This is a genomic window from Candidatus Kurthia intestinigallinarum (assembly GCF_003991225.1).
In the GTDB taxonomy this organism is placed as follows: Bacteria; Bacillota; Bacilli; order Bacillales_A; family Planococcaceae; genus Kurthia; species Kurthia populi.
The window spans coordinates 57672-115342 of the sequence record NZ_JTFC01000039.1 but is presented as its reverse complement, the minus strand read 5'-3'; the positions used below and the strand labels follow the sequence as shown (position 1 = coordinate 115342).

The 57671-nt window shown below is 39.7% G+C and carries 55 protein-coding genes and 1 riboswitch (2 of these 56 cut by a window edge); of the genes, 37 read left to right on the top strand and 18 right to left on the bottom strand.

Translation table 11 applies throughout. The features are described from left to right. The 5 genes from QI30_RS15460 to QI30_RS15440 form a co-directional block, all read left to right on the top strand. On the top strand, positions 1–480 hold the 3' portion of the coding sequence (locus QI30_RS15460; RefSeq protein WP_126991489.1) for a GNAT family N-acetyltransferase. The gene continues 9 nt to the left of window position 1, outside the view; the window shows 480 of its 489 coding nt (coding positions 10–489); its start codon lies off the left edge, out of view; it ends in the stop codon at positions 478–480. Between the two features lie 505 nt (positions 481–985). Continuing rightward, positions 986–1486 carry a DNA-deoxyinosine glycosylase gene (locus QI30_RS15455; protein WP_199754699.1) on the top strand — a complete coding sequence of 167 codons (501 nt, stop codon included), beginning with the start codon at positions 986–988 and terminating at the stop codon, positions 1484–1486. Positions 1487–1625: 139 nt separating this feature from the next. Continuing rightward, entirely contained in the window at positions 1626–2351 is a 726-nt protein-coding gene (locus tag QI30_RS15450; protein ID WP_126991487.1) for a hypothetical protein, read from the top strand. A 73-nt stretch (positions 2352–2424) separates the two neighbouring features. Further along, positions 2425–2745, top strand: coding sequence for a hypothetical protein (locus QI30_RS15445; protein ID WP_126991486.1), 321 nt, complete (start codon positions 2425–2427; stop codon positions 2743–2745). A 714-nt stretch (positions 2746–3459) separates the two neighbouring features. Beyond that, positions 3460–4701, top strand: coding sequence for an MFS transporter (locus QI30_RS15440; RefSeq protein ID WP_126991485.1), 1242 nt, complete (start codon positions 3460–3462; stop codon positions 4699–4701). On the opposite strand, the gene QI30_RS15435 is transcribed toward QI30_RS15440, so the two are convergent. After that, a complete protein-coding gene (locus QI30_RS15435) occupies positions 4673–4867 on the bottom strand; it encodes a hypothetical protein (RefSeq protein ID WP_126991484.1) in 195 nt (64 codons plus the stop codon). The two genes, QI30_RS15440 and QI30_RS15435, sit on opposite strands and share 29 nt — an antisense overlap. Positions 4868–5003: 136 nt before the next feature. After that, positions 5004–5147: riboswitch (cyclic di-AMP (ydaO/yuaA leader) on the top strand. A gap of 78 nt (positions 5148–5225) precedes the next feature. Here QI30_RS15435 and QI30_RS15430 point away from each other — a divergent pair. From QI30_RS15430 to QI30_RS15420, 3 genes are all read left to right on the top strand, one after another. Further along, positions 5226–7052, top strand: a complete 1827-nt coding sequence (locus QI30_RS15430; protein ID WP_126991483.1) for an APC family permease — start codon at positions 5226–5228, stop codon at positions 7050–7052. A 77-nt stretch (positions 7053–7129) separates the two neighbouring features. After that, positions 7130–7315, top strand: a complete 186-nt coding sequence (locus QI30_RS15425; protein WP_126991482.1) for a hypothetical protein — start codon at positions 7130–7132, stop codon at positions 7313–7315. 86 nt (positions 7316–7401) lie between these two features. After that, complete coding sequence (locus tag QI30_RS15420; protein WP_126991481.1) at positions 7402–8295, top strand: DMT family transporter; 894 nt, start codon at positions 7402–7404, stop codon at positions 8293–8295. 12 nt (positions 8296–8307) lie between these two features. Here QI30_RS15420 and QI30_RS15415 read toward each other — a convergent pair whose 3' ends face one another. Further along, positions 8308–8748 (bottom strand): GNAT family N-acetyltransferase, encoded by a 441-nt coding sequence (locus tag QI30_RS15415; protein WP_126991480.1) that lies wholly within the window; start codon positions 8746–8748, stop codon positions 8308–8310. A gap of 125 nt (positions 8749–8873) precedes the next feature. On the opposite strand from QI30_RS15415, the gene QI30_RS15410 reads away from it, so the two are divergent. The 5 genes from QI30_RS15410 to QI30_RS15390 all read left to right on the top strand — a co-directional run bounded on the left by QI30_RS15410 (position 8874) and on the right by QI30_RS15390 (position 14188). Next, complete coding sequence (locus QI30_RS15410) at positions 8874–9803, top strand: 1,4-dihydroxy-2-naphthoate polyprenyltransferase (RefSeq protein ID WP_126991479.1); 930 nt, start codon at positions 8874–8876, stop codon at positions 9801–9803. 113 nt (positions 9804–9916) lie between these two features. Next, positions 9917–11260: an MATE family efflux transporter gene (locus tag QI30_RS15405; RefSeq protein ID WP_126991478.1), complete on the top strand. Its 1344-nt coding sequence runs from the start codon at positions 9917–9919 to the stop codon at positions 11258–11260. 67 nt (positions 11261–11327) lie between these two features. Further along, positions 11328–12161, top strand: coding sequence for a putative RNA methyltransferase (locus QI30_RS15400; protein WP_126991477.1), 834 nt, complete (start codon positions 11328–11330; stop codon positions 12159–12161). 171 nt (positions 12162–12332) lie between these two features. Next, entirely contained in the window at positions 12333–13664 is a 1332-nt protein-coding gene (locus QI30_RS15395; RefSeq protein ID WP_126991476.1) for an FAD-dependent oxidoreductase, read from the top strand. An 11-nt stretch (positions 13665–13675) separates the two neighbouring features. Continuing rightward, positions 13676–14188, top strand: coding sequence for a GNAT family N-acetyltransferase (locus QI30_RS15390; protein ID WP_126991475.1), 513 nt, complete (start codon positions 13676–13678; stop codon positions 14186–14188). 15 nt (positions 14189–14203) lie between these two features. On the opposite strand, the gene QI30_RS15385 is transcribed toward QI30_RS15390, so the two are convergent. Beyond that, positions 14204–14695 (bottom strand): VanZ family protein, encoded by a 492-nt coding sequence (locus QI30_RS15385; RefSeq protein WP_233600615.1) that lies wholly within the window; start codon positions 14693–14695, stop codon positions 14204–14206. A 149-nt stretch (positions 14696–14844) separates the two neighbouring features. Here QI30_RS15385 and QI30_RS15380 point away from each other — a divergent pair, with 149 nt between their 5' ends. From QI30_RS15380 to QI30_RS15330, 11 genes are all read left to right on the top strand, one after another. Then, complete coding sequence (locus QI30_RS15380) at positions 14845–15036, top strand: hypothetical protein (RefSeq protein WP_126991474.1); 192 nt, start codon at positions 14845–14847, stop codon at positions 15034–15036. Positions 15037–15130: 94 nt separating this feature from the next. Beyond that, on the top strand, positions 15131–15646 hold the full coding sequence (locus QI30_RS15375) for a DUF2179 domain-containing protein (RefSeq protein ID WP_126991473.1): 516 nt from the start codon (positions 15131–15133) through the stop codon (positions 15644–15646). Between the two features lie 395 nt (positions 15647–16041). Continuing rightward, positions 16042–16644 carry a lysophospholipid acyltransferase family protein gene (locus QI30_RS15370; RefSeq protein ID WP_126991472.1) on the top strand — a complete coding sequence of 201 codons (603 nt, stop codon included), beginning with the start codon at positions 16042–16044 and terminating at the stop codon, positions 16642–16644. Between the two features lie 90 nt (positions 16645–16734). Further along, positions 16735–17022 (top strand): helix-turn-helix domain-containing protein, encoded by a 288-nt coding sequence (locus tag QI30_RS15365; RefSeq protein WP_126991471.1) that lies wholly within the window; start codon positions 16735–16737, stop codon positions 17020–17022. 145 nt (positions 17023–17167) lie between these two features. After that, on the top strand, positions 17168–17710 hold the full coding sequence (gene lepB, locus QI30_RS15360) for a signal peptidase I (RefSeq protein ID WP_126991470.1): 543 nt from the start codon (positions 17168–17170) through the stop codon (positions 17708–17710). A 58-nt stretch (positions 17711–17768) separates the two neighbouring features. Continuing rightward, entirely contained in the window at positions 17769–18215 is a 447-nt protein-coding gene (locus QI30_RS15355; protein WP_126991469.1) for a low molecular weight protein-tyrosine-phosphatase, read from the top strand. A gap of 140 nt (positions 18216–18355) precedes the next feature. Further along, positions 18356–19879 carry a methyl-accepting chemotaxis protein gene (locus QI30_RS15350; RefSeq protein ID WP_126991468.1) on the top strand — a complete coding sequence of 508 codons (1524 nt, stop codon included), beginning with the start codon at positions 18356–18358 and terminating at the stop codon, positions 19877–19879. A gap of 72 nt (positions 19880–19951) precedes the next feature. Further along, the gene (gene ypfJ / locus QI30_RS15345; RefSeq protein ID WP_126991467.1) at positions 19952–20800 is read left to right on the top strand and encodes a KPN_02809 family neutral zinc metallopeptidase; all 849 of its coding nucleotides are present in this window, start codon (positions 19952–19954) and stop codon (positions 20798–20800) included. Positions 20801–21053: 253 nt separating this feature from the next. Continuing rightward, on the top strand, positions 21054–21767 hold the full coding sequence (locus QI30_RS15340; RefSeq protein ID WP_126991466.1) for a YebC/PmpR family DNA-binding transcriptional regulator: 714 nt from the start codon (positions 21054–21056) through the stop codon (positions 21765–21767). 210 nt (positions 21768–21977) lie between these two features. Continuing rightward, the gene (locus tag QI30_RS15335) at positions 21978–23681 is read left to right on the top strand and encodes a methyl-accepting chemotaxis protein (RefSeq protein ID WP_126991465.1); all 1704 of its coding nucleotides are present in this window, start codon (positions 21978–21980) and stop codon (positions 23679–23681) included. A 52-nt stretch (positions 23682–23733) separates the two neighbouring features. Then, positions 23734–24291, top strand: a complete 558-nt coding sequence (locus QI30_RS15330) for a YdcF family protein (RefSeq protein ID WP_126991464.1) — start codon at positions 23734–23736, stop codon at positions 24289–24291. 90 nt (positions 24292–24381) lie between these two features. Here QI30_RS15330 and QI30_RS15325 read toward each other — a convergent pair whose 3' ends face one another. Further along, positions 24382–25476, bottom strand: coding sequence for a YecA family protein (locus tag QI30_RS15325; protein ID WP_233600614.1), 1095 nt, complete (start codon positions 25474–25476; stop codon positions 24382–24384). Between the two features lie 199 nt (positions 25477–25675). Between QI30_RS15325 and QI30_RS15320 the strand changes: the two genes are divergently transcribed. The 4 genes from QI30_RS15320 (at position 25676) to QI30_RS15305 (ending at position 29807) form a co-directional block, all read left to right on the top strand. Then, the gene (locus QI30_RS15320; RefSeq protein ID WP_126991462.1) at positions 25676–27373 is read left to right on the top strand and encodes a M3 family oligoendopeptidase; all 1698 of its coding nucleotides are present in this window, start codon (positions 25676–25678) and stop codon (positions 27371–27373) included. A 114-nt stretch (positions 27374–27487) separates the two neighbouring features. Next, positions 27488–28570 carry an AI-2E family transporter gene (locus QI30_RS15315; protein ID WP_126991461.1) on the top strand — a complete coding sequence of 361 codons (1083 nt, stop codon included), beginning with the start codon at positions 27488–27490 and terminating at the stop codon, positions 28568–28570. Between the two features lie 78 nt (positions 28571–28648). Then, positions 28649–29113 (top strand): hypothetical protein, encoded by a 465-nt coding sequence (locus QI30_RS15310; RefSeq protein WP_126991460.1) that lies wholly within the window; start codon positions 28649–28651, stop codon positions 29111–29113. Positions 29114–29198: 85 nt separating this feature from the next. Beyond that, a complete protein-coding gene (locus QI30_RS15305; RefSeq protein WP_126991459.1) occupies positions 29199–29807 on the top strand; it encodes an alpha/beta hydrolase in 609 nt (202 codons plus the stop codon). Positions 29808–30087: 280 nt separating this feature from the next. On the opposite strand, the gene QI30_RS15300 is transcribed toward QI30_RS15305, so the two are convergent. Further along, complete coding sequence (locus tag QI30_RS15300; RefSeq protein WP_126991458.1) at positions 30088–31089, bottom strand: inorganic phosphate transporter; 1002 nt, start codon at positions 31087–31089, stop codon at positions 30088–30090. A gap of 11 nt (positions 31090–31100) precedes the next feature. Then, on the bottom strand, positions 31101–31721 hold the full coding sequence (locus QI30_RS15295) for a DUF47 domain-containing protein (protein ID WP_126991457.1): 621 nt from the start codon (positions 31719–31721) through the stop codon (positions 31101–31103). Positions 31722–32193: 472 nt separating this feature from the next. Between QI30_RS15295 and fumC the strand changes: the two genes are divergently transcribed. Further along, positions 32194–33576 carry a class II fumarate hydratase gene (gene fumC / locus QI30_RS15290; RefSeq protein ID WP_126991456.1) on the top strand — a complete coding sequence of 461 codons (1383 nt, stop codon included), beginning with the start codon at positions 32194–32196 and terminating at the stop codon, positions 33574–33576. Positions 33577–33797: 221 nt separating this feature from the next. Next, positions 33798–35540 (top strand): methyl-accepting chemotaxis protein, encoded by a 1743-nt coding sequence (locus tag QI30_RS15285; protein WP_233600613.1) that lies wholly within the window; start codon positions 33798–33800, stop codon positions 35538–35540. Between the two features lie 166 nt (positions 35541–35706). Here QI30_RS15285 and QI30_RS15280 read toward each other — a convergent pair whose 3' ends face one another. The 3 genes from QI30_RS15280 to efeO are packed head-to-tail and all read right to left on the bottom strand — an operon-like array spanning position 35707 to position 39594. Further along, positions 35707–37461, bottom strand: a complete 1755-nt coding sequence (locus QI30_RS15280; protein WP_126991454.1) for an FTR1 family iron permease — start codon at positions 37459–37461, stop codon at positions 35707–35709. Beyond that, positions 37439–38710: an iron uptake transporter deferrochelatase/peroxidase subunit gene (gene efeB, locus QI30_RS15275; RefSeq protein ID WP_126991453.1), complete on the bottom strand. Its 1272-nt coding sequence runs from the start codon at positions 38708–38710 to the stop codon at positions 37439–37441. The genes QI30_RS15280 and efeB overlap by 23 nt, the downstream gene beginning before the upstream one ends. A 17-nt stretch (positions 38711–38727) precedes the next feature. After that, on the bottom strand, positions 38728–39594 hold the full coding sequence (efeO, locus tag QI30_RS15270; protein WP_126991452.1) for an iron uptake system protein EfeO: 867 nt from the start codon (positions 39592–39594) through the stop codon (positions 38728–38730). A gap of 518 nt (positions 39595–40112) precedes the next feature. On the opposite strand from efeO, the gene tnpB reads away from it, so the two are divergent. Beyond that, a complete protein-coding gene (gene tnpB / locus QI30_RS15265; RefSeq protein WP_126991451.1) occupies positions 40113–41258 on the top strand; it encodes an IS200/IS605 family element RNA-guided endonuclease TnpB in 1146 nt (381 codons plus the stop codon). A gap of 192 nt (positions 41259–41450) precedes the next feature. On the opposite strand, the gene QI30_RS15260 is transcribed toward tnpB, so the two are convergent. The 3 genes from QI30_RS15260 to QI30_RS15250 all read right to left on the bottom strand — a co-directional run bounded on the left by QI30_RS15260 (position 41451) and on the right by QI30_RS15250 (position 44941). Then, on the bottom strand, positions 41451–42611 hold the full coding sequence (locus QI30_RS15260) for a class I SAM-dependent methyltransferase (protein ID WP_126991450.1): 1161 nt from the start codon (positions 42609–42611) through the stop codon (positions 41451–41453). Positions 42612–42695: 84 nt separating this feature from the next. Next, positions 42696–44078 carry a Na+/H+ antiporter NhaC gene (gene nhaC, locus QI30_RS15255; protein WP_126991449.1) on the bottom strand — a complete coding sequence of 461 codons (1383 nt, stop codon included), beginning with the start codon at positions 44076–44078 and terminating at the stop codon, positions 42696–42698. 152 nt (positions 44079–44230) lie between these two features. Then, positions 44231–44941, bottom strand: coding sequence for a FadR/GntR family transcriptional regulator (locus QI30_RS15250; RefSeq protein WP_126991448.1), 711 nt, complete (start codon positions 44939–44941; stop codon positions 44231–44233). A 203-nt stretch (positions 44942–45144) separates the two neighbouring features. On the opposite strand from QI30_RS15250, the gene QI30_RS15245 reads away from it, so the two are divergent. From QI30_RS15245 to QI30_RS15230, 4 genes are all read left to right on the top strand, one after another. Continuing rightward, a complete protein-coding gene (locus QI30_RS15245; protein ID WP_126991447.1) occupies positions 45145–46812 on the top strand; it encodes an L-lactate permease in 1668 nt (555 codons plus the stop codon). A gap of 152 nt (positions 46813–46964) precedes the next feature. Continuing rightward, entirely contained in the window at positions 46965–47660 is a 696-nt protein-coding gene (locus QI30_RS15240) for a VOC family protein (protein ID WP_126991446.1), read from the top strand. 80 nt (positions 47661–47740) lie between these two features. Further along, positions 47741–49009 carry a GTPase HflX gene (gene hflX, locus QI30_RS15235; protein WP_126991445.1) on the top strand — a complete coding sequence of 423 codons (1269 nt, stop codon included), beginning with the start codon at positions 47741–47743 and terminating at the stop codon, positions 49007–49009. A gap of 373 nt (positions 49010–49382) precedes the next feature. Further along, on the top strand, positions 49383–50870 hold the full coding sequence (locus QI30_RS15230; protein WP_126991444.1) for a peptide MFS transporter: 1488 nt from the start codon (positions 49383–49385) through the stop codon (positions 50868–50870). A 345-nt stretch (positions 50871–51215) separates the two neighbouring features. Here QI30_RS15230 and solA read toward each other — a convergent pair whose 3' ends face one another. Then, complete coding sequence (gene solA / locus QI30_RS15225; RefSeq protein WP_126991443.1) at positions 51216–52337, bottom strand: N-methyl-L-tryptophan oxidase; 1122 nt, start codon at positions 52335–52337, stop codon at positions 51216–51218. A gap of 71 nt (positions 52338–52408) precedes the next feature. Between solA and QI30_RS15220 the strand changes: the two genes are divergently transcribed. Continuing rightward, the gene (locus QI30_RS15220; RefSeq protein ID WP_126991442.1) at positions 52409–52996 is read left to right on the top strand and encodes a phosphatase PAP2 family protein; all 588 of its coding nucleotides are present in this window, start codon (positions 52409–52411) and stop codon (positions 52994–52996) included. Between the two features lie 140 nt (positions 52997–53136). Here the strand turns inward: QI30_RS15220 and QI30_RS15215 are convergent, their stop codons facing one another. After that, entirely contained in the window at positions 53137–54321 is a 1185-nt protein-coding gene (locus QI30_RS15215) for an MFS transporter (protein WP_126991441.1), read from the bottom strand. 169 nt (positions 54322–54490) lie between these two features. On the opposite strand from QI30_RS15215, the gene zupT reads away from it, so the two are divergent. Further along, positions 54491–55300, top strand: a complete 810-nt coding sequence (zupT, locus tag QI30_RS15210; protein ID WP_126991440.1) for a zinc transporter ZupT — start codon at positions 54491–54493, stop codon at positions 55298–55300. An 86-nt stretch (positions 55301–55386) separates the two neighbouring features. Here zupT and QI30_RS15205 read toward each other — a convergent pair whose 3' ends face one another. The 4 genes from QI30_RS15205 to thrC form a co-directional block, all read right to left on the bottom strand. Beyond that, a complete protein-coding gene (locus QI30_RS15205) occupies positions 55387–56043 on the bottom strand; it encodes an NAD(P)-dependent oxidoreductase (RefSeq protein ID WP_126991439.1) in 657 nt (218 codons plus the stop codon). Positions 56044–56110: 67 nt separating this feature from the next. After that, complete coding sequence (locus QI30_RS15200; RefSeq protein ID WP_126991438.1) at positions 56111–56521, bottom strand: Rrf2 family transcriptional regulator; 411 nt, start codon at positions 56519–56521, stop codon at positions 56111–56113. A 132-nt stretch (positions 56522–56653) separates the two neighbouring features. Next, on the bottom strand, positions 56654–57565 hold the full coding sequence (gene thrB, locus QI30_RS15195; RefSeq protein WP_126991437.1) for a homoserine kinase: 912 nt from the start codon (positions 57563–57565) through the stop codon (positions 56654–56656). 1 nt (position 57566) lies between these two features. Next, positions 57567–57671 carry the final stretch of a threonine synthase gene (gene thrC / locus QI30_RS15190; RefSeq protein ID WP_126991436.1) on the bottom strand. Its footprint extends 948 nt past the window's final position, so 105 of the gene's 1053 nt are visible here — the last part of the coding sequence; its start codon lies beyond the right edge, outside the window; it ends in the stop codon at positions 57567–57569.

Genomic DNA, 57671 nt, shown 5'->3' with positions numbered 1-57671 from the left:
TGCTTTTACAATGAAATCAAGCACGGAGAAATGCTTGCAAATTACACATTAACGGAGGAGCAATTGCACTTTACGACAGCACCAGATGTAGCAATGGAGATGGCAAAAAATGATCCATATCGCTATCCAATCGTCGCAATCGATAATGGCGCAATCGTTAACTTCTTAATGTTAGATGGAGACCAGGGACGCAAACTATACTCGGATAATCCGAATGCGATTTTACTGCGTGCCGTATCAACGGACTTTCATCATCAAGGTAAAGGCTACGCAAAACGTGTCATGAACATGTTACCTGACTTTGTCGAGCAAAACTTTACTGACAAAAATGAGATTGTGCTAGTCGTAAATATTTACAACACAGCAGCACAAAGGTTATATCATAAATGTGGCTTTATTGACGAAGGCGTACGCACAATGGGCGCTAAAGGTGAAGTCATCGTAATGCACTACAAAATTAAACAATTGGTGGCGATTTAATAATGGACGATACCGCAAATAGTAGATAGGACTGACTCGTAACAACACATACGAGCCGGTCCTATTTTTTTTTGATTGAAAGCTGAGCGTGCTCGCTCTGCTTTGACGGGCGTTTTTAGTTCCTGACAAGTGACGTTCTTCGTCACGTAGGAAGGAATGAAACGACCCGCAAAGCAAGCACGCGAGGCTAGATAGTAAAAGAAGTGAGTCATGGTTAAAGACCGGACGACGGCGTAATTAGCTTACGTTCCGCTAAAGAAAAAATAGTGATGTTCTTGATTACAGAAGGAAGCGGGCGGACTCGAAAAGCAAGCACGCGAGGCTAGATAGTAAAAGAAGTGAGTCATGGCTAATGAACGGACGACGGCGTAATTAGCTTACGTTCCGCTAAAGAAAAAATAGTGATGTTCTTGATTACAGAAGGAAGCGGGCAGACCCGCAAAGCAAGTCATGTTCGGTGATTTTTCCTGATAGACTACTTATAATAAATAGAGAGGTGAACAGCATGATTGAAAATGTTTTAGGGCCAGTCGTCAATAAAAGCACGCGCGTGTTAATTGTCGGGTCGATGCCAGGGCAGCAATCTCTTGAAAAGCAGCAGTACTATGGAAATCCACGTAATCATTTTTGGCCGATTATGTCAGAGTTGTTAGAACAATGCGCACCAGAAAATTATACAGAACGACTCAATTGGCTCCAACAGCATGGTATTGGATTATGGGATACGATTAAATACTGTGAACGTGAAGGAAGTCTTGATGCCGCAATTCGTAATGAGGTTCCAAATGATTTCGAAACGTTATTAGCACAATATCCAGCGATTGAATGTGTGCTTTTTAATGGTGGAAAGGCAGAGCAAGTATTTAAAAAGCGAATTGGTTTAAACGTATTAACAGGTCGCCATTTTTATAAAATGCCTTCTACGAGTCCAATACCAGGGAAGAATATTAAAAGTTTTGAGGAGAAAGTGAAAAGTTGGTCTATCATAAAAACGTATATAGAGTAAATTGGAAAAAGTATAAGAAAGTCATCCTATTTTAGAGAAATAGGGTGGCTTTCTTCGCGTTTTAAAGGTTTTACGTTTTATTTTTTCTCGAAAAGGGAATTTTTTAATTATAGTTCGATAGGAAAGAGGTGCAACGAAAATGAAAAAGTTTGTTCAAAAAATAGCATTTGTTACTGCGACAAGCGTATTAGGAATAGGGACAGTGGCAGCGTTACCAGTTTCACCAATTACGGCAAAAGCGGCAACGGAAACAGAGCAAGTAATGGCTCAAGTACACGATGCATTAACGACAACACTTCCTATTACATTACCGCATAAAATCCCTGTAACAAGCGGGAAACATTTAACAGCAAAGACGATGGTTTCTAAAAACTATTACAAAGTAGTGTTTTACGAAACCTCTCATAAAGTACCAGTGAATGCGAAAAAATTGACGACCGTTTCAAAAAAAGTCGTTGCACGCATTCAAATGGAACGTTATACAACAAAAGCAGAAGCATTATCACATGTAAATTATTTAAATTACAGTAAATACGGGGGACAAAAGGTAGCGTTAACACACGGCATCACAGGCTATCAGGATGCTGGTGCCGGACAGCTTTATACGAGCTGGAATGAGGGACGCTGGGCGTTAGCGACTCATACGTACACAAATCAAAATGCACGTGGGGTCACATTAGCAAAAGATACGGTCCATTATTTAGAGACGCATCTTTTACCGGCGCCAAATCAATATGGTGCGATTCAATTAGATGCAGTTGGTAAAAATCACGCATTACGTCTTCAAAAAGGAACAGCTGTGATGACGATTGACAAAGTGACGACTGCAAAAGGGCTGTTAACAATCGCCACATCTGTACGTTAACTTAAAACAGCTTTTACGTTAGCTTAACAACTTTGTTGTACACTACAACTAGAAGTAGATGGAGGTGCAATAAATGATAAATCTATTATTTCTATTATTCATCGTAATTTCAGTATGTGTGGTCGTAAGAGAATATCACACAGAGTTTCGAATGTTAATGTGGAAAGACTTAGTATTTATCGGAAGTGCGTTACTTGGACTTCTTGTTGGGCTAGCATTTGTATTGAAAGTGGCAGCAGTTGGTTATGGGGTATGGCAAGTATCACCGTTTTGGCAGGATGTCACAGGCTTCTTTGTAATCGTCGTACTGTTCTACCCAGCAGCGACAGCGCTTTACCAATTTGCGTGGAAGCGTGCAGCATTACGAAAAAAACAATTCATTTTAAATAAATAGTGCTTAAAAAATACGGACGGATGCGATCAACTTGATTGCACCCGTTTTTTTATTTGAAATGACCGATTACGTCAGACAGCGTGTTTTAGATACGACATATTTTAAAATAAGTGCCAATGAGTGGCTATCGTCTTAGAGAAAAGAATGCTTTTATTAATCATCCAGTAAATACTGGCAAATCAACGCGTTATTCATAATGAAGTTCATCGATTTATAGCATTTTTAATAAATGAAAAAAGCCTATTTTCGACCCAAATGGGCTAAAAACAGCCTTTTCGGGTGCACTAAGGGTGTTTTTTGCGTGTTTAAGAGGCGCTTAATATGCCGATTCTCATGATGTAGCTAAAAGTGATATAGCAGCAACTGTTTTTAACTTGCAGGGATAAAAAGAGGCTGTTAGAAGTCCCGAAATTAAACAAAAGGAGTTAAAATAGAGGCTCTGACGGGCATTTTTGACACGCTTTTCAAGATTGCTATTAACAATGTGTTGTAAGTATTTAAGAAAGAAAAGATAATTATTTGCGTTTAAATACGCGTCGAATACATTTTTATTAAAAGTATGGGTTTATTTTCATGTAGATGACACATATTTATAGATATGTCGTATCCAAAAGACGCTTGTTGAGCTAATGGGTGATTTTTAATCGTGATTTTGACTTTTAAGGTGCGCGCGCTTACACTGTCATCATTGTGTGTATGGAGGAGGAATGATGAGTGAATGAATGGATAGAGCGCCGCGCAATGATTAATTTATATACGTTTTTCGTCAGCAAGCTCTTAACATCATTAGGATTTGGGGTTTTTAGCTTTGGGATTAGTCTGTATATTTTACAATTGACGGGATCGGCGTTAAGTTTTGCGACGAATATTATGTTTAATGTGCTACCACGTGCACTTGTTGCACCATTAGCTGGTTATGTGGCGGACCGGTTTCCGCGAAAAATAATCGTTGTAGTAAGTATGGCAGGTATTACAGCATCGATTGGGGCATTGATTATTTATACGGAGCTGTGTGGCATTTCGGTCGCAGCAATTTATACGATTACAGCCATCTTTTCAATGATTGGCGCCTTCAATGGTATTGCGTTTTCGAGCTCCATTCCGAATATGGTCGGTAAGCATAATGTGCAAAAGGGGATGGCATTTAATCAGGTGTCGTATTCGATTGGGGCAATTGGTGGGCCGACAATTGGGGGTATGATGTACGGCTTTGTATCGATGGAGGTATTTTTATGGGCCATGTTTATCGCTTATTTTATTGCGCTGTGCTTAGAGGCTTCGATGAATTTTACATTGTTTGCGGACAGGCTTGTAGCGAAAAAAGAATCGATGATGGCGAGTATGAGAAGTGGTTTTGTGTATTTAAAAAGCAAACCGCTCGTGCAGTCCTTATTAATGACACAAGTATGCATTAATTTCTTTTCGGCTGCAATAAGTGTGGGTTTAGTATTCGTTTTAGTGCAAAGATTATCTGTTGAATCCACGCAAGTTGGTATCATTCAAGGTGCGGGTGCAATTGGAATGCTCGTGGCGTCTCTTTATTTATCGATGCGCGGGGATTTAGTACGACCGCTGCGCTTTGTAAAACGTGCTGCGACGGTAATGTGCATAGCCATGATATGCATTGCTGTTCCACTGGTTGCAGGCTTTAGCACGTCGATAGCATTCATTTATTATATGCTGTTGATGTTTGTTTTTTCGGCTATGTCGATTTGGGCAAATACGCCAATTGGTGTCGTCATTCAACGAGAAGTAGACGATGCGCATAGAGGGCGAGTATTTGGCATTATTGAAACATTAGCTGTTGGTATTGGACCGATTGGCTCGCTTATTTATGGTGCCTTATTTGATTACATTGATGCGTCACTAATTTTTATTATATCGGGTTCACTATTACTAGTGATGATTTATATTTTACTGCGAGCATCTAGATTGAAGCATCTTTCTCCTCGATGATGAAACAAAGTTGATGTTCAATTTTTTGAAGTTGTCGATCAATAATTTGAAATTCATGATAAAGTGCGCTTTGCGCTGTAGGACAGGCTGATTGTTGTATCCTTTCAACGAGCTGTTGTATGTGCAGTTGTAAATTCTCATAGGTGCATGCTAATGTTTCTAACATTTTCTTAACCTCCTTTAATAGGTTGTTTGTCTTACTGTTCCCGTTTACTTAGTCTAAATAAACCTTCAAATAGTCGGGACTTTAGATAGATTTACTTTAAAAATTGCTGGGCGTAGAATAACAGCAATAAAATATCGTTTCTAAATCGCTGAAGTGAAAACGCGGGGGAACCAATCGTTACGAAGTCTTGTACTTCTTGGGGTGAATCCACATTGTGGTAAGGCTAACTCTTATGGCCTGAATCCGACAGCTAACCTCGTAAGCGTTATAAGGAGATGGCAACTCCTTTATTTGGTGTTGCCTTTTTTCGTTCAATCAAGCGCTTAGGGACACATTCTAATTAAAGAAGGTGTTGAATATGCTGATGTCATTAAAGCGTATTTTTATTGGAAGACCATTGAAATCAACAGAATTAAGTGAAAAGCGTTTGTCCAAAACAAAAGCATTGGCGATTTTATCATCGGATGCCTTGTCATCGGTAGCGTATGGTCCGGAGCAAATACTTATTGTGTTAGTAGCGGTTAGTGCAGCCGCACTCTGGTATTCACTGCCGATTGCGATGGGTGTTGTTGTTTTATTAGCGGCGCTTATTTTATCGTACCGCCAAGTGATCCATGCGTATCCACAGGGCGGAGGCGCATATATTGTATCAAAAGAAAATCTAGGGTTGAATGCAGGGCTTATTGCCGGTGGGGCTTTGCTTGTTGATTATATGTTGACGGTGGCAGTAAGTGTATCTGCTGGTGCCGATGCGATTACGTCGGCATTTCCAAGTTTACAGCCGTATAATTTAGAGTTATCCATTGTATTTGTCATTGTATTAATGGTATTGAATTTACGAGGAATTACAGAGTCTGCAACAGTGCTTGCGTATCCGGTTTATTTATTTATCGGTGCGATGTTTATCATGCTTATTATGGGCTTATTTCATGTCGCAACTGGGCAAGTAGAGCAGGTGCATACGTCGATTGGGACGCCGGTCGCTGGCATTTCCTTATTTCTATTGTTAAAGGCATTTGCATCCGGAAGCTCTGCTCTAACGGGGGTTGAGGCGATTTCAAATTCTGTACCGAATTTCCGTAAAGCGGAAGCGGTGAACGCCACGAAAACATTAGTGATGATGGGGCTGTTATTAGCGGCGATGTTTTCAGGAATTGTCTATTTGTCATTTGTATATGGCCTCATACCGCAACCAACCAATACGATTGTGTCTCAATTAGCAGAGGCAATTGTCGGGCATGGTATGTTCTATTATGTTATTCAAGCTGTGACAGCATTGATTTTAATTTTAGCAGCCAACACAGGATTTTCAGCATTTCCGATGCTAGCGGTAAGTTTATCAAAGGATAATTATTTACCGCGTATGTTACAGATGCGCGGCGACCGACTTGGGTATTCCAATGGGATTTTAATGCTTGGCATTGGTGCCATTATTCTGCTACTTGTTTTTAACGGCCAGACGACCAACCTCATTCCGTTGTATGCGGTTGGCGTATTTATTCCATTTACATTGGCACAGACAGGAATGTTTATGAAATGGTTACGGGAGCGCCCAAAAGGCTTTGGTGTAAAAATGACGATTAATTTCATTGGGGCACTGATTTCATTTACAGTAGCGATGATTTTCTTTATAACGAAATTCACGCATGTTTGGCCGGTGCTCGTATTTTTACCACTGATGGTATTTATTTTTTATAAAATTCATCAGCATTATGCGCAGGTACATGAAGCAATGAAGCTACAGCATGTCATTGATATTAAGCAGGGTAATATTTTTATTTTGTCAGTAGCGAGTATGACAAGTACAGTGGAGCATTCGCTAAACTATGCAAAGTCATTGAACCCAGACCAAATTATTGCGGTGCATGTCAGCTTTGAAAAGGACGATTGTAAACAATTTGAGGAGCAGTGGAAAAACTGGCAGCCGGATACACGCATCATCACGCTATATTCACCGTACCGTACGCTATTGCAGCCGATGACACGGGTTATTGACCGCATCCAAAAAATTGCGAAATATAAGGATGCGCAGCTATCGATTGTGATTCCACAGTTTTTACCGAATAAGCGCTGGCAATATGCCTTACACAATCAAACGGGGATATTTTTGCGGACGTATCTGTTATATAGAAAGGACGTCGCAATTATTACTGTTCCATATCACGTAGGTTTAAAAAGAAAATAACAGGGAATATAGTATTTATTGGACAATAGAAAAGTAGGTCTATTTCCTATGAAAAAAGTTAAGGGAGTGAAAGAGATATGAGACTACTAATGTTTTATGGAGGCTTAGTGCTTTTATTAATAGGGATTACACATCCACTAGGTTTCGTACAATCAACGGCAGTGGAGTATACTCTTTACGCCGGTATTATCGTATTCGCAATCGGTATTTTATTATTACCGGGTAAAAGTGAAGCCGATAGTATATTTAATAAAAATCGATAATAAATAAAGGCTATGCTGAAAAGGCATAGTCTTTTTTTGTGCCAAACGGTATCATAAAAAGAATCATATAAGGAAGGACTAGGGATATGAATAAGAGTGCAGCTTTACAAATGGTTGTTTCAATGGCGCTTTTTGGCTCCATTGGCTTTTTCACGCGTCAGACAGGGGTGAGTGCCGAGGCACTTGTTTTTATTCGTTGTATTTGTGCGACCCTTTTTTTAGGGGGGCTATGGCTACTACTTGGCTATGCGAAGCGCGAGGTATGGCAACGTCGAGAAGTGATTCGCACGCTTGTTTGTGGTGTGTTTCTCGTATTGAACTGGGTGTTTTTATTTAAAGCATTCGAAGCCATGTCGATTTCAGCGGCGATTTCGATTTATAATTTAGCGCCGATTTTTGTGTTGATTATGGGGACGCTTTTTTTAGGCGAACGTATAAATATTCAGTCAGTACTAGCGGTTGTCGTATGCTTTTTAGGAAGTTTATTCGTTGTTGGGATTGAGCAATTTAAATCTGTGGATAACTTTTTAAATTCCGGCTTTATTTGGGCAATTTTATCAGCGTTTTGCTATGCGATGACGATGTTTATCGGGAAAAATATTCAACAGCTGAGCTCGTATGCGACGACCTTTTTGCAAACAATTGTTGGTATTTTTATGCTTGCACCAATTGTATCGATGGCAGAGTTTTCGGGGCTGTCGACGACAAATTGGCTTTATATTTTAGGGACGGGCTTTATACATACGGGGTTTGTGTATTATTTATTTTTTAATAGTTTACGCAAGCTACCAGCACTTGTGACATCGGCGCTCGTGTTTGTTGATCCACTTGTGGCGATTTTATTGGATGTAGTCATTTTGAATTTCCGCCCAAGCTGGCTTCAATTACTCGGTATTGCCTTTATTTTTGGTGGCATTATTTATACATTGCTAAAACCCGTGCCACAAGCTGCTGTGGATAACAAAAGCGACCTCGCATAAGGTCGCTTTTTGTTAGAGCGCTTTTATCATTAAGACATGCTCGATACCGGCATCTAAAAAGACATCGGATTTTACCTCGTAGCCAAGCTTTTCATAGAAGCCAATCGCATGAACTTGTGCATCGAGTTTTGCCTTTGTGGCACCTTGTGCGGCAGCTAATTTTTCAAGCGCTAAAATAATGATGCGACCAATGCCATATTGTCTAAATGGTTTTACAACGGCTACACGCTGAATTTTACCGTATTCATCGACTAAGCGTACGCGCCCTGTGCCAACTGCCTGGCCCTCGTCATTTTCGATTAAGAGATGCGTGCAGTCGCTATCAATGACATCAAATGCATCGATTTCCTCGTCGATTGGCACATGCTGCTCGTCAACAAAGACCTCTTTTCGAATGGCAAATGAACGCGCTAAATCAGTGTCGTTTGTAATGGGAATCGGTGTTAATTTCATGGGAATGCCTCCTTTTTTAAGCAATGTGTATTTATTATACGAAAAAATGAGCAGAACTGCTTTGGCAACGCTTAAAAAATACGTTACTATTATAGAGTTAGACAAATTTGAAAGGAAGTTGTGATATGGGTCAACCAATGCAACAACCAATCGAAGATATTAGCACAGCGAAATTAATGTGGCAGTTAACACGTCCGCATACATTAACAGCGACATTTTCTCCTGTTATTTTAGGGACGGCGCTAGCGCTTTTTGATACGAAAATCGATTGGCTTTTATTTATCGCGATGCTTGTATGTTGCTTATGCTTACAAATCGCGACAAACTTATTTAATGAATACTATGACTTTAAACGCGGTTTAGATACAGCGGATTCTGTAGGAATTGGTGGCGCCCTCGTGCGTCATGGTACAAAGCCATCAACGGTGCTTGCATTTGCACTTGTACTGTATGCGATTGCCATGGCAATTGGCGTCTACATTTGTATGGCGAGTAGCTGGTGGCTAGTCGTTATCGGCTTAATCGGGATGGCGGTCGGCTACTTATACACAGGTGGACCGTACCCAATTGCGTATACACCATTTGGCGAATTATTCGCCGGTCTGTGCATGGGGATTGGTTTTATTTTAATTGCCTACTTCATCCAAACAGGTACGGTGAGCATGACGAGCTTTTTAGTATCCGTGCCACTAGGAATTTTAGTTGGTGCCATTAATATGTCGAATAATATTCGTGATATTAAAGAAGATACGATTGGTGGCCGTAAAACACTAGCGATTTTATTAGGTCGTGATAAAGCGATTACAGTACTTGCGATTAGCTTTATCATCTCGTATTTATGGATTATCGGCTTAGTTATTTTAGGTGAAGTGAGCCCTTGGTTATTAATCGTCTTACTATGTGTGCCAAAACCAATTGCGGCCATTAAGAATTTCCGCGAGGGTGAAGGCGTACCACAAAAGCAAGGCCTAGCCATGAAATCAACAGCGATGACCAATACATTTTTCGGTTTCTTATTATCGATTGGTTTAATTATCGCCTATGTAATGAAATAAAAAGTCAGGGAGTGCTTCGCGGCGCTTCCTGTTTTTTTATGGAGTTTTGCTATACCGCTTTTTGAAAAATTATGCTATGATACATCAGTTATTATGAAAAAAGGAGGCACTTTATGGAAACGATGAAAGAAAAATTGAATTTGTTTTCACTAACATGGCCCATCTTTTTAGAGATGCTGTTATTTACGCTGATGGGTATTGTCGATACGCTAATGCTAAGTAAGTTAGCAGATGAAGCAGTGGCCGGTGTTGGGACAGCCAATCAGTTTATTCATGTGACGATTTTAATTATGGAAGTCATCGGTAATGGTGCTTCTATCGTAGTGGCGCAGTATATCGGATCACGTCGTTTAAATGAGGTGCCGAAGATTACCGCTGTTGCGATTTTCATGAATTTAGTGTTCGGCTTAGTTTTAAGTATTCTATTTGTGCTGTTTTCAAAACAGATGATGATTGCGATGAATTTACATGGTGATGTACTGATGTATGCGGAGCAGTATTTAATTATTATTGGTGGCGGGATTTTCCTACAGGCATTAATTAATGCGACGGCTGCCATCGTTCGTGTCCATAGCTTCACGAAGCAGGCGATGTACGTGTCACTTGGCATGAATATCGTGCATATCATTTTAAATTATGTGCTGATTTTCGGTAAGTTTGGGGCGCCAGAGCTAGGAGTGCAGGGGGCGGCAATTTCTTCTGTCATTAGTCGTGGACTAGCACTTATTGTGTTCTTCTGGCTATTGTACCGCGTGCTTGAAGTGAAAATTAAATGGCGTGATTATGTGGCGCTACCGATGGCGTATATTAAGAAGATTTTCAAAATCGGTATTCCGGCTGCGCTTGAGCAAGTATTGTATCAAACTTGCCAAATTTTATTAATGTATTTCGTAACGTATATTAGCGCGGAGGCACTAGCTGCACGTCAGTACGCATATAATATTTCGATGTTTACGTATTTATTCGCGATGGCGATTGGTGCGGGGACGGCGATTATTGTCGGGCGCTATGTCGGCGCTGGGCGAAAGGACGAGGCGTATGACCAGGTGTGGCGTAGTGTCCGCTGGGCAATGGGCTTCACACTCGTCATGGTCGCTGTAGTCATTATTTTCCGTGAACCGTTTATGCGTATTTTTACAGACAATGAAGAGGTCGTGAAAATTGGTGCGAGTGTATTAGTGCTCAGTATTTTACTGGAGACAGGTCGTACGGTGAACATTACGATTATTAATACATTGCGTGCGGCAGGGGATGCGACATTCCCGCTCATGCTAGGGATTGTATCGATGCTATGCATGAGTGTGCCGCTTGGTTACTTCCTTGTGTTCCATTTGGATATGGGCTTACCAGGTATTTGGCTTGCGATTGCGGCGGATGAATGGTTCCGCGCGATTGTTGTTATGATTCGCTGGAAAAGCAGGAAATGGGAGCGCCATATTCTCGTGTCACCAAAATAGCATGGTATACTAAAAGAAAAAAATGCGGAGGCCAAAATTGTGCCTCCTTTTTATATGAGGTGTTTTTGTGGGACTAACAAAAAAACAACGTGCGGCGAACTATTTCGCACAGCATCGTGCGCTACTACAATGTCCGATTTGTCATGAGGCGATGATGGTAGAGGAAAATGGAACAGTGCGCTGCGAGGAGAATCATTCATTTGATATGGCGAAGCAGGGCTATGTCAACATGATGACGCATCCAGCAACATCGATGTACGATAAATCATTATTTGAGGCGCGTAAGGAAGTCATTGATAGTGAGTTATACCGCGCTGTCTACAACGTGATTTTAGCAGAGCTAGACGGAGATGTGGCGATTCTTGATACGGGCTGCGGTGAGGGCTCGCATTTAGCGAAATTAAAGGAGAGCTACGCATCTAGCATGGTGGCATCAGGGATTGATATTGCGAAAGAAGGCATCGTGCAGGCGGCGAAAAACTACGCAGATATGATGTGGGTAGTTGGCGACCTAGCGAAAAGTCCGTATGCGGAAAATGCCTTTGATGTCATTTTGAATTTCTTATCACCAGCAAATTACGAAGAGTTTAAGCGTATTTTAAAACCGAACGGGAAGGTTATTAAAATCGTGCCACAGGCAGGTTATTTACGTGAATTACGTGCGCTATTTTTTGCGGATTCAGAGAAGGAATCGTATTCGAATGATAAGACAGTTGCACGCTTTAGTGAAAACTTTGACGACGTGCGCGTACAGCGCGTGACGACGACATTGCCAATTCGCAGTGAGCTTGTACCGTTACTTGCGCATATGACGCCCATGGGCTGGCATCAAGAGCAGCAAATTGAAGCGGGTATGCTAACGGAGATTACGATTGATGTAGATGTACTAATCGGGCAATAAGAAAAGAGACTTTGACCTACGTGTAAAAACAACCGGAATCGCGCTGTGGTGCGGTTCCGGGTTTTCGTTGCGAACGCTAAAAAAGGAAAATGACGTGTTTTGTCCTAGTCTTTTTTTTGTATCGTTTTGAATTAGGAATGACGGGGAAAAGACTGAGTGGGGTGAACGGATATGAAATATGTAATTGTTGGAGGCGATGCGGCCGGAATGAGTGCCGCAATGGAAATTTATCGCCATGATAAGGAAGCAAAAATCACAACGTTAGATAAGGGGCAGCATTATTCGTATGGACAATGTGGGTTACCTTATGTGTTAGATGGACGCGTGCCAAATGCCGAGGATGTTGTACATAAAACGGCGGCACAGTTTAATGAAAAGTATGGCATTGACGCACGCACAGGTCATTGTGTGACGAAGGTTGATTGTATTGAGCGCGTTGTATACGGCTATAAAACGGATACGAATGAGCCATTTGAAGAAAGCTATGACCGTCTATTAATTGCGACAGGTGCAGAGCCACGCAAAGCGCTTGATGATGCAGACTATCCATTAGAGGGCATCTATTATTTTAAAACAATTCCACATACGAATGATGTGAAGGCGAAAATGGCGGATGTCGAGCATGTCACGATTATTGGCGGTGGCTATATCGCGCTTGAGCTTGCGGAAACATTTACGAATGCTGGCAAAAAAGTACGCATGATTTTACGTGGCAAGCAAGTCGCAAGCTTCTTAGAGTATTCATTTGCTGAAAAAATTCATACGGAACTAAAAGAAAAAGGCGTCGAAGTTATTTTTAATGAAAAGCTGCTTGGCTACGAGGGAGAGGATCATGTGACGGCGGTACGCACCGAGCATGCAAGCTACCCGACAGATATTGTCGTTGAGGCGGTAGGTGTTGAGCCGAATACAGCATTCCTAGAAGATAGTGGCATTTATACATTGAAAAATGGGGCGGTACTGGTGAACCCTCATTTAGAAACAAGCATGCAGTACGTTTATGCGGCAGGAGATTGTGCGTCCCATTATCATAATGTGAAAAGTAAAAATGACTACATCCCGCTCGGTACAACGGCGAATAAACAAGGGCGTCTAGCAGGCTTAAATATGGCAGATATTCCTGATGAGTTCCGAGGGATTGTGGGCACATCGATTTTAAAATGCTTTGATTTACAAATTGGGAAGACCGGCTTAAATGAGCTTGAAGTGCAAAAAGCAGGCTACCAATATGAAACATATACACATGAAGCGGGGAATCATGCAGATTATTACCCGGGTGTTGAGGCCTTGACGCTGAAAATTATTTGGCGTAAACGCACACAGGAGCTACTTGGTATGCAAATCATCGGCAAGGAAGGCGTCGATAAGCGCCTAGATGTTTTTGCGACAGCTCTTCAGCAGCGTATGACATTACGTGATTTATTAGATTTAGATTTATCGTATGCGCCGCCATTTAACTCTGTCTGGGATCCCATTCAACAATTAGCAAAACGACAATTTTAAGAGGTGATACGATGACAATGGAAATTCGATTGTTAGAAGAAAGTGATGCGAAAGCATACTGGGCACTGCGTAAAGAGGCATTAAAGCAGGATCCTGGAGCTTTTGGTGAAACGTATACAGAAGCGACAAGTCATGATAATCCGGTCGAGCGTGTCGAAAAGACGATTAAAAAAGATCATGAACATATTTTTGGAGCCTTTATCAATGGGCAGTTATTAGGTGTAGCTACTTTGACACTTGAAACAGCGATTAAAACGAAGCATCGCGGTTACATCGGCTCGGTCTATGTGTCACCAGATGCACGTGGTAACGGTGCAGGCGCCGCGATTATGAAAGAAATTATTAATTGGTCGCGCGAGCATGCGGAATTAGAAAAGCTTGACCTTGGCGTTTTCACAAGCAACGAGCCGGCATTTGAGCTTTATAAAAAACTTGGCTTTGAAGTGGTGGGCATTGATAAAAAGTCTATTCGTGATGAAGACGGGGAATTTATTGATGAATATTTAATGACCTACTTATTATAGAAAAAAGGAGACGAGCTACTGAGCTGTCTCCTTTTTTGTAGGTGATTTTTTAACTTTGCGTGCAATGAGCACAAAAATCGTTAGCCATAAAATCCCGCCAAATGTATCAAGAAATACATCTTGCATCGAAGCAGTACGCCCAGATGTAAAATGTTGATGAAGTTCATCAATACAAGCAAAAAAGAAGGTTACGACAAGTGATAGTACGTAGCGCAGACGTCGTTTAGGAAGCGCAATATAAACCGCAATGGCAATCGCGCCAAATGCTGTAATATGTGCAAACTTACGTACAAGAAATTCTAAAAAGTAATAATAGCCACGTGTCTCAACGGAAATATCCATGCCGTAATACGGAATATGAATACGTGATAATATGCTATTAAGTGGTTCGCCAGGTAACCATTTCATCAAATCAGGTACGATACTTTGTTGCTGGTAGGGTGTAGCTGATGAAATGAAAATAATAATAATCAAGAAGATTAATGGTAAAAATTTTATAAAACGCAAAACATCAGCGCCTTTCTGTTAATCCTTAATAATTTACCATAAAAAGATGTCAATTGCATGACAACAATAGCTCAAATAAATAAAGTATTTAGACATTTCATATAATAAATGATAGTATTGGCGATAATAAACAATGAGGAGGAACATGAATGAATCGATTACCAGCCTATTTAATATGTATTGTGATTGGTTGTTTAAGCATCACATTTGGCATGACGCGCGTGCTTCCTCCTCATATCCAATGGGCGTGTTTAATTGGTGGTATTTTACTAAATATTATTTCCGTCATTTTACTGTACTTTTTCTTGCAAAAGCAAGATGTCAAAAAACGCATATCTTAAATTAAAAAAAGTCTCACACATACTATGTGGAGGCTTTTTTTATGCGTAAATACATACGAGGAGGGAATAGAAATGAGGTAAGGGGGTGCATCCCATGTTAGAAACAGTTATTTTAATTATCATCATTAATGTCACGTATATGACGCTGACAACACTACGCCTAATTATGGTAATTAAGGGATATACAAAGGTTGCCTCCATTTTATCGATGGTTGAAGTATTTGTGTATTTAATCGGTCTGACAATGGTGCTTGATGAAATCTCAAATCCATGGAATATGGCCGCGTACTGCTTCGGTTGGGGACTTGGTGTCTACGTCGGTAGCCTAATTGAACGCCGTCTAGCGCTTGGCTATGTATTATTTGAAATCATTGTCGATGCCGCTGAGTTTGAAATCGTTTCGCAACTTCGTGAACGAGGATATGGTGTCACATCTTGGTTTGCGGACGGGAAGGACGGGCGTAAATTATGTATGACCGTTATCGCAAAACGAAAAAACGAAAAGAAACTGCGCGCGGCGATTTTACAAATGTGGCCGAAAGCATTTATCGTATCGTACGAGCCAAATAAATTAAATGGTGGCTTTCTCGCAAAACAAATGAGGGGCTAAACGCACAAAACGATAACATGACTATGTTATCGTTTTTTCCATGTCAGGAGGACATATAGTCGTTACTGCAGTTTTTCTAGAAACGAAATTTATCTTTTTATGTCATAAATAGGGAGTGAAAAATTGGATTATTTATGTCAAAAATCGCTCTTTTAAACGTAAATTTTTTGAAAAAACAAAATAATTTAAAGATTTTATCTAAATAGGGCTTTAATTTTTTGAAAATTCATTTACAATATTTACATATAGGAAGATAAAAGCCGACGATTCAATGCGAAGTTTTTGTATTTTTGTCACATCGATTTGTCCACAGGTAGTTGACGAGTTGGTGGAAAAAGGTCACGATACAAAGTGGGACGGATTGGTCCGAAATTTTGTAAAGGCTGGAGATAAAAATGTATAAACGAGTAGCAAGGTTTGTAATTTGGTTTTTAGGATTATTTAACAAAGTAAAGGTTTATAACAAGAATAATTTACCGACAGAGGGCGGCTATATTATCGCTTGTACGCATACAGGTTGGATTGATATTTTGAATCTAGGTGTTTCTATTTATCCAACGCCAATTCATTTCATGGCGAAAAAACAACTTTTTGATATTAAGGGGCTTGGCTGGTTTATCGGGAAAATGAATGCTTTTCCAGTTGATCGCGATAATCCAGGTCCAAGTGTAATTAAAGTACCGCGTCAGCTTTTAAAAGAAGGCAAGGTGGTAGGGATTTTTCCAAGTGGCACCCGAAATGCCGAGGGAGATTCTTTGAAACAAGGGACAATTACAATCGCGCAATTAGCCAAGGCGCCAGTAGTTCCCGCAGCATATATCGGCCCGAACAATCCGAAAGATGTCTTCAAGCGTCAAAAGGGATATTTAATTTTCGGAGAGCCTTTTTATGTAGAGGCGAAGGGTAAAGAAGGTCGCGATGAATATACTCACCGCTTAGAACAGACAATTGACGAGCTTCGACAAGAATTACAACGAAAAATTGCTGCTGAGAAATAGTCAACCGCAAAGGGGATACTACATGCGATAAACTATTTTTGGGAATGCTGCTACTTGCAAATTCATACAAAATTAGGAGTGGTGGATTCGATGGTAACAGTTAACATTTTAGAAAATACAGAACAAGGTAAGGCCGTACATGAAAAATCAGCAGTAGAGTTAATGGCAGAACACCGTAGCCAAATTATTTTCAAAAAACGCATGAATGTAGGCTTAACACAGTCTGAGCTTGCAGAAAAAGCGAATGTTACTCAAAAAACAGTTAGCCGCATCGAACGTGGAGATACAAAGGTCCGCGAAACAACATTACAAAAAGTTTATGAAGTTTTAGGCATCACAGAACAACATCTAGAGGATCTAAAACAATACATAAACTAATAGGGGTTTACGTATAAAATAGGAGTGATTAGGTGAAGGGAACCTAGTTGCTCCTTTTTTTGTCTAATGTACTGTCGTGAATAGCGCAATTTTAAAAAGAATGGCATAATATTGAAGAATTCATAAAATTAAAGGTGATGAGAAAATGGAAGCAAAGCAAAGTAAATCAAAAGAGCTTTTATCATGGGTCGTACCAATTCTTGTAGCGGTTGTTATTGCATTTGTTGTACGTCAATTTTTACTAGCACCCGTAACCGTAAAAGGTGAATCGATGGAGCCAACCTATCATAATAATGATCGTGTCATGATTTTAAAGCCAGGTGGTCTGGATTATGATGACGTCATCGTATTCCAATCTCCTGTAGAAGATGATCATTATATTAAACGTATCATCGGCTTACCAGGCGATAATGTCGAAGTGAAAGATGAAAAACTTTACGTGAATGGTAAAGAAGTAAAACAAGATTATATTAAAGAAGCAGCTGCACAATATGAAAAAGAGACAGGTCTTAAATATACAGAGGACTTCACAATGCAAGAAGTAACTGGTAAAACAGAAGTACCGAAAGATTCTTATTTCGTATTAGGTGATAATCGCCCAAATAGTAGCGATGGGCGTGCGTATGGCTTTATTACAAAAGATGCAGTGGATGGGAAAGTATTATTCCGCTACTGGCCTTGGAACTAACAAATAAATGAGTTAGAGGGAATGATTTCTTCTAGCTCTTTTTTAATGGAGGAAAAGAATGAAAAAGGTAGTATTCATTTGTTTAGGCAATATTTGTCGCTCACCGATGGCAGAGGCGATTTTTCGAGATTTAGTAAAGCAACAAAACCTAGAAGCAGCATTTACGATTGATTCAGCGGGAACAGCCGGCTGGCATGAGGGAGAGCGCCCGCATAAGGGGACGCTTGCGAAACTTCGAGAACACGACATTTCAACAGAAGGCATGTATAGTCGCCCGCTGACGAAAGAGGACAGCGAGCGATTTGATTATTTTATTTGCATGGACGAGAGTAATGTTGAAAATACGCGCCGTATTTTAGGTGGAGACAAAGAAGTCCTTCGCTTGCTTGATTTAACCACACATACAGTAAAAGAAGTACCAGACCCATACTATACGGGGGATTTTGAGGAAACATATCAGCTTTGCTTAGAAGGCTGTACGAAATTACTAGAGAAATTGTGCTAATAGATATGAGCAGGAGGCAATAAATGCTTCCTGTTTTTTTTATATTTTTAGTAGTTTAAAAGATATAGATGTTTGCGAATAGTAGGTCTATGGGAATGAAAGAGCAAACGAAAAAAATAATAAAAGAGGTGTAACACAAAATGAATAAGCATAAGCTAATGATTATTTTAACATCGTTGACCGTAATGCTTATGATCACCGTCATGATTTTACATCAGCAATTTCATTTCCTAGCAGACTATCAACTGATGCATCATGAAGGGAAACATCACTGGTCGATTGAGTTACTACGTTGGAGCTTTTTTAGCATAGCAATGTTGTTACTTGCTATGAGTACGATATTGTATAAACGTAATCCAAATCATGACATGCTACCGACTGTACTGACGCTTTCAAATACCTTTGCATCGATGGCGATTATTGCGATGGGTAATGGCATGGTGGAGTATCATTTTTCCATTTTTATGGTGCTTGCGATGATTGCTTTTTTAGGGTCTGTTCGTATGATTGTGCTGAGTACGATTCTTTTTGCGGTACATCATTTTGCAGGTTATTTTTTATTTCCGGAACTGATTTGTGGTACACATGACTATCATTTTAGATTACTTATGATTCATGCTGTATTTTTAATTTTTACGAGCGCGGCGAATATCGTGCTAATTGTACAGCGTAATCAGGCGATTAAAGAGGAGGAGCACACGAGACAGCAGCTATTAACAGAGGAACGACAGTCGATTTTGACGGTTTTTGAACGAACAGTGACACACTTACAGCAAACAGCAGAGGAACTCGTATCAAGCTCTGTAAAATCACATGAATCGATTGAGCATACGCGTGAGTCGATTACGAATTTATCGACAACAATGGATTTACAAGTACATGATTTAGAATCGTCTGAGCAGAAGATGATGGCATTAAGTGCAGATTTAGCAAATGTCACACAACTTGCAGTAGAGGGGCAGCAAAAGGCACAGTATGTTTCGGAGAATGCGATGAATGGTCAACAGCTTATTGGTAATACACAACAGCAATTTAAAAAATCAACAGCATCTGTACATGAGCTCGCATTGACAATTGAAACGTATCAGCAGCAGGTACAGCAAATTGACCAACTGGCACAAAAAATTAATGGTATTGCACGACAGACGAAACTGCTGGCATTAAATGCTTCGATTGAAGCGTCACGGGCTGGTGCGCACGGTGCAGGTTTCGCAGTAGTGGCAAGTGAGGTATCAGCGCTTGCGGAGGCCTCAGATAAGATAGCATTGTCCATTCAACAGCAAAGCACAACCAGTATTACGCATGCAAAGCAAATGCTCGGCGATATGCAAACGGTCGTGTCGCAGTTAAACGATAGTGACGCGTATATGAATGATTCTGAAATGACCTTTAAACAAATTACACAGGACACACTAAGTACGACGGAGCTCTTAACACAATCTGCTAGTTATTCATTAAAAGTAGACGAAACTTCGAAGGCGACGCTTGAGAATTTGTATCGTATCACGTCACTATTAAAAGAAAATCAGCAGACGACCGCAGTAATTATGAATCAGGCGGAGCAGCAAGTCAGTAGCGTCAAAAATACAGCAGAACTCGTGCATGTTTTGCATCAAATCTCATCGGATATGGTACAAACAGCTGAAAAACTGAGAAAAGCGTAAAACAGTGGTGTTAACCGCTGTTTTTTTGTGGGAAAATAAGGGTATATCAACGACAAAGTGAGGTGTTTCGATATGGAATGGAAAGGCAGAAGAAAAAGTAGCAATGTCGAAGACCAACGTGGTAGAAGTGGTGGCGGCCTAGCACTTGGCGGTGGTCTTGGTGGTCTCGGAATTATCGTTGTCATTATCTATACATTACTTGGTGGCAATCCAACGGACATTATGAATAACTCTTCTACGAATCAAACAAATCAAGCAACACAAAATTATGAGCCAACTGCTGAAGAGGAAGAGCTTGCAGATTTTGTGAGCGTTGTGCTCGCTGATACAGAGGATGTATGGAAGGATGTTTTCAAAGAAAATAACTTAACATACAAAAACCCAACGCTCGTATTATTTACCAACAGTGTCTCGACCGCTTGTGGTAGTGCAACTTCCGCAGTTGGGCCATTTTATTGTCCGGGTGATCAGAAGCTCTACATTGATTTGAGTTTTTATCAGGAATTAAAAAATCAGTTTAAGGCACCTGGTGATTTTGCGATGGCGTACGTCGTAGCACATGAGGTTGGACATCATGTGCAGTATTTATTAGGTACATCAACAAAAGTAAGTAAAGAACAGCGCCAAGTATCAAAAGAGCAGGCGAACGCCTTGTCTGTAAAGCTTGAGCTACAGGCGGATTATTATGCGGGCGTATTCGCGCATCATAATAAGCAATATTTAGATAAGAGTGATTTCTCAGAGGCGATTAAAGCAGCAAGTGCAATCGGTGATGATACACTTCAAAAACAAGCACAGGGCTATGCCGTACCAGAAACATTTACGCATGGTACTTCTGCACAACGTATGAAATGGCTAGAACGAGGCTATGAATACGGCGATTTAAAACATGGCAATACATTTAGCGCCTCAGATTTATAGGGATACCTACAAGCAGAAATCATAGCTTATGCTGGTTTCTGCTTGTTATTTTTTGTGAAAGGTCGCATCCTTTTTTGTAGATTACGTCTCCTTTTCTGTTGAAAAGGGATGGACCTTGTATAACTTTTCCTTTTTCCGAGTATTCGAATAGTGTATAATAAAGTCCATTAATGGCTCGTCCTTCTGTGGGCGCTATTTTTCTGCCCACAACGTCATTTAAATGTATCCTAATTTTGAAAGAGAGTGAAATTACATGGGACGTAAGTGGAATAACATTAAAGAAAAAAAGGCAGCAAAAGATAAAGATGCTAGCCGTATTAACGCTAAATTTGGTCGTGAAATTTATGTAGCGGCAAAATCAGGCGAACCTGATCCAGAATCAAATGGCGCTCTAAAAATCGTTTTAGAACGTGCAAAAACATATAGCGTACCAAAACACATCATCGACCGCGCAATCGACAAAGCGAAAGGTAATGTGGATGAAGTATTCGACGAATTACGCTACGAAGGTTTCGGTCCAAACGGTTCAATGGTAATCGTAGATGCCCTAACAAACAACGTAAACCGTACTGCTTCTGACGTACGTGCTGCTTTCGGTAAAAACGGCGGTAACATGGGCGTAAAAGGTTCAGTAGATTATATGTTCACAAAAACAGCTGTTTTCGGTGTGGAAGGTAAATCGGCAGACGAGTTATTAGAAACATTTATCATGGCTGACATCGACATTCGTGACGTATTTGAAGAAGGCGATGTAACAATTATCTATGCTGAGCCAACAGACTTCGCAAAAGTAGATAATGCATTAAAAGCGGAAGGCATCGAAGAATTCACAGTAGCTGAAATTTCAATGCTTCCACAAACAGAAGTACAACTTGATGACGAATCAAAAGCACAATTTGAAAAAATGATTGATGCTTTAGACGAGCTTGAAGATGTACAACAAATTTTCCATAACGTAGAGCTTTAATTTTTCGTTTTAAGGCTGAAGCAGGTAGCGTATGTAAATGCGCTACCTGCTTTTTTGCGTTAAAAATGAACGTTTCCATTATATGTGTACAGTTTGTGTAAAATGTTTCGTTTGATTGTAAGTATCTGTATTAAATAGTAAAATAGGTTTATATAGAAGGAAGAAAAAACGGAATATGCATTACTATATTCCTTATTTTAGGGGGAGAGTATGAAAAAGTATTTTAATTTTCGTAAGCTAAAAACAAAGGTTCTAATGGGATTTGCGGCCGTACTCGTGTTGAATTTAATGTTGAGTATGTATAGCATTACTTCCATTAATAAAATCAATTCGGGTCTAAAAGATTTAGGAAATCAAAAGCTACCACTGCTTGTGAATGATGAGAAAATGTCGTTTAATATTGCGGAGCGCATCGCGTTAGTGCGCGGGTATTTATTAACTGGTGAGCAAGATTATAAGGATAAATTTGAAACGTATTCGACAGAAGCAGAGGAAATTGCGGCTAATCTTGAGCGCATGTCGACTTCTGCAGAAACAAAGGCATTGCTTGAAAAAAATACACAGTGGTCTGATATTATTACGAATGAAGTGTTCGCAGCCTATGACAATGGTGAAAAAGAACAAGCCTCTGAACTTTTACAAGGCGAGGCACAAACGTATGCGCGCGATATTATGGAAGGCTTTAGCCATATTGCGACAGACCGTGAAACGCAGGTGTTAGAAGATAGTAAGACAGCGATAACTGTTGGGGAAAACATCATTAAAATGTCGATTACTGTGTCGATAATTATTTTAATTGTTGGGGTGGGTATCGCGCTCTTTACAGCAACAACGATTACAAAACCGCTTAATCGTGTTATTCGTCAATTACGTGCCGTTGCAGATGGTGACTTGACGGGCGATAAAATCGACACGAATTTACGCGATGAAACAGCGCAGCTTGTCGATATTAGCAATCAGCTACTAGAAAAGAATAATGTAATGTTACAACAGATTAAGGAAAATGCGGAAGTACTTTCTGCGCATAGTGAAGAGCTACATCAATCGGCGAATGAAACGATGGAAGGCTCAAATCAAATTGCGATTACGATGAATGAATTAGCACAAAGCGCCGAGTCACAAGCAGGGAACTCTGGTGATATGTCATCGAAAATGGAGAAATTTACGCGTCACCTAAATGATGTCAATGATAGGGGTACGCAAATTCAGCATCACGCAACGACCGCATTAGACAATACAAAAGATGGTCAAGCGTTGATGAATGATTCAGTGCAACAAATGGTTGAAATCGACCACATCGTCAAAGATTCCGTGACGAAAGTGCATCATTTATACGACCAATCAAAAGAAATTACACAGCTTGTTGAAGTCATCCAAGAAATTTCGGATCAAACGAATTTACTGGCGCTAAACGCGGCAATCGAAGCGGCGCGTGCAGGCGAGCATGGTAAGGGCTTTGCGGTTGTCGCTGATGAGGTGCGTAAATTAGCGGAACAAGTATCTAGCTCGGTGTCAGATATTACGGGCATCGTGAGCGGTATTCAACAAGAAACAAGCGATGTAGTAGATGCCTTGCAAACAGGTTATGCGGCTGTCGAAAAAGGGACGGCACAAATTCAACATACAGGTGATAATTTTACGACGATTCACGATGCGATTGTCGAAGTGGCACATAATGCGAGCGAAGTATCTCAAAACTTAACAGCAGTGCTAAGCGAGAGCGTTGACATGACGCATATTGTGGAGGATAATGCCGCGCTAACAGAAGAATCGGCTGCTGGTATTCAACAAACGACCGCTTCTGTTGAGCAGTCGAGTATGTCGATGTATGAAGTAACTAAAAGCGCCGATGAACTTGCGGCGACAGCAGAAAACTTGATGGAATTAGTAAGTCGTTATAAATTAAAGGAATAGACCGTAAAAGAGAGGAATCAACCCCTCTCTTTTTTTAAATGAGGTGATGGTAATGAAAAAGATTTTTGGCGCTTTATCAATGGTAGCTGCTATATATAGTTTAACGAGCGTTGCGCTAAGACGAGGGCACTATCCAAAAGCGAATGGGGTTTATCCATATGTGCTTGTATTAGGCGCAAAGGTACAACGTGATGGGACACCAACGAATGCGCTACGTTACCGTCTAGATGTCGCGGCAGCGTATGCGACGCGTTATCCGCATGTGCACGTCATCGTCTCTGGTGGTCAAGGCTTTGATGAAAATCATACCGAGGCCTCGGTTATGAAGCGTTATTTGACGAAGCAGGGAATTGATGCGGCGCGCATTACCGAAGAGGACCGCTCGACATCGACGTATGAAAATATTGTTTTTACACATAAGCTCCTACCAGAAATGACGCAGGTGACCATCATTTCAAATGACTATCACTTAGAACGGGCGAAGGTACTCGCGAAGTGGCAGAGCTTAAAGGTGGATACGCTTGGTGCGAAAACGCCAGGGGGCATTCGTCGTAAAGTACGTGAACGAGAGAAACTAGCGATTTTACGCGCTTGGCTTTTTGGTCGCTAAGTTATCCACAGGTGTATAAAAATGAATTTTTCTATATGTGACAATAAAAAAAGGAACCGCGCCAATGCGCGATTCCTTTTTTTGTGCAAATTATTTCGCTAAGTATTCAGCGATTTCTTTGCGGTATTTAGATAATGATGATGAAGAAACATCAAAATGCTCTGCAACATCTTTAACTTTAGATAGGCCGCCTTCTGGAACAACACCAGCTGTTTGACCAGCAAGGATTGCACCAGCAGCTACAGCGCCAGCTTTTTTCGCTTTAATGTCTGTTTCAGCTAAGTAAGCATCTACAGATTTCACGAAATCAGTTGCATCTAAGTTGTATTCAGTTAAATAAGCTTTTACAAGAGCAGCGATTTCTTGTTCGAAAGTTTGCTCTTCAGTTGCTTCTTCAACTTCTACGATTTCTTCAGCTTCTACTGGTTCACCAGCATCTGCATCGCCATCTTCTTCAACGATTGCTTCCTCAGTAGCCGTTACTTCTTTTGCTTCAACAGGAGCATCAGTTGTATCGTTTTCTAAGATTTCAACGAATGCTTTGTAAAGTTCTAATGCGTCCGTTACACCGTTTTCGATTTTAGCTTTCATGATATCTGTTACCATGCTAAGTGCTTCTGGAATGAATAATGTGCTTTGCGCAACAGAAATTCCGTTTTCACCAACACGTGAATCATTAAAGATTACACCAAATACCCATTTTGCAGTTTTTGCATTTTCTGAAATTGGCATTACATAAGTTTCACCAGTGGCAACGTCTTGTAAGTTTAATACGTTTTCGTCGCTACCTGTTACTTCTGCTAATGCGAATTTAGCTTCTGCCGCTTCTGCGAATACAGCTTTTACTTGTTCGCGAACTGAATCATCCGCTTGAATTTGTTCAACATATTGTTTCCAATCTGCAGGTTCATCAACGTACATTGCTGTATCAGCTACAGCGTACTCAAGATATCCCTCTGGAAGATGTGGAGCATGTTGAAGTTCTTGACTCCATGCTTGATAACGTGGTTGTAATTTATAGTTGAAATTTTGATAGTAGTGTTGAGCAAAAACGCCTTTAAGACGAGTAATTTCACTTTCTACTACTGCAGTAATATCGCCATTTACATTTTTACCATGACACTTTTTATACTTTTTGCCACTACCACATGGACAAGGATCATTACGTCCTACCAATGTAAGCACCTCACTTTAAAATTTAGGCATAGAATTAGATTATCACAATGTGGGAAAAAAAATAAGTATTTTACGCTAATTTACATCTTTGTGGGATATATTTCTAGGTATAACGAGATATTCTGAATAATTGTTGCAAATTTTCAATTAATAAATGACAATAATAATAGTAATTATTTCGTGATGCGAAATAGAGGAGGATGAAAAAATGGTAACCTTTAACAATTATCAATATGCACGCCCGGACATGGACGATATTAAGCAAGACTACACTGAATTACTGGAAAAATTCAATGCAGCGGATACTGTGGAAGCACAAAGTGAGGTTATTGACCAAATCAATACCATTCAAAATCGTTTCTCGACTGCAGCGAACTTATGCTATATTCGCGCATCGATTGATACACTTGATGAATTTTATAAAGCAGAGCGCGAGTATATCGACGAAATCAGCCCGCAATACGAAGAGTTTGTAACGGAATACTACAAAGCGCTAACTACTTCAAAATTCCGTACAGAGCTTGAAGCAAAATGGGGCCAGCAGTTATTTGACTTAGCTGACTACCAAATCAAAGGCTTTTCAAAAGATATTATTGACCTAATGCAAAAAGAAAATAAATTATCTTCTGAGTATCAGCAACTTGTCGCATCGGCACAAATCGATTTTAACGGTGAAACATACACGCTAGCGCAACTTGGTCCATTTGCTGAATCAAGTGACCGCGATGTACGTAAAGCCGCTCAAGAGGCCCGATTTGGCTTCTACAGCGCACATGAAGACGAGTTTGACCGCATTTATGACGATTTAGTAAAAGTCCGTCATGAAATGGCGACAAAAATGGGCTACAAAAACTATGTAGAGCTTGGCTATGTGTTAATGAATCGCGTGGACTACAATGCGGAAATGGTGAAAAACTACCGTGACCAAATTCGTGACGTTGTCGTACCATATGCAACGGAATTACGTGAGCGCCAAGCGAAACGTATCGGCGTTGATAAATTAAAATCATATGATGAACCAATTGCTTTTAAAACAGGGAATGCCATTCCAAAAGGTGACCCACAATGGATTGTTGATAACGGTAAAAAAATGTATGATGAGCTTTCTCGCGAAACAAGCGAATTTTTCAACTTTATGATTGACCATAACTTAATGGACTTAGTAGCGAAAAAAGGCAAAGAGGGCGGCGGTTATTGTACGTTTATTGAAGACTACAACTCACCGTATATTTTCTCAAACTTCAACGGTACATCTGGGGACATTGATGTATTAACACACGAAGCAGGCCATGCCTTCCAAGTGTACTCTAGTCGTAACATCGGCATTCCGGAATATTTATGGCCAACCTATGAGTCATGTGAAATCCATTCAATGAGTATGGAATTTTTCACATGGCCTTGGATGGAGTTATTCTTCAAAGAAGATGTTGAGAAATATAAATTCTCACATTTAAGTGAAGCACTATTATTCTTACCATATGGTGTTGCTGTCGATGAATTCCAACATGTTGTGTATGAAAATCCAGAAATGACACCAGCTGAGCGTAAAGCAGCGTGGAAAAAAATCGAAGAGATTTATTTACCACATCGTGACTACGATGGCTATGACTATTTAGAGCGTGGCGGTTTCTGGCAACGTCAGCAACATATTTATAATAGTCCGTTTTATTATATTGACTACACATTGGCTCAGGTGTGTGCGTTCCAATTCTGGAAACGTGACCGTGAAAACCATGCAGATGCGTGGAAAGATTATCTTCATTTATGTCGCCAAGGTGGATCAAAATCATTCACAAAACTCGTTGCAGAAGCAAATCTTGTATCACCATTTGAGGATGGTTGCTTAGAAGATGTGATGATAGCGATTCGTGCGTATTTAGATGGTGTGGACGATACAGCGCTTTAAATGATAAAAACAGGGATTCATTTGAGTCCCTGTTTTTTTGTATACAGTAATTACGCGTGGTTTTTGGAAATCTTTTGGTATACTTAAAAAAATGACAGAAAAGGAAGTGGACACATGCTAAATAAGCGCTGGTTTCAGCTAGGCATCGGCGTGCTTATTGCGATTTTAATCGTTAAATTTTTCTTGGAAATCGACCATTTATTTAAGCCGATTGGTATTATTTTAGGCGCGATTTTCGTACCGCTTTTAGCGGGTGGGATTTTATTCTACATTACCGAGCCGCTACAACGTTTACTTGAAAAGAAACTTCGCTTCCCGCGCTGGGGCAGTATTTTAGCGATTATTTTCGTGTTAGCTGCAGTTGTTTTTGCGGCTGTCTCGTGGGTAGCACCGTACTTAACGAAGCAGATTACATTGCTAATTCAAAACATTCCGTGGTTATTTAATGAGATTGAGGACAAGGTAAATTACGTCTTGAAAAATCGTGAAAATTTCCCAGACCAAGTGACGAAAGCTATTAATGACTTCTTAGCTTCTCTACAAGATGTTGCTGTATTTACGAGTAAGTTTGTCGTTGATTTCATTAGTGCTTTAATTAACGGCGCATTGCTCTTAATTTTAATTCCGTTCTTCTATATTTTTATGTTGAAGGACCACGAAAAATTCCGTCCAAAAGTATATGGCATCTTCTCAGGGGAAACACGTGAATGGATGAAGGAAACATTAGAAGATGTGAATGATGTATTGCGTGGTTATGTGCAAGGTCAAATGCTCGTTAGTGCGATTTTAGCAACATTGATGTTTATTGGCTACAGCATTATTGGCTTAGATTACGCGTTATTATTATGTATACTGGCATTCTTTTTAAATATGGTACCGTTTATCGGACCATGGCTAGCCTTTTTACCAGCGTTCTTCATTGGACTTGTAAATGATCCGATGCAAGCACTTTGGGTATGTGTGATTACATTAGTCGTAAACCAAATTGATAGTAACTTTGTGACGCCAAATGTCATGAGTAAATCACTTGATGTGCATCCACTGACAGTTATTACGGTTATTTTAGCAGCGGGTAATATTGCCGGTTTCGTTGGTATTTTACTCGGTGTGCCAATCTATGCGGTCATTAAGGTCGTGGTGATTAGCATTTATAATCGTCGTAAAAAAATTAGAAGCTACGCGAAAGAAGATATATGATGAAAAAGAGCTGTCCACTAGGAGGACGGCTTTTTTTCTTGTATACTAAATTTAAGTCCAAACTAGGGAGCGAAAAAAATGTTATCATTTGAAGAAAAAAAGGCCATTATCGACTCATTCGATGAGCTTGTCGAAAAACCGATTTCAATGAATCGATTAAATTACCATTATCCAGGAAGCCAATATGAAAAGAAAATCGTTGTTGAAAAATTACATCCAAACGGCAATGGTTTCGTGTACGTTGGCGATTTATTAGCGTATAAAGCAGACGACCGCGGTCTTGTGAATATTCGTGATTTCTCTGAACAAGAGCTACGCGATGCCATTGAAGATTCAATCACGTATTTAACAGAAGTAGATGATGTTGTAGAGGAGGTAACGATTGAGGAATCATTCCGCAATCGCTCAGGCGATCAATTATTACTATCATTCGACGGCGCATTCTGGAATGTATCACATGGCTTTAACTTAGAAGAAAGCTTTGGTACACGTGAGGATGCAGAAGAATATTTAGCTGCAGAAGGCTTTAAAAAAGAGAAGTAAGCAGGAGCAGAAGAGTTAACTTTTGACTCTTCTGTTTTTTTATTTTATAATTATCTCGAATTCAAGATAAATGGAGGCGGATATATTGGAACATGTTTTTGTAAAAGGAACAAATGACGCAGCACCGACATTTTTATTACTACATGGCACGGGCGGGAATGAACAAGATTTATTAGGACTTGGACGTGAATACGATAGCGAGGCATCACTGCTTGGTGTGCGCGGAAGTGAAGTGGAAAACGGTATGCCACGATTCTTCCGTCGTCTAGGCATGGGTGTGTTTGATCTAGATAACTTATCGGAGCGTACGAAGGAGCTTGCGGCATTTATTGATGAAGCGGCGGCGCAGTATGGCTTTGACCGCGATAATGTCATTGTGGTTGGCTATTCAAATGGTGCGAATATCGCGGCGAACTTATTCTTTGAAGTGGGGAATATTGTGAAGGGTGCGATCTTACACCATCCGATGATTCCACGTGAGGATGTAGAGATTCCGGATTTAACAGGCTTAAATGTATGGATTGGTGCTGGTGAAAATGACCAGATGACACCTGTAGAACATTCAACAGGCCTACAAAAATATCTTGAGCAACACGGCGCCACAGTCGATGTCTTTTGGCATCAGCATGGTCATCAATTAACGATGGATGAAGTGAATGATGCGAAGGCTTGGTATAATAAAAATTTTAAATAACACAAATCGACACTTTCAAAGGTACATCTTTGAAAGTGTTTTTTTAATGGACAAAGTTAAACGCTAGCTGTACACCTAAGAAAGAGAATGAACCAAGAATTTGACGGCGACTCCTAGAGGAATAGCATGAGCGGAAGACCCCGCAGTGAGCCTGCGAGCGAGGAGGCTTCCGCCATGCCTCAGGAAAGCGTCCGTCAAATTCAACTGAAAGAAAGTCTACGTTTTATGTGTTAGCACCATAAAAAAAGAAGCTGGCAAGCACCAGCTTCGTTGCGGTTCATTATAAGAATAAATTAAGCAATAAGAAAATCCCGCCACCCATTAGACCTGCAAGTGGTAACGTAATGACCCATGTAATAACGATATTACGTGCGACACCCCATTTTACCCCTTTTGCATTTTGAGCTGCACCAACACCCATGATTGCTGAAGAAATAACATGAGTTGTTGAAACAGGTAAGTGAAGTTGCGTTGCCCCAAAGATGATTAAAGCAGAAGACATATCTGCTGCTACACCATTAACAGGACGAATTTTCATAATTTTACTACCGACTGTTTTAATGATTTTATAACCACCAACAGATGTACCAAGACCCATTGCAAGCGCACATGAAATACGCACCCATAATGGAATTTCAGAACCTTGACCAAGTAGGCCACCAGCCATCAATGCCATTGTGATAATACCCATTGATTTTTGCGCATCATTTGTACCATGTGTAAACGATTGAACAGCTGCAGTAAAGATTTGTACTTTACGGAAACCATTATTTGTTTTGTAGAGACTAAAGCCAGAGAAAATGACTTTGAATAACGTCATCATTAAGAAACCAATAACAATCGCGATAAATGGAGATAAGATTAACGCTTTAATAATTTTTGTAAAGCCTTCCCAGTTAATGGCACTAAAGCCGGCTGCCATTGCAGCAGCACCAGCTAGAGAACCGATTAATGCGTGAGAAGAGCTTGAAGGAATACCAAAATACCATGTAGCTAAGTTCCAAATAATCGCTGAAATTAACGCCGCCAAAATAATAACTACACCATTTTCAAGTGCAAATGGATCGACGATATCTTTCGCTAAAGCTTGGGCAACACCTGTGAAGGTAATGGCACCGATGAAGTTCATCGTAGCGGCCATTAATACAGCAACACGAGGTGGTAATGCACGAGTGGATACGGCTGTAGCAATCGCGTTTGCCGTATCGTGAAATCCGTTAATAAAGTCGAATGCTAAAGCAAAGAAAACGACTAAAACGGTCAGAATAATTATACTCTCCATTTTGATAGCTCCTACGCGTTTCGCATAATAATAGTATCCATTGAATTCGCAACGTTTTGACAGTAATCCGCTACTTCTTCAAGTTGCTCATAAATGTCTTTGAACTGGATGATACGAATTGGATCTTGTTCATGTAAGAATAATTGTTTAATTGACGTACGTAATACTTCATCACATTTACGTTCATAATCTTTAATTAGAATGGCATGTTCGCGCATATTCACAAGTTTTTTATTTGTTAAGTGCGTCATCGCTTTCATGATTTCATCTGAACTTAAGACGATGTATTTTAAGAAATCGCGCATATAGTCATCCACTTCTGTTAATGAGAACATTTCAAAGTGAGCGATACAGCCCTCGATACCATCTAAAATATCATCCATGCGGACAGCTAATTCTAAGATGTCTTCACGTTCGATTGGTGTCATAAATGATTTGTTTAACATTTGAATCAGATTGTGAATTAATGTGTCACCATCTGTTTCATATTTTTTTAATGTAACGCTAAGCTCTTTTAAGTCAGCAATGCTTGTAATTTTAAATTCTTCTGCATAGTGAGCCGCTTTGTTGCAGTTAACTGCAATATCGTAAAGGGCATTGAAGAACGGGTCGGGTTTTTTTGAGCTAAACATGTAAGTCCTCCTAAATAATAAACCGCGTATTCATTTTAAACGCACTTCCTATAATAACAAATTAGCCGAAAAAACCATATTCAATTTACATAAAATTACGCAAAATTTACAATCGTGTAACAATCGATTTCGACAATTATCGAGTAAAAACGACTAATTAATAAGTGAATAACACAGTATTTTGTAGAAAATATAGGATTGAGCGGGCATTTCATTTACAAAAAATTAACTTGACAGAGCCTTTTAAACACCCGGAAATTTCTTTTTTCATAAAGACGTAAATATAATCATAAAATGTGACAAATTACAGAAATTTTTATTAAAAAACGCAAAAAAGTGAATAGTTGACTGTTTCGAGCAACTTTTAGAAGGAAATAATCCACTTTTAAAGACATTTTCATTGAGAAACGCTATCATTATAGTGGAAAGAATGAATTTTAAATTTTATAAAAACGAAATGGAGATGAATGTCTTGGAATACCGTATCGAACATGACTCTATGGGAGAAATTAAAGTACCTGCAGACAAAAAATGGGGTGCTCAAACTCAACGTAGTACACAAAACTTCCGTATTGGGTCTGATCATATGCCAATCGATTTCATTCATGGTTATGCAATCTTAAAGAAATCAGTAGCAAAAGTTTGTGTTGAATTAGGTACACTATCATCAGTAAAAGCAGAAGCTATTGCGCACGCTGCAGACGAAATCGTAGAAGGAAAATGGGACGATCAATTCCCACTAGTAATTTACCAAACAGGTTCTGGTACTCAAACAAACATGAACGTGAATGAAGTAATCGCTCATATTGGTAATGAATACCTTGAAGCAAAAGGTTCTGAAGAACGTCTTCACCCAAATGATGATGTAAACAAATCTCAATCTTCAAATGACTCATTCCCAACAGCTATGCACATCGCAACTTCAATCGCTGTAGAACGCAATCTTGTTCCTGCATTAGAACAAATTAAAGCGACACTTAAAGCGAAATCAGAAGAATTCATGAACCTAATCAAAATTGGTCGTACGCATTTACAAGATGCAACACCACTTACTTTAGGTCAAGAAATCAGCGGTTGGTTATACATGATCGAAGCTTCTGAAAAAATGATTAAAGAAGCAGCATTAAACATGCGTGAACTTGCAATCGGTGGTACTGCAGTAGGTACAGGTCTTAACACACCAGACGGTTTTGACGAGAAAGTTGTCGCTGAAATCTCTAAAGAAACAGGCTTAGACTTCGTTCCATCACCAAATAAATTCCATGCATTAACATCACATGACCAAATTACAACAACACATGGTGCGCTAAAAGCATTAGCAGCTGACTTAATGAAAATCGCCAATGATGTACGTTGGTTAGCTTCTGGTCCTCGTTCTGGTTTCGGTGAAATTTCAATTCCAGAAAACGAACCAGGTTCATCAATCATGCCAGGTAAAGTAAACCCTACACAATGTGAAGCAGTAACAATGGTTGCTGTTCAAGTTATGGGTAACGATACAACAATCGGCTTTGCTGCATCACAAGGTAACTTTGAATTAAACGTATTCAAACCAGTTATCCTTCACAACTTCATGCAATCAGTTGAATTATTAGCTGATGTTGTACGTAGCTTCGACGAACACTGTCTAGCTGGTATCACTGCAAATGAAGATAAATTAGAACACTTCTTAAACAACTCTTTAATGTTAGTTACAGCACTTAACCCATACATCGGTTATGAAAACGCTGCGAAAATCGCAAAACTAGCACATAAAGAAGGCTTAACATTAAAAGAAGGCGCACTAAAATCTGGTTTATTAACAGAAGAACAATTCGATGAATGGGTTGTTCCTTCAAAAATGATCAAATTCTAGTAAGCTCTACAAAAAAAGGCTTGGTATAAACCAGCCTCTTTTTTGTGCATTTTTTTAGAAAAAATATTACATTTTATGTAAATCATTATGTAGGACCTATGTAAAAAGTCTTTTTAATAAAAAATAACTGAGTATTTAGACATATTTTTTGTGCTCTGCTATACTAAAGTAGATTCATGTAACATTTTTCATTTACTTTAGATACATAGGGGAGAATACAAATGAAACAAGGAAAACTGAGCACGAAGATTATGACAATGCTTACACTTGTATTTGGCTTGTTACTAATCTTCTTTGTGCTAACAATCGATTACACAGCGAAAAAAGTAGCTGAAAAATCAGCTGCGCAAAATGCTGTATCAATTGCACAAGATTTAGCTGAAAAAGTAGATGCTTCAAGTTATGAAACACTCACAAAAAATCCTACTGAAAATGATACGTATTGGACATTACGTGAAGAACTAAATGAATTACGCGAACAAAAAAATGTGCTATATGCGTACACATTTGCAGTACCACAAAAGGATGAAGTTCAATTTTTAGTAGACGGCCAACCTCGTGATGCTAAGGCAGAAGATGTGGGGAAAATCCAAACAACCTCCGCCTCAACAACGGTAAATGATTTAAAAAAGGTCGATAAAAAAGGAAGTTATACATCAAGCATTTTAGAAAGCTCGTTTGGACAGTATGTATCAGGTACTGTTCCAATTAAAAATGATGCCGGCAAAACAATTGCTTATTTAGGTGTCGATATTGATGCAGACCAAGTAACAGCTGTACAAAAAAATACATTTTGGAGTGTGCTACCAGGTGTCGCAATTTTCTTCATTATTTTAATAATTCTAGCAGGTCTATGCATGTACTTGTATGTTAATCGCCAATTGAAGCCACTACAAGTGCTAAATCAGGCGGCAAGCAAAATGGCTGAGGGAGATTTAACAGCAGGCGAGACGATTGTGAAAGACATGGAGATAAAGGGTAAAACAGAAATTGCGACATTCGCTACGCATTTCGGTACGTCTTTAACATCGCTTAAACAAACGTTTGAAACATTCCAAAAGCGTGCAGACGAGTTACAGCAAATAACGGAGAAGCTTACAGGCTCTTCACAAACATTTGAGCAATCGAATAACCAAATTACAACGAATGTAGCACAAGTGGCGCAGCAAAGTACTCAACAGGCAGAGAGCAACGGAGAAGTCATCATTGCAATGGATGAAATGACAGTCGGCATTCAGCGTATGGCCGATATGACATCTGATGTTGCGAGTGCCTCAAATGATATGACGAACCTCGTAAGCGAAGGGGTAAAGCAGACGGAGCAGGTCGTGACGCAAATGCAGCACGTTGAATCGACGGTGATGCAGACTGCGACGAATGTAGAAGAGATGACGACGAAATTTGCGAGCGTGCAGGATATGGTGAAAATCATTACGAAAATTGCCGATCAGACAAATTTATTAGCGCTGAATGCGGCCATTGAGGCGGCGCGCGCTGGTGAAGCAGGGAAAGGCTTTGCAGTGGTGGCAAATGAAGTTCGTAAGCTCGCAGAATCGTCAGGAAAAGCCGCACATGATATTTTAAATGAATTAAAAGGCTTCGAGACAGTGTCTGAGCGTACACATGCGCAAATTGCGGATAGTAAAGCGCAAATGCTTGCAGGCAATGAAGCTGTTGCTTCGATTGGTGGCCAACTACGCGCGATTAATACGACCGTTGTGGAGGTCAATGCAAGTATTCAAGAAGAGTCAGCTGTTATTGAAGAGATGTCAGCCGCTTCAGAGGAAGTACTCGCTTCGATGAATGAAATGAATGAGCGATTACGTGCTACAGCAGACTTTACGAATGAAACGAGGGATGCGGCATTAACGCAGCAGCAAGTAGTGGACCGCTTACAGCAAGTCATTCGAGATGTTGAAACAACAACGACCGGTGTCTTACAGCAATTAAAGCAATTTAAATAAAAAAAGAAGAGGCTTTGACATACGTGTAGAAATCCCCTCTCATAGGAGCATAAGAAAAACCGGAATCGCGCTGTGGCGCGGTTCCGGTTTTTCATTGCGAACGCTAAAAAAAGGAAAATGACGTGTTTTGTCCCAGCCTCTTCTTTTCTTTAGGAATCTATTAAATTTATGCGTTTTTTTCGTTTCGGCGCTTCCAAATAATCGTTGCGATGATTAAAACAACTAAAATACCTTGTCCAATCATTGTTTCGACAGTTGGGTAGAAGCCAATGCTTGCGATTACCGGTAGATTATCGACTACATTCGTTGGGATATCGCCCATTAATTGCAGTTTATGTGTTGAGACACCGATAATTTTAAACGCTAATAAGTAAATTAAAATGGTCGCGACAGCGAAGAAACGATGAATAGGAATACGTGCGCTCACTTTGACAATTAAGAAGGCGACGATTGCTAAAATAACAATCGCAATGACAATCCCGAATGCAAATTGGCTTGTTTCCATTTTCGGTGCAATTCCTGCGTAGAAAATCAGTGTTTCCGCACCCTCGCGGAAGACAGAAAGGAAACTGATTAAGGCCATTGCCCACACAGAACCGCGAGACATCGCATGATTCATTTGCTTCGCAATATAGGCATTCCACGCTTTAATATTCGACTTACTATGAAGCCAGACACCGACACCAATCATCATTGCCGCAGCAATGAGACCGACATACCCTTCGATAAGCTCACGGCTTGAATTCATTGAATCTGAGTTGAAGAATACCGACATGAAAATCGCCATCACCGCACTCACACCAATACCGCCAGCAGCACCATAGTAAATGTATTTGGTCATATGTGTTTGCTCTGATTTTTTAAGGAAAGCTACTAAGGCCATGATAATTAAAATAGCTTCTAAACCTTCACGAAGAAGGATTAACGCAGAATCCCAGAACGTATAACCATCATCATCTTGTAATAATTGAATTTCTTTTTTGAAATCTGTTAATTGCTTTTTCAGCTTGTCTTTATCGCTCGCATCTTTTAGTAAGTTACTAGCGATAATCGGCATGTCACTCTCAATTGATGTATAAAGAGAACCATTACGTGTACTAATGTCACTTTCGACATTTGGCCATGTTGTAATGAATTTTTTTACACTCGCAGAGGCCTTTTCGTACTCCGCATCATCAATTGAGCCCGTTGCATCATCAATTAAATCAACGAGCGTTTGAAGTGTGTAGCCTTTTTTGACAGCGCCAACTTTCTTATTGTCTCCAAAATCAGTAATGCTTTGTTTTAATGTTTTAAATGTATCTTTTAATGATTCAACATTTGGCTTGTCATTAGCAAGCTCCATACGTATGAAGGACATTTGTGTTTCGATTTGACCGTAGGCACCCATGTCAAATTCACGTACAGGCTTTTCTTTTAAATTCCAAAAGCTATTGAACGTTTTATATTGTTCATTGATTTTATCAAGGTCACCACTGTTAATCGCTTTTTCTAAGTTAGTTAAAGCCGGTGTTATTGTCGTCATGAACTGTTTACGTTCTTTCTTTTCATCAACTGGATTTTCTGCTTTTTCTAAAGTAGTAAGTGCTTTTGATAATTCAGTAAGTGCTGCTAGACGCGCATCTTTATCTTTTTCAGAAAAAGCTTTGTCATATGCTGCATCAACCGCTTTTTTCTCTGCTGCATGATCATCTGCTACTTCTTTTTGTTGCCATGCTTGATCGAATTCCTTCAATGCTTTTTCAGCATCATTTCCTTCACCATTACGAATATCCATAATAGCGTCACTAATTGAAATGTACAGGCCGCTGTAAGATGATGAATCCGCCGCCAATGCTTGTGGCATTGGGCGAAGGATCGTCAACATTACTAGCAGCGCGATAATCATAAACTGACTGCTACGCGTTAAAAAGTGCTTCACCTATATAACTCCCTTTTTTAATGCCAGGGAAGCAAGCGAAAACACCGCTGCCTCGATGGGTAATGTATTCATTCATTTTATCTAAGCGACCGAGCGCATTTTGAATATCCGTAAATTGTTGCGGATTTTTCTGGAATGAGATAAATAGTAAACCGGCATCATACGCACCTGTATGGTCTATCACCCCAGATGAGTATGAAAAGGCACGGCGCATAATACGAGCCTTTACTTGACGTGCTAAGAAGACATGAGACGTTTCAGGCAATACATAATTGCCATTTTCGTCTTTACGGTCTTCGTCCACAGCATCAAATTCATTTTCTTTCCCGTAAGGCGCACCGTTATGACGGTAGCGACCAAATGTATCCTCTTGCGCTTGTAATGATGTACGGTCCCATGTTTCTAAATGCATTTGAATGCGACGTACAACTAAGTACGAACCATTTGTCATCCAAGGTTTTGACTCTCCCTTTTGGACCCAAACAACGTCATTCATTGCTTTTTCACTACGTGGATTTTCCGTACCATCTTTAAAGGCAAATAAATTACGTGGTGTTTCACGTTTTCCTTCTTTGTTGACAGGAATTGAATTAAAGCCAGCTTGTGTCCACTTAATCGATACTTTGCCACTCGCTGCACGTACTAAATTACGTACGGCATGGAAAGCGACTTGTGGGTCATCTGCACAGGCTTGGATACAAAGATCGCCACCTGTATAAGCTTCTTCAAGCTGATCTTTAGGAAAGTGAGGTAAGTCATTTAATTCTTTTGGTTTGAGATGACTCAAGCCAAGACTTTTATTTTTAAATAGGGACGGCCCGACACCAAAGGTAATCGATAAATTTTTTGCATCGACACCGATTGCTTCTCCTGTATCAACAGGCGGTACGTAACTATTTTTTGTTTCTCCGATTGGCTTGCCATTCATAAGGCTTACGGCCATAGGGGTCCACATTTTAAAGAGCTCTTGTAGCTCCGCTTTGGACTTAACTAAAACAGATAAAGAGGCAAAATAGACATGTGTTTGTACTTCTGTCGCAATACCTGATTGATGCTTCCCATAAAAATTTACTTTATTTTCTACAGAAGTGTCATCTTCTAAAAAATCTGGCACTCCGAACGCTTTTAATACGCCACCTAATCCAGATGCTCCAATGGCCACACCAGCAGCGCCAGCGCCAGTCATTTTTAGCATTCGTCGACGAGAGAGCTTCTTATCCATAAAGGTCTCTTTATTTGATTCAGTCATGTTTCATCACTCCAAAATTACTCTAAGATTGTACCCATTTGGCTTAATGGTTCACCTAATTGGTTAATTGCATTAGCTAAAGCTTTTGTATCTTTGTCTGTTAACTTAGTATAAGACACGTAGCCACCATCTTTTGTTTCATAGTTTGCTAATAAATCGTTCACGTTTTTGAATTTATCTGTTAAGTTTTCAGCTAAAGCTGCATCTTTTTCTTTGATTTTTGGTTCTAGGATTTCGAAGATTTTTTCAGCACCTTCAATGTTTGCTTTGAAGTCATAAAGGTCTGTATGAGAGAAGATGTCTTCTTCACCTGAAATTTTAGAAGTTGATACTTCGTTTAATAAGTCAACAGCACCATTGATCATCATGTCAGGTGTTACTTCAACTGTTTCTACGCGCGCACGTAATTCTTTTGTGTCAGCTAGTAATTTATCAGCTACTTCTTCGTACCCTTTTGTTTTACCATCTTCCCATAGTGCGTACTCTAATTTATGGTAACCAGTCCAGTCATCTTTCGTTTGACCTTCCGCTTCTAAGTCAGCTAAACGAGCATCGATTGCTGGGTCAAGGTCGCCAAAGCTTTCAGCGATTGGTTCAGAACGTTCAAAGAACATACGAGCTGTAGGGTAAAGTTCTTTTGCTTTATCCATATCGCCATCTTTAAATGCTGTCACAAATTCTTCTGTTGCTTTTGTGAATTGGTCCAGTTGGTCTAAAGCAAATTCTTTGTATGCTTTTGTTTCTGCATCAAGTGAAACTTCTTTTGTATCTGTTGCTGTTTGTTCTGTTTTTGTATCAGATTTTTTTGTATCGTCTGAGTTACCGCATCCACCCATAACGACACCGCCTGCTACTAAAATTGCTAATAATGATTTTGCTTTCATTGTATAAAATCCTTCTTTCCCTAAGTGAGTTTTTCTATATACTGCTAAGACAATGATAATCATTATCAATGATAAGTCAATAGAATTTTAAACAAAAGTGCTATTTTACTACAACCCAATGTAATATTGCCAATAAATTGTATCGCATTTTTAAGTGGAAATGCTTTGATTTATCATGTCTGTAGCAGAAGACGCCCACCTCAAGGAGCGAAGTGAGTAGGTGGGCGATGCATGCTGTGCTTTTGACGAATAGCACGTTTCAAGAGATGCTCGTTAAAATACTCGTTAATAGGGCTTGCTATTGATTGAAAAAGGGTATGGAAAGACTAGAAATCCACTTACGCAAAGGATATCTTCGAAAGAATAGGCGCTAAATATCCTATTCAAGGCGCCTCCTAACACGGTAATGTCAAAATTCATTTATGCCTATTAATCGGCAAATTCTAGGTGAATAAAATGAGACTAGCGGTGCTTCAATCGAAACGATTAAAAACGAACGAGCGGAAGAGGTGAATGTCATGTCACCAAATAAAGCCTACAAATTTAGGTTATATCCAAATAAGGACCAACAAGCACGCATCCATCAAACACACGGTCATTGTCGTTTTGTCTACAATCATTTCCTTGAACTTTGGAACACTTCCTACAAAGAAGAAGGCAAAAGCTTAAATCGTCGCTTGATGTCTAAAGTCCTCACGAAGATGAAGAAACAAGATGAAACGGCTTGGCTGCGCAATGTAGATAGTGTGGCATTACAAGCCTCCTACGAACACTTATTAGCTGCTTTTGATCGTTTCTTTAAGAAGCAAAACAACTACCCTCGTTTCAAAAGCAAAAAAAATCCGGTTCAAAGCTATACAACCAAAAATACAAATAACAATATCGCGATTGTTGGCAAACGAATCAAACTGCCGAAGCTTGGGCTTGTGAAGTTCAAACAAACTTGTGTAGTGGAAGGCCGTATACTGCGCGCAACGATCAAATATCATGCAAGTGGCCATTTTTACGTATCGATTGCATGTGAAGTGCCTGATTTTAAGCCGTTACCGAAAACCAATCAAGTTGTCGGCATCGATTTAGGCATTACCGATTTTGCGATGCTGTCTGATGGACGTAAAGTGGATAACCAACGCTTTACGGTGAAGATGGAGCAGCAACTCAAGCGGGAACAACGCAAGTTATCACGTCGCTACGAACAAGCGAAAAAAGATGGGCGTGATTTACGTGAGTGCATGAACTACCAAAAGCAACGCATGAAAGTTGCGCGCTTACGTGAGCGTGTTGCGTTTCAACGGGAAGATTTTTTGAATAAGTTATCAACTGAACTTATTCGCCAATATGACGTTATTTGTCTAGAAGACTTGAATACAAAAGGATTACTAAAGAATCATAAACTAGCAAAAGCGATTAGTGATGTATCCTGGTCTTCGTTTGTGCAAAAACTGATGTATAAAGCAACATGGTATGGCCGAAAAATCATAAAGATTTCACGCTTCTATCCATCGAGCCAACTTTGCCATGTCTGTGGCCATCAAGATGGCAAGAAGTCCCTCGATATTCGCGAGTGGGTTTGCCCATCTTGCGGCACAGTACTCGACCGAGACCTTAACGCAAGTCGGAATATTTTAGCTGAAGGACTCACGCTGTTAACCCAACAACCGTAGGGACTACGGGGCTCGCCTACTCAAGAAGTGAAGCCGCTGTTCGAGCTGTCGGAACAAGCAAGCACTGTTCGTAGGAATCCCCCACTTCAAGCGCATTCAAAGAACGGCTAAGTGGGGTAGTTCAACGTAAAATAATCGTCTACATACAAAAAAGAGAAAGTGCCCGTTTTTACGAGCACTTTCTCTTGTGTATTAGAATAAATGATGTAATTCCTTTTCTAAAAATGGTGTAGCAGATAAGAAATTTGTAAACGCATGATAGCGCGCTAATTGCTCGTCAGATGGCTTTTTGCCGGTATAATACGCACGAATCAAGATGTTCTTTGGGGTATGCGACATATCGATAAATTCCATCAGCTGTGCATCATAGCCAACTAAGCTTAAAATCTCTGCACGAATCGAGTCCGTTGCAAGGGCGGAGAAGCGTTCTTTAATTAAGCCATGCTGTAGCATAATATCAAGCGGTGAGCTGTTGATTTGATTATTCAGCTCATGCTGACAGCAAGGAACGCTTAAAATAACTTTTGCACCCCATTTTACGGCACGTGATAATGCCATATCCGTCGCTACGTCACAAGCATGAAGTGTGACGACCATATCAACGCTTGATTCATCATTGTAATCATTAATATCGCCAACTAAAAATTCTAGTGAATCATACTGTAAGTCCGTGGCGATTTGCGCACATTCCTCGATAACCTCTTTTTTCAAATCAAGACCCGTCACGCGAATATCTAAGCCTTGCTCAACTTTTAAGTAGTGATATAGCGCAAATGTTAAATACGATTTACCAGAGCCAAAATCTAAAATACGGATTGTGCGGTCTTTTGGTAAGTATTCTAGTGAATCATGAATAAATTCGATGAAGCGATTAATTTGTTTAAATTTATCATATTTTTGCTTTTTCACTTTTCCTTCAGGCGATTGTACACCTAAACGAATTAAAAATGGATACGGTGTTTCCGGGTCCAATAAATAATTCTTTTTGCGATTATGTGAAAGATTGGCTTTTTTAGCCGTCGCATTGGCTGTAGTTTTAATAAGTACTTTATTCTTTTTAGAAAGCTGTACTTGCACACTTTCTGTTTCGAAGTCTCCTTGGAATTGACGGAAATCCTCAAATAACTCATTAATTTTTGCTTCTATTAAATGGAGCTCAATATTGTCGTGTTTTAAAATACGTTCGTACTGATATTCTAGCTGAATATGGTAAGTACCCTTTAATTCGATAGGTTTTAATTTCACACGCTTTACTTCATTTGATTTCATACGTGGCTGGCTAATTGTCGCACTGACAAGCTGTTTATTTAAAAGACGCTTGATTAGCGCCTGCTTCATTTCTTGGAATTCCATGTAAAAATCCTCCCGTAAATTATCCGATACGCATTAGTGTAGCATAAAAAAAGAGGCTTCGTTGATTCCGAAGCCTCCGCCTAATTATTTCTTTAAGTACGTTAATGTTTTGCCTGTCCATCCAAAAAGAATTGTGAGGATAGGAGACAGGATACAGAATAACGCGAATGGTGCGTATTCAAGTGTGCTAACATCTAAAACTGTTGTGATGAAAATACCACAAACACTCCAAGGAATTAACGGATTGACGACCGTACCTGCATCTTCAACGGTACGCGCTAAGTTTTTAGAAGCGAGACCTACTTTTTCAAACTGCTTTTGGAATGTTTCAGCTGGCAGTAGAATCGATAAATATTGTTCACCGATAAAGACGTTTACGCCGATTGCTGTTGCCGCAGCACCTGTAATCGTTGCGCCAACTGACTTAAAGAGATGCTCAATTTTTTGTAGAACGACTTGAATGATACCGAGCTTAAATAATAAGCCACCCATACCAAGTGCTAAAATCACTAAGCTAATTGTAAAGAACATGCTACTAATACCACCACGTGTTAAAAGGGAATCAATTTCTTTAACACCCGTCGTTGATTTATAGCCCTCAAATAACATCGTCAGCACTTGGCTACCGCTGTATGTGTGGTGGAAGTAGGATAATGCAATGGCAAATACGGAACCGATAATAAGTGTCGGAATTGCTGGTATTTTTTTGAGCGCAAAGACAACTAATAATACGACAGGCATTAGGGTATACCAGTGAATTAAATCGGTCGCAATGAGTGCTTGCTGAAATTCACCAACACCTGAGTTTGCTAGTTCTTTGCCTGATGGAGATAATACACCGTAAATAATGAATGAAATAACGAAGGCAGGAACCGTTGTCCACGCCATATTTTTAATATGTTCAAATAGGTCAACATTCATAATTGATGACGCTAAGTTTGTTGTATCTGAAAGAGGGGACATTTTATCACCGAAAAATGCACCGGATACGATAGCACCAGCTGTAATCGCTAGCGATAAATCCATCGCATGAGCCATGCCAATAAAGGCAACACCAATTGTTGCCGTCGTTGTGAGCGAGCTCCCGACAGCGACGCCAATAATACATGCGACGATGAAGACAATCGCATAGAAAAATTGACCAGAAATCAATTCGAAGCCATAGTAGATCATCGTTGGAATCGTACCGCTCATCATAAATGTGCTAATTAAGATACCAATAAAAAAGAAAATAAAAATCGCGGCTAGACCTGATTTAGCACCGTCGACTAATCCTTGTTCCATCGTGCGATATGCTACTTTTTTTAAGGCACCATAGCAAAGCAGCATAATGATGACGAAAAGAACGGGAATATGTGGATTTGCACCAAAGCCTAATAATGAAACGGCCATGATTGCAATCATAAGAATTAAAATAATACAGGCCTCAAAAAATGTTGGTTTTAAGGCTGAATCTGAGTGAAACATGCTGTGTTGCGCCTCCTGTTAAAACTTTTTTGCTTCAACGCGGTGAAGCTATAAAGAATTCTAGCATGTATGCGGCAATAGTCAATGCTTTTCTTTAAAAAGGTATAGAAAAAAGACATAATCCAAGAAATAAATCATGTCTTTTAAGAATTTTATAGAAAAGCCTCTGCTAATAGCGCTTCCACATTATCTAAATGAATTTTCATTGCTTGCTGAGCCTTTGAAAAATCCTGTGCAACAATGGCCTCAAAAATCATTAAATGCTCATCATAAAGTGTTTGAAGCGTTTCTTTTTTTGTATAAAGATAAAGTTTTCGTGTATCACGAATTGTTTCGAGCATCAATTCTGAAACTTGATTTAAAAAAGTCGTAAGTAAGGGATTATGTGATGCTTGTGCGACGGCAGCATGGAAAGCTAAATCATTCATTTCTCCAAAGCCACTATGTGTAAGGGATTCCTTCATTGTATTTAAAATTTCTTGAAGAGCTAAAATATCTTCATCTGTACGATGGATTGCTGCAGACCCCGCAGAGCCAACTTCAATAATTTGACGCATTTCTAGTAGATGTTGAACATCTTCTTTTTTCATAAGGATTGATTGTGTAATTGGAAAGATGATTTGCGATGCATCAAAATGATTTACAAATGACCCTTCCCCTTGACGAATATCTAAAAGTCCTTTTGCTTTTAATGCAGAAAGAGCTTCGCGAACGGCAGAGCGACTAACAGAAAAATTTTGTGCTAATTTTTCAACGGAATCTAGACGATCTCCTGGCTGCAAGGAGCCATCTAAAATACTTGTTTCAAGTGCATCTGCTACTTTTTCATAAATTTTTTTGGACTGGATTTTTTGATACTGCATTCCAGAGCCTCCCTAGAGTGATATAGCTTTATTATACATGGATATGCTCTCTCATATAGCGGAAAAGCTAATTTGAAAAAGAAATCTATTGAATTGTAAGAAAATTGAAAATATAATTTAATACATGAGGTCATCTGATGACTTTAACTTATTCACATTGGGGAGTGTTAATAAGTACATTACATAATTTTTAGGGGGAAGACATGTTTACACAAAATTATACGGCTGTTGCGGACAGTCTTGGTTGGTCTGCACTTATTGCCGTCATTCCAATCATTTACTTTATTTGGGCGTTAATGTTTAAAAAAATGAAAGGTTATGTTGCAGGATTGACGACACTTATTGTCGCATTATTATTAGCCATTCTATTCTTTAAAATGCCAGTTGGTACAGCTATTATGGCTGCATCACAAGGTGCAGTATATGGCTTATTACCAATTGGTTGGATTATTATAACATCCGTATTTTTGTACAATGTAACGGTTCGTACAGGACAATTTGAAATCATTCGCTATTCTGTATTATCGATTACAGAGGACCGTCGTATTCAAGCGTTATTAGTGGCCTTCTCATTCGGTGCATTTTTAGAAGGCGCGGCCGGCTTTGGTGCACCAGTTGCAATTTCTGCAGCATTATTAGTTGGTTTAGGCTTTAATCCACTTTATGCGGCAGGTTTATGTATGATTGCCAATACAGCACCAGTTGCATTTGGTGCGATTGGCATTCCGATTACAGCGATGGAAGGTCCTACAGGTATTCCAGCGCTTGAAATCTCGAAAATGGTTGGACGTCAATTACCGTTATTATCTATTTTTATTCCGTTCTTATTAGTATGGATTATGGTAGGCTTCAAAAAAACATGGGAAGTATTGCCAGCGATTTTAGTATCAGGTATCACATTTGCGATAACACAATTTTTATCATCTAATTTTTTAGGACCAGAATTACCGGATGTTTTATCGGCACTTGTGTCTTTACTCGCACTCGCAATCTTTATGAAATTTTGGAAACCTAAAACGATTTATCGTTTCAAAGATGAGCAATTGACGATAAATCAAAAGAATACATCTTACACAGGTGGTCAAATTTTTAAAGCCTGGTCACCATTTATTATTTTGACAGCATTTATTTCTGTTTGGGGTATTCCGACAATTAAATCTGCCTTAACAGGACATTATGAAGGAACGAATCTAGCGCTTACCGTCATGAATAAGTTAGGGCAATGGCTAACATTTACACCAGAAGTACCGCTCGTGCATGAAAAAATTCTTGATGGTATGACGAATGTACCGATTGCAGCAGTGTATAAGTTAGAAGTGCTAGGCGCTGCAGGGACGGCGATTTTATTAGCAGCTATTGTGACAAAATTTATTTTCAACGTGTCATGGAAAGAGTGGTTTGCTATTTTGGGGCAGACTGCTAATGAAATCAAGTACCCACTTCTTACGATTTGTGCAGTTGTTGCGTATGCCTATGTAGTAAATGCTGCCGGCATGACGACGACACTAGGGCTTATTTTGGCAAAGACTGGCGCATTATTCCCATTCTTCTCACCAATTTTAGGCTGGATTGGCGTCTTTATTACGGGGTCTGATACATCTGCCAACGTCTTATTTGCGAAGCTTCAGCAAGTAACCGCAAATTCAGTAGGCATGGATCCAGTCCTAGCGCTTGCAGCGAATTCATCTGGTGGTGTTACAGGGAAAATGATTTCGCCACAATCGATTGCAGTAGCGGCCGCCGCAGTAGGCTTGATGGGAAGAGAGTCTGAATTACTACGCTTTACAATTAAATACAGCATTATTTTATTATTAATGGTCTGCATTTTAACATTTCTACAAAGCAATGTTTTATCGTTTATGATTCCTTAACTAGAAAAAGAAATCGGGCAAAGCATTTGCTTGATTTCTTTTTATTTAAATGGAAATAATATGAAATTATGCCGTTTCGGTCGTTAATTATCTAAATTTTATGATAATATAAAAAGGACTTAGGATATTACGCCGTTGAAAGGGATGAAGTTATGTTTGAATTAGATCATGTTGTATATTTTACGAAAAAATCACCGACGGAAATTGCACAAGAGGTATCTGTTGAAGGTATTCATCCCGTCGAAGGTGGCCAACATTTACAATGGGGAACGCATAATGCGCTTTTATATACGAAAAACAGCTATATCGAATATTTAGCAGTAGAGAACGAAGACATTACAACGACGTCAACACATCCACTCACGCAGCAGTTAATGAACGATTTAGCATTTCGCGAAGGCTTTGGCTCTGTGTGCTTACGTTCTGAAAACTTAGAGGAACAAAATCGTTATTTTCAAAAGCTAGGCTATCGGACGAGCGGGCTTTTAGAATCGGAGCGTAAAACGAAAAACGGGGCAGTACGTAAATGGAAGATGCTGTTTATTGAGCATAAAATCGATAAAAAGCTACCATATCCATTTTTCATTCAATGGGAAAATGCAGATGATGAGCGCTACGCAATGCTGCGTGAGGACGGTACGATTCAGCCGGAAAATGAAAAGCTAACCATTACAAAATGTATTTTCGATGTGCAAGATGTGAATCGTAAGATGACGCATTGGTCGCGCTTGCTGTCATTACCTATTAAAGGAAATCAGTTAAAGCTTGGGAATACGGTGTTTGAGTTCCGTCAAAGCAAAGATACGGTTGAGCGCTTGCAGGCGATTGAAATTGCCAAGGACAATTAGGCATGTTACGATAAATTTATCTGTAGGGGGAGCAGACATGCTAGTCGCTCTCCCTTTTTTAAGTTACGGGGGTGCTTTTGATGGAAGAAAACATCAAAGAACGAGCAATATTAGTCGGCGTCAATATCCGCAATGATCGACACTTCGACTATTCAATAGAAGAACTTGGCAATCTAGCGGAAGCATTAGACGTTGAGGTAGTCGGTGTGATTACACAAAATTTAGAGCGTGTCACACCATCTCACTATGTAGGAACAGGTAAAATTTTAGAAATTCGAGAGTTATATGATGCACTTGATGCGAATGTCATTATTTTTGATGATGAATTGTCACCAGCGCAGCTACGCAATTTAGAGCATGACATCGATGCAAAAGTAATCGACCGTACAACACTTGTACTTGATATTTTTGCGCGCCGTGCGAAAACGCGTGAAGCGCAGCTACAAGTTGAGATTGCACAGTTACAATATTTAATGCCACGACTAGTTGGTATGAATGCCTCTCTTTCTCGTCAAGGCGGTGGCACAGGTGGCGGCTTCCAAAATAAAGGGTCAGGTGAAACAAAGCTTGAACTCGACCGTCGTAAAATCGAAAAACAAATTTCTAAAATTCGACGTGAGTTAGATGAAATCCAAGCACAGCGCTCAACACAGCGTAAAAAGCGTCAAAAAAATGCGATTCCAGTCGTCTCACTTGTTGGGTATACAAATGCCGGCAAATCAACGATTATGAATCAACTGCTTGCGCGTACAAATCCAGACGAAGAAAAACAAGTATTTGAAAAAGATATGCTGTTTGCGACGCTTGATACGTCAGTACGACAAATTGAATTAGAAGATAATAAACGCTTCCTATTAACGGATACGGTTGGCTTTGTTAGTAAGCTGCCTCACCATTTAGTCAAAGCGTTCCGTTCAACATTAGAGGAAGCACGTGAAGCGGATTTACTGTTACATGTAGTCGATACGTCGAATGCTGAAAATGCGTATATGGTGGAAATTACAAACAATACTTTATCTGATGTAGGTGTCGGGGATGTACCAACGATTTTTGTTTACAATAAAGCGGACCGCGCGAATATTGCGTATCCATATGTAAACCAAAATCAAATTTATTTATCTGCGAAAGACGGTCAAGGGCTAGATGAATTATTAGAGATGATTAAAAAAGAAATTTTCTCTGATTATGAAATCCATACGGTATGCATTCCATATGACCGCGGAGATCTAGTGTCGTATTTAAATGAACATGCCAATATTTTATCAACAGATTATGACGAAGCAGGTACGGTATTAAAAGTCGATTTAAAAGTAGCAGATGTAAATCGTATGCGACCTTTTTTCATTTAATTTAAACGCAAAAAAAAAAACGCCTCCTCCATTGGTAGGGCGTTTTTTTAATGCACTAGTTTTTTAGAAATAGGAAATTGGTAAAGGTGAATAGGCGCTTCCAAAAAATACAAATGTTTTTCTAGAAAAGAATACTTAAATATCAAAATTATTCTGCTAATTTAAGAAATACCAAAAAATAAAGAAAATTCCGTACTTTAAGCATTTTTTTGCTAGAATTATACAATCATATATCAGAAAATTCTATATAATAATAATTTTTGACATAATAAAAATGTATAGGTATAATGGACATACGTTTTTCTGACACAAACTAAACGTTTTGAATTGTTAGATTATTTTTTATATTGCAAAGAGAAAGAGGTAAATCTATATGGCAACAAAAGAAGAGATTGTCAAATCAGTCCCTCAGAAAGGCTTCTTTGGACACCCAAAAGGTTTGTTCAGCCTATTCTTCACTGAATTCTGGGAGCGCTTTTCATACTACGGTATGCGCGCAATTTTACTTTACTTTATGTACGACACCGTTGCTAACGGTGGTTTAGGAATCGACAAAACAACAGCAGCTTCAATTATGTCGATGTATGGTTCGTTAGTATACATGTCTGGTATTATCGGTGGCTGGATCGCTGACCGTATTTTAGGAACAAGACGCACCATCTTCTGGGGTGGTATTTTAATCATGCTAGGCCATATTTGCTTAGCACTCCCTGGTGGTATCACATTCCTATTTATTTCAATGGTCTTCATCATCTTAGGTACAGGTTTATTAAAACCAAATGTATCATCAGTTGTAGGGGATATTTATTCTACAAATGACCCTCGTCGTGACTCAGGCTTCAGTATTTTCTACATGGGTATCAACCTTGGTTCATTCTTAGCGCCTTTAATCGTTGGTGCTGTTCAAAAAGAATTCAACTACCACGCAGGTTTCTCTATCGCCGCAATCGGTATGGCAATCGGCTTGATTATGTATAAAGTTACTGAAAAGAAAAATCTTGGTCTTGCCGGTGCGCAACCGACAAACCCATTAGCGCCACATGAGTTACAAAGTATTCTTAAGAAAACAGTTGTTACATTAGTTATTGTGGCAATCTTAATTGTTATTGCATACTTCTTAGATTTAATTACAATCAATAACGTAATTAACTTCTTTACTGTTATCGGTGTTCTTGCACCAATTAGTGTATTCATCTGGATGTTTACATCAAAGAAAACAAAAGCAGAAGAAAAATCTCATTTACTTGCATACATTCCATTATTCATTGCAGGTACAATGTTCTGGGTTATCCAAGAGCAAGGGTCAACAATCTTAGCTACATATGCAGATACGCGTACAGACCTTTCAATCGGCGGATTCGATATTTCACCAGCATTCTTCCAATCATTAAACCCATTATTCATCATCATCATGGCACCAATTATGGCAGCACTTTGGATGAAATTGGGTCAAAAAGGTCCATCAACTCCTGTTAAATTCTCATTCTCATTATTATTTGCAGGGGCATCATTCTTAATCATGATTATTCCAGCGATTACTTCAGGTGGTACAGCGTTAGTAAGCCCTTGGTGGTTAGTACTTTCATTCTTCCTAGTAGTAATTGGTGAGTTATTAATGTCACCAGTTGGTTTATCAGCTACAACAAAACTTGCGCCAGAAGCATTCGCTGCCCAAGCAATGTCACTATGGTTCTTAACAAGTACTGTCGCACAAGCACTTAACGCACAGTTCGCAAAAGTGTTCTCAAAAATTTCTGAAGTACAATACTTCGGTTACCTTGGCGGTGCAGCAATCGCATTATTCGTTGTCATGCTTGTATTAAGCCCATGGATTTCTCGCAAAATGGGAACAATTAAATAAAAAATTTCAAAGAAGTGTGGCACATGCCGCGCTTCTTTTTTATAGGTATCTATTGATAGTCATTATCAATTATCATTGACTTTCGTATTTTTTCATGTGCATAATAAAAGAGTAATTTTAATTTTAGAAGGCAGAATTGTCTCATTTATGAAATGTTCTAATCATAGTTATTTCGAGTAATTTGCTTGCTTAGTGGCATAGGTAAGCAACGCTAAAAATGACTGTTGTATAAGTATATTATCGATCTCTATCGTTCTATCAACTAGAGAAACCATGTTATAGTTTCATTAGGCATTCTGTATTTTGAATGAAAAAAGAGGCTTGGGCGTATTCCCAAGCCTCTTTTTATTTGAAACGTTGTAAGGAGAAGTCTGTTAAATTCAAGTCACTTTTCCCGTTCACAACGAAGTCCTTTAATATTTCACCGACAACAGAGGCAAATTTAAAGCCATGGCCTGAAAATCCGGCAGCAATATGAATCCTTGCATCATCCGGATGCTGATCGATAATAAAATCTTCATCTGGTGTCATCGCATACATACATGTTTTGCCGAATTTTAGCGGTCCATGCTGTGGCATATAATAATCTAAAAAGCGTGTTAAATCTGCTGCATCCGCATCATTAAATTCCTCGCGCACACCATTTGGGTCTAGTGCATCGCCGCCATCGTGACGGCCAACCTTTAAGCCGGCACCGTTGTCATTAGGGAAGCCATAATAAAAGGCATCGTCTAATTCATAGCCAAATGTCGGATAATGCGCATTGCCGTAAAGGGCGTCATCTGCCTCGTACCAAGCAAAGGTTTTACGCGTTGGTGTCACCGGTAAGTCTACGTCTACTTCTTGTAGCACTTCTTTTGCCCAAGCACCCGTTGTAATAATAATTTGATTTGCGGTGTGGACAGACGACTTGGTGTGCACTTCTATGTGCTGCTCCTGTGGTACAATGCGTACGACTGGTGTATTGACAAGTACTGTAGCACCATAATGAACAGCTCGGTCACGATATGCCTGCACACAATCTTCCACACGTAAAAAGCCAGCAGTAGGCTCGAAGCAACTAACGAAATCTTCTGGCACATACATGCCTGGGAAGCGTTTCATCGTTTGGTCGGCCGTAAGAATTTCGAGTGGTAATGCGTACTGCTCTGCACTTTTGATGACATTTTGCATAAAGGTACTCTCTTTACGACTCACATTAATTGTCCCAACTTGTACGAGTAATTCCTTATGTACTTCTTTTTCAAGCTCGGCCCATAATTCGCGCGCACGAAGTAGTAGCGGTACATAGTTTTCTCCTTCACCATATGCATAGCGAATAATACGTGTTTCGCCGTGATGGCTCGCCTGGTCATGTGGTGGGTTATAGCGGTCTATGACTAAAACATGCTTGCCGGCCTTCGCTAATTGATAGCCTGCAGCCATGCCCATTGAACCTGCTCCTATCACAATTACATCATAATGCATCCTAAACACTCCTTTTTATTAGTTTACAATGAATTCTGAAAATTAGACAATAGGATAAAGGAGGAATCAAATTGATTATTTATAATATTTTAGCGTTTATCGCTTTAGTTGTTTTTATAAGTATTTGGATTGCGCTTGATACGGAAGCGATTCGAAATATCGATTCTTTTGGAGAGCAGCTATTTGGGGGTAATTCCTTTTTAGAATTTTTTCATTACCTAGGGGAGACTTGGTTTGTTGTTATAGTCGGGGTTATATTAGTTGCCTATTTTATAGCGAAAAAACGCTATCGCAAAATGACATTCGTGCTGTTCACTTTTATTGGTGGCACAATTATTAACCAAGGGCTCAAATTTCTTATAGAACGCCCACGTCCAATTATTCCGGATCAATTGACATCATACAGTTTCCCGTCAGGCCATTCGATGCTGTCGATGCTCTATATGATGACGACCGCATTTTTAATTACATCAGGTATGTCTAAGACGAAAAAACGTATCGCCTTTTTTGTTGCGGGGCTTGGCACATTCCTTGTGGGGTTATCTCGTGTTGCAGGGTCACGTCACTTTATGAGTGATGTACTCGGTGGCTGGTCACTTGGCTTTGCGTTCTTTATGCTCGTTGTTTATTGGTACATGCGCACAAGAAAAAAAGCGTAAAAAAAGAGGCTGAGATATACGTGTAAAAACAACCGCTCCTATGAGCATAAGAAAAACCGGAATCGCGCAGTGGCGCGGTTCCGGTTTTTCATTGCGAACGCTAAAAAAGGAAAATGGCGTGTCTTGTCCCAGCCTCTTTTTTAATTAGTCGTATAGCGATTTAAAAAGATAGTAATGAGTATGCCGATTAGTAAGAACACCATAATCATACTGATGACACCACTCCAGCCAAAGCCAGTGAAAAATAAGCCACCAACTGTACCACCAATGCTAGAACCGACATAATAGAAAAATAAATACAGTGAGGATGCCTGTGCCTTATCATGCGTAGCACGTGCACCAACCCAGCCACTTGCGATAGAATGCCCTCCGAAGAAACCGAATGTGAAAAGGGCAATGCCTAAAATTTTAATAATGAGCCAGCCGTTTAATGTTAGCAATGCGCCAGCAATCATTAGGCTAAAGGCAATTAAAATAATCGAAAAGCGGCCATGTGAATCCGCAAGTTTCCCCATAAAAGTCGAGCTAAAAGTCCCGACTAAATAAAGTAGAAATATAAAGCCGACAACCGTTTGGCTAAGCGAATACGGTGGCTCGATTAATTGGAAGCCCACATAGTTATATAAGGTGACAAACGCGCCCATTAATAAGAAGCCGAGCGCAAATAACATGAGTAATGCGCGGTCTTTTAAATGTGCCATCATCGATTTGAATAATGGTTTAAAGGCAAGTTTTTGTGGAATAAAGTGTTGTGATTTTGGTAATAAAAAATAAAATGCGATAGCGAGTAAAATACTGACAACGCCAATGGAAACCATCGCAATATGCCAGTTAAATACATCTGTCATCGAGCCCATGATCACTCGACCGGATAAGCCACCGATGGAATTGCCACTAATATATAAGCCCATCGCAGCACCGAGGCTCGACGGCTCCATTTCCTCTGCTAAATACGCCATCGCAATTGCGGGAAGTCCAGCAAAGACGACCCCTTGAATGACGCGTAGTACGAGTAAAGATTCAAAATTTGGTGCGAAGCCAATGGCGAGTGATAAAATACCGACCGCAATCATCGAAAACGTCATAATTGGTTTTCGACCCCATGCTTCTGATAAGGAACCTGTCAAAAGCATCGCAATCGCAAGCGTCAACGTCGTTAACGATAGCGACAAACTTGCGACCGTTGGTGAAACACCAAATTGTTTGGAGAGTGCAGGTAAGATAGGCTGTGTCATATAAAGATTTGCATACGTACTAAATGCTCCCGCGAATAATGCAAGGTTGGCATTGCGAAATGCTTTCGTTCCTTTTTGTATATAGGCCATATAAAAACTCCTTTAATCAGGTGTCCTTTTATTGTAAGCCGTTTTAAAAAATAAAAACAACGAATCATTTTTATGGATTTAATGCAGATTTTGCATAAATTAAAGTTTCCTTAAAGAAACTTTTTTGGTATACTGAAAACAATAAAGTTTAATAAGAAGAGGTGATGAAGTGGATTCAGCCGTTTTATACGCCCTTGCATTAACGTTATTTGCAGGTTTGGCGACTGGATTAGGTAGTTTAGTGGCGTTTTTTACGTCTCGCACAAATACAAAATTCTTATCATTTGCCCTTGGTTTTTCAGCAGGGGTTATGATTTATGTATCTCTTGTAGAAATTTTTGTGAAGGCAAAAGATTCATTAACAGCTGCAGTAGGTGAGACACAGGGATATGCGTATACCGTTATGGGCTTCTTTGGTGGTATGCTATTGATCGCGTTAATTGACCGATTAATCCCGAATGCGGAAAATCCGCATGAAGTTAAAAAAGTAGAGGATTTACAGCGTGAGCCATCTGCTGCAGAATTTACGAAGCTTAAAAAGATGGGTGTCTTCACAGCACTAGCGATTGCGATTCATAACTTCCCTGAAGGAATCGCGACGTTTATGTCCGCGCTTGAAGATCCACAACTTGGCTTTGCAATCGCGATTGCCGTTGCCATTCATAATATTCCAGAGGGGATTGCCGTTGCTGTACCGTTGTACTATGCGACAGGGGACCGCAAACGCGCCTTTAATTTATCCTTCCTATCCGGTTTATCAGAGCCATTAGGGGCAATTGTTGCCTATTTAATTTTAATGCCATTTTTAACAGATACGATGTTTGGCGTGATTTTTGCCGGTGTCGCAGGGATTATGGTCTTTATTTCATTAGATGAATTATTACCCGCCGCACGCGAATATGACGAGACACATACATCGATTTATGGCGTCGTACTCGGTATGGCGGTTATGGCTGTAAGTTTATTGTTACTAGCTTAAATAAAAAGGAATCGTGCCAAAAAAACACGATTCCTTTTTTATTTGTTCATTTATTTTAGCTAAACCTGTCTGTTGATCGCTAGTAATTATAGAGGATTTGGAATTGACACGCCTTTATCTGATGCGACTGTGAAGCGTTGTTTTTCAAATGCTGGTGTTTCAACCTCATCTAAAAGTGCCACAGCAAAGTCTGCATAGGATACATAGCTATCACCCTCATTGTTCACTAGTAATTTATCTGTACCTAAAATATAGTTGCCTGTACGGTTACCGTCTGGGTCAAATACAGCAGAAGGGCTGACAAATGTATAGTTTACAGTAGATGCTTTTAAATCTTCTAAGTTTTGAGCTTGATTAGCAGCTGTTGGAACGAATTCTTTCGGGAATTCAGGTGTATCGATTAATTTCGTCGTTTGCTCGTCATCAACATAGAGACTACCTGCACCACCAACAACGATTAAGCGTGTATCAATTGGTGAGAAAATATCGATTAAATGACGACCAGCAGTAACGTGTAATTCTTCTTTACCGAATGGTGCACCAAATGCATTGATGACAACATCAAAGTCTTTTACATCTTCTGTTGTTAAGTCGAATACATCGCCAACGATTGCCGGAATATCTTTTTGTTTTAATTTAGATGCATCACGCACGATTGCTGTGACATCATGGTTACGTTTATTTGCCTCTTTTAAAATTTTGTTTCCTGCTTTACCTGTTGCGCCAATAACACCGATTTTCATAATAAAATTCCTCCTAATATAAGTTGTAATCATTTCAGTTACAGGTAGGGTGAAAATAAAGATCGCATTATTTCAGGCGATCTAATATGCTCTGTAAAGTTTGCGAGCGCAATTCATTTTCCATCGCCTGTTGTACTGAACCGAAAACATCCGTTAAGGTTGTACCGATTTGTCTACCAACTGAGCAAGCTGGATTAGGTGCCTGATGAATAGCGAATAATTCTTTAGGCTCTTCTACAGCACGGTAAATATCATATAAGGAAATGTCTTCAGGTTTTTTAGTAAGCTCATAACCAGAAATTCCCTTCCTTGATGAAATTAAACCTGCCTTTTTTAAAAGGCTGCTAATTCTGCGGACCACAACAGGGTTTGTATTGACGCTACCAGCAATAAAATCTGACGTTAAAAGAGCTTTATCAGAAGTAGTAGCAATCAATGATAAAATATGAATTGCAACGGCAAAACGACTGTTCACCATCGTTTTTCACCACCACATGTATTTGATGTAACCATTATAGTTACAACTGAAATGAAAAGTCAACTATAAAAATTTTGCACAAATAAAAAAGACGACAAATTGCATCATAGCAACCTGTCGTCAATTCAAAATTTAATTGATCGTTTCATGAATTTCTACTTGAACACCCTTTGTATCCACGCGAACAGCCTGGATATCATAAGTAGGGAATAGCGGCTTCATTTTTTCAACGAAAGCTGTTACTTTTTCAATCGGTAACAGAGAAATCACAGTCGGACCAGCACCGCTAATCGCTGTACCGTAAGCGCCTGCATCTTTCGCTGTTTGACGAATCTCATGGTAATTTGGAATTAAGTTTGCACGGAAAGGTTCATGGAATAAATCATGTTCCATAAACTTACCAGCGCGCTTATAATCCTTTGTTAATAGTGCAGCCGTTAGCATATTGGCGTTGGCGCTAGCATGAACTGCGTATGCTTTATCATACTGAGGCGGTAATACTTTACGTGCCTCCGCTGTTTTTAATTCTACGTTTGGAATGAAAACAGCGAATGCTGCTTGAACATCCTGTGTATGAATTAACTCAAGATCACCGTTTGGTAAGCTTGCACCGATCGTAAGACCTCCACAAACAGAGGCAGAAGCATTGTCTGGATGGCCCTCAATGCGAGAAGCTAATGTATATTTTTGCTCAAGTGTTAAATTCAGCTCACATACTTGATTTGCTACTTCAATTCCTGCAACAATTGCAGAAGCTGAACTACCAAGTCCACGCGCAAGTGGTAATTCACTTGTCATAACAATTTTACAGCCCGGTAGCTCGACATCAAAGCGTTCAGCAACTTCCTTTGCGACCGTGTACACAAGATGCTCTTCTACAGTGAATTTCTCAGGAAGATGCACCGAATGATGTTCAAATTCCCATTCATCTTGCAACGTCACTTCTAGTTTCAAATAAAGGCCAAGTGCTAAACCAATAGAGTCAAAACCAGGGCCTAGATTCGCTGTACTACCAGGTACGGTAATTGACCAAGTCTTTGCCATATTACAGTACACTCTCGATATACTTACGGATTTCATCTTCGTCATTTGGAAGTGAAACCATTTCTACTGTAGAAGCTTTTACTGCTGTGTCTGGGTCTTTTAAGCC

What these genes read in the sequence shown, in the direction of transcription:
- QI30_RS15205 (WP_126991439.1), bottom strand. Translation starts at nt 56,043, where the DNA reads ATGAAAATCGGTGTTATTGGCGCAACAGGTAAAGCAGGAAACAAAATT.
- QI30_RS15215 (WP_126991441.1), bottom strand. Translation starts at nt 54,321, where the DNA reads ATGGCCTATATACAAAAAGGAACGAAAGCATTTCGCAATGCCAACCTT.
- QI30_RS15240 (WP_126991446.1), top strand. Translation starts at nt 46,965, where the DNA reads ATGTTTGAATTAGATCATGTTGTATATTTTACGAAAAAATCACCGACG.
- QI30_RS15370 (WP_126991472.1), top strand. Translation starts at nt 16,042, where the DNA reads ATGTATAAACGAGTAGCAAGGTTTGTAATTTGGTTTTTAGGATTATTT.
- QI30_RS15330 (WP_126991464.1), top strand. Translation starts at nt 23,734, where the DNA reads ATGAAAAAGATTTTTGGCGCTTTATCAATGGTAGCTGCTATATATAGT.
- QI30_RS15395 (WP_126991476.1), top strand. Translation starts at nt 12,333, where the DNA reads ATGAAATATGTAATTGTTGGAGGCGATGCGGCCGGAATGAGTGCCGCA.
- QI30_RS15310 (WP_126991460.1), top strand. Translation starts at nt 28,649, where the DNA reads ATGTTATCATTTGAAGAAAAAAAGGCCATTATCGACTCATTCGATGAG.
- QI30_RS15340 (WP_126991466.1), top strand. Translation starts at nt 21,054, where the DNA reads ATGGGACGTAAGTGGAATAACATTAAAGAAAAAAAGGCAGCAAAAGAT.
- QI30_RS15405 (WP_126991478.1), top strand. Translation starts at nt 9,917, where the DNA reads ATGGAAACGATGAAAGAAAAATTGAATTTGTTTTCACTAACATGGCCC.
- QI30_RS15365 (WP_126991471.1), top strand. Translation starts at nt 16,735, where the DNA reads ATGGTAACAGTTAACATTTTAGAAAATACAGAACAAGGTAAGGCCGTA.
- QI30_RS15295 (WP_126991457.1), bottom strand. Translation starts at nt 31,721, where the DNA reads ATGTTTAGCTCAAAAAAACCCGACCCGTTCTTCAATGCCCTTTACGAT.
- efeB (WP_126991453.1), bottom strand. Translation starts at nt 38,710, where the DNA reads ATGACTGAATCAAATAAAGAGACCTTTATGGATAAGAAGCTCTCTCGT.
- QI30_RS15230 (WP_126991444.1), top strand. Translation starts at nt 49,383, where the DNA reads ATGGCAACAAAAGAAGAGATTGTCAAATCAGTCCCTCAGAAAGGCTTC.
- nhaC (WP_126991449.1), bottom strand. Translation starts at nt 44,078, where the DNA reads ATGTTTCACTCAGATTCAGCCTTAAAACCAACATTTTTTGAGGCCTGT.
- QI30_RS15420 (WP_126991481.1), top strand. Translation starts at nt 7,402, where the DNA reads ATGAATAAGAGTGCAGCTTTACAAATGGTTGTTTCAATGGCGCTTTTT.
- QI30_RS15430 (WP_126991483.1), top strand. Translation starts at nt 5,226, where the DNA reads ATGCTGATGTCATTAAAGCGTATTTTTATTGGAAGACCATTGAAATCA.
- QI30_RS15285 (WP_233600613.1), top strand. Translation starts at nt 33,798, where the DNA reads ATGAAACAAGGAAAACTGAGCACGAAGATTATGACAATGCTTACACTT.
- efeO (WP_126991452.1), bottom strand. Translation starts at nt 39,594, where the DNA reads ATGAAAGCAAAATCATTATTAGCAATTTTAGTAGCAGGCGGTGTCGTT.
- QI30_RS15315 (WP_126991461.1), top strand. Translation starts at nt 27,488, where the DNA reads ATGCTAAATAAGCGCTGGTTTCAGCTAGGCATCGGCGTGCTTATTGCG.
- QI30_RS15250 (WP_126991448.1), bottom strand. Translation starts at nt 44,941, where the DNA reads ATGCAGTATCAAAAAATCCAGTCCAAAAAAATTTATGAAAAAGTAGCA.
- QI30_RS15260 (WP_126991450.1), bottom strand. Translation starts at nt 42,611, where the DNA reads ATGGAATTCCAAGAAATGAAGCAGGCGCTAATCAAGCGTCTTTTAAAT.
- thrB (WP_126991437.1), bottom strand. Translation starts at nt 57,565, where the DNA reads ATGGCAAAGACTTGGTCAATTACCGTACCTGGTAGTACAGCGAATCTA.
- QI30_RS15320 (WP_126991462.1), top strand. Translation starts at nt 25,676, where the DNA reads ATGGTAACCTTTAACAATTATCAATATGCACGCCCGGACATGGACGAT.
- QI30_RS15445 (WP_126991486.1), top strand. Translation starts at nt 2,425, where the DNA reads ATGATAAATCTATTATTTCTATTATTCATCGTAATTTCAGTATGTGTG.
- QI30_RS15335 (WP_126991465.1), top strand. Translation starts at nt 21,978, where the DNA reads ATGAAAAAGTATTTTAATTTTCGTAAGCTAAAAACAAAGGTTCTAATG.
- QI30_RS15390 (WP_126991475.1), top strand. Translation starts at nt 13,676, where the DNA reads ATGACAATGGAAATTCGATTGTTAGAAGAAAGTGATGCGAAAGCATAC.
- lepB (WP_126991470.1), top strand. Translation starts at nt 17,168, where the DNA reads ATGGAAGCAAAGCAAAGTAAATCAAAAGAGCTTTTATCATGGGTCGTA.
- QI30_RS15450 (WP_126991487.1), top strand. Translation starts at nt 1,626, where the DNA reads ATGAAAAAGTTTGTTCAAAAAATAGCATTTGTTACTGCGACAAGCGTA.
- QI30_RS15415 (WP_126991480.1), bottom strand. Translation starts at nt 8,748, where the DNA reads ATGAAATTAACACCGATTCCCATTACAAACGACACTGATTTAGCGCGT.
- tnpB (WP_126991451.1), top strand. Translation starts at nt 40,113, where the DNA reads ATGTCACCAAATAAAGCCTACAAATTTAGGTTATATCCAAATAAGGAC.
- solA (WP_126991443.1), bottom strand. Translation starts at nt 52,337, where the DNA reads ATGCATTATGATGTAATTGTGATAGGAGCAGGTTCAATGGGCATGGCT.
- ypfJ (WP_126991467.1), top strand. Translation starts at nt 19,952, where the DNA reads ATGGAATGGAAAGGCAGAAGAAAAAGTAGCAATGTCGAAGACCAACGT.
- QI30_RS15435 (WP_126991484.1), bottom strand. Translation starts at nt 4,867, where the DNA reads ATGTTAGAAACATTAGCATGCACCTATGAGAATTTACAACTGCACATA.
- QI30_RS15425 (WP_126991482.1), top strand. Translation starts at nt 7,130, where the DNA reads ATGAGACTACTAATGTTTTATGGAGGCTTAGTGCTTTTATTAATAGGG.
- QI30_RS15350 (WP_126991468.1), top strand. Translation starts at nt 18,356, where the DNA reads ATGAATAAGCATAAGCTAATGATTATTTTAACATCGTTGACCGTAATG.
- hflX (WP_126991445.1), top strand. Translation starts at nt 47,741, where the DNA reads ATGGAAGAAAACATCAAAGAACGAGCAATATTAGTCGGCGTCAATATC.
- QI30_RS15455 (WP_199754699.1), top strand. Translation starts at nt 986, where the DNA reads ATGATTGAAAATGTTTTAGGGCCAGTCGTCAATAAAAGCACGCGCGTG.
- QI30_RS15380 (WP_126991474.1), top strand. Translation starts at nt 14,845, where the DNA reads ATGAATCGATTACCAGCCTATTTAATATGTATTGTGATTGGTTGTTTA.
- QI30_RS15375 (WP_126991473.1), top strand. Translation starts at nt 15,131, where the DNA reads ATGTTAGAAACAGTTATTTTAATTATCATCATTAATGTCACGTATATG.
- QI30_RS15355 (WP_126991469.1), top strand. Translation starts at nt 17,769, where the DNA reads ATGAAAAAGGTAGTATTCATTTGTTTAGGCAATATTTGTCGCTCACCG.
- QI30_RS15245 (WP_126991447.1), top strand. Translation starts at nt 45,145, where the DNA reads ATGTTTACACAAAATTATACGGCTGTTGCGGACAGTCTTGGTTGGTCT.
- QI30_RS15410 (WP_126991479.1), top strand. Translation starts at nt 8,874, where the DNA reads ATGGGTCAACCAATGCAACAACCAATCGAAGATATTAGCACAGCGAAA.
- QI30_RS15300 (WP_126991458.1), bottom strand. Translation starts at nt 31,089, where the DNA reads ATGGAGAGTATAATTATTCTGACCGTTTTAGTCGTTTTCTTTGCTTTA.
- QI30_RS15200 (WP_126991438.1), bottom strand. Translation starts at nt 56,521, where the DNA reads ATGGTGAACAGTCGTTTTGCCGTTGCAATTCATATTTTATCATTGATT.